Annotated in this window: 49 protein-coding genes, 4 tRNA genes and 1 riboswitch (1 of these 54 running past the window's edge); of the genes, 19 read left to right on the top strand and 34 right to left on the bottom strand. The window is 43.8% G+C overall.

The window, feature by feature from the left end:
* Window positions 1-554 carry the 3' portion of a LysR family transcriptional regulator gene (locus G3R49_RS18830; protein ID WP_167870691.1) on the top strand. It extends 334 nt beyond the left edge of the window, so the window shows 554 of its 888 coding nt (coding positions 335-888); the start codon falls outside the window, past its left edge; its stop codon occupies window positions 552-554.
* A gap of 72 nt (window positions 555-626) precedes the next feature.
* Here G3R49_RS18830 and G3R49_RS18825 read toward each other — a convergent pair whose 3' ends face one another.
* From G3R49_RS18825 to dnaQ, 11 genes are all read right to left on the bottom strand, one after another.
* Complete coding sequence (locus tag G3R49_RS18825; RefSeq protein ID WP_167870690.1) at window positions 627-2,117, bottom strand: putative metalloprotease CJM1_0395 family protein; 1,491 nt, start codon at window positions 2,115-2,117, stop codon at window positions 627-629.
* A gap of 1 nt (window position 2,118) precedes the next feature.
* Window positions 2,119-2,406: a chemotaxis protein gene (locus tag G3R49_RS18820; RefSeq protein WP_130603101.1), complete on the bottom strand. Its 288-nt coding sequence runs from the start codon at window positions 2,404-2,406 to the stop codon at window positions 2,119-2,121.
* Between the two features lie 73 nt (window positions 2,407-2,479).
* Window positions 2,480-3,586 carry a 2-iminoacetate synthase ThiH gene (thiH, locus tag G3R49_RS18815; RefSeq protein WP_167870689.1) on the bottom strand — a complete coding sequence of 369 codons (1,107 nt, stop codon included), beginning with the start codon at window positions 3,584-3,586 and terminating at the stop codon, window positions 2,480-2,482.
* Window positions 3,587-3,837: 251 nt separating this feature from the next.
* Window positions 3,838-4,605, bottom strand: a complete 768-nt coding sequence (locus G3R49_RS18810) for a thiazole synthase (RefSeq protein ID WP_167870688.1) — start codon at window positions 4,603-4,605, stop codon at window positions 3,838-3,840.
* Between the two features lies 1 nt (window position 4,606).
* Entirely contained in the window at window positions 4,607-4,810 is a 204-nt protein-coding gene (gene thiS / locus G3R49_RS18805) for a sulfur carrier protein ThiS (protein ID WP_130603095.1), read from the bottom strand.
* Window positions 4,811-4,813: 3 nt separating this feature from the next.
* On the bottom strand, window positions 4,814-5,761 hold the full coding sequence (locus tag G3R49_RS18800) for a HesA/MoeB/ThiF family protein (protein WP_167870687.1): 948 nt from the start codon (window positions 5,759-5,761) through the stop codon (window positions 4,814-4,816).
* A complete protein-coding gene (locus G3R49_RS18795) occupies window positions 5,751-7,436 on the bottom strand; it encodes a bifunctional hydroxymethylpyrimidine kinase/phosphomethylpyrimidine kinase (RefSeq protein WP_167870686.1) in 1,686 nt (561 codons plus the stop codon). The genes G3R49_RS18800 and G3R49_RS18795 overlap by 11 nt, the downstream gene beginning before the upstream one ends.
* Window positions 7,436-9,397 carry a phosphomethylpyrimidine synthase ThiC gene (gene thiC / locus G3R49_RS18790; RefSeq protein ID WP_167870685.1) on the bottom strand — a complete coding sequence of 654 codons (1,962 nt, stop codon included), beginning with the start codon at window positions 9,395-9,397 and terminating at the stop codon, window positions 7,436-7,438. The genes G3R49_RS18795 and thiC overlap by 1 nt, the downstream gene beginning before the upstream one ends.
* 136 nt (window positions 9,398-9,533) lie before the next feature.
* Window positions 9,534-9,634, bottom strand: a riboswitch (TPP riboswitch).
* 293 nt (window positions 9,635-9,927) lie between these two features.
* A tRNA-Asp gene (locus G3R49_RS18785) sits at window positions 9,928-10,004 on the bottom strand.
* Between the two features lie 245 nt (window positions 10,005-10,249).
* On the bottom strand, window positions 10,250-11,581 hold the full coding sequence (locus G3R49_RS18780) for a TIGR03503 family protein (RefSeq protein ID WP_167870684.1): 1,332 nt from the start codon (window positions 11,579-11,581) through the stop codon (window positions 10,250-10,252).
* A gap of 10 nt (window positions 11,582-11,591) precedes the next feature.
* Window positions 11,592-12,320 (bottom strand): DNA polymerase III subunit epsilon, encoded by a 729-nt coding sequence (gene dnaQ, locus G3R49_RS18775; RefSeq protein WP_167870683.1) that lies wholly within the window; start codon window positions 12,318-12,320, stop codon window positions 11,592-11,594.
* An 82-nt stretch (window positions 12,321-12,402) separates the two neighbouring features.
* On the opposite strand from dnaQ, the gene rnhA reads away from it, so the two are divergent.
* Complete coding sequence (rnhA, locus tag G3R49_RS18770) at window positions 12,403-12,882, top strand: ribonuclease HI (protein WP_167870682.1); 480 nt, start codon at window positions 12,403-12,405, stop codon at window positions 12,880-12,882.
* Window positions 12,883-12,968: 86 nt separating this feature from the next.
* On the opposite strand, the gene G3R49_RS18765 is transcribed toward rnhA, so the two are convergent.
* Window positions 12,969-13,802: a class I SAM-dependent methyltransferase gene (locus G3R49_RS18765; protein ID WP_245335412.1), complete on the bottom strand. Its 834-nt coding sequence runs from the start codon at window positions 13,800-13,802 to the stop codon at window positions 12,969-12,971.
* A gap of 77 nt (window positions 13,803-13,879) precedes the next feature.
* On the opposite strand from G3R49_RS18765, the gene gloB reads away from it, so the two are divergent.
* Both gloB and G3R49_RS18755 read left to right on the top strand, forming a co-directional pair.
* Window positions 13,880-14,668 (top strand): hydroxyacylglutathione hydrolase, encoded by a 789-nt coding sequence (gene gloB, locus G3R49_RS18760; protein ID WP_167870681.1) that lies wholly within the window; start codon window positions 13,880-13,882, stop codon window positions 14,666-14,668.
* Between the two features lie 130 nt (window positions 14,669-14,798).
* Complete coding sequence (locus G3R49_RS18755; protein WP_167870680.1) at window positions 14,799-16,331, top strand: LysM peptidoglycan-binding domain-containing protein; 1,533 nt, start codon at window positions 14,799-14,801, stop codon at window positions 16,329-16,331.
* 142 nt (window positions 16,332-16,473) lie between these two features.
* Here G3R49_RS18755 and G3R49_RS18750 read toward each other — a convergent pair whose 3' ends face one another.
* From G3R49_RS18750 to smrA, 3 genes are all read right to left on the bottom strand, one after another.
* On the bottom strand, window positions 16,474-18,750 hold the full coding sequence (locus G3R49_RS18750; protein WP_167870679.1) for an acyl-CoA dehydrogenase: 2,277 nt from the start codon (window positions 18,748-18,750) through the stop codon (window positions 16,474-16,476).
* Window positions 18,751-18,762: 12 nt separating this feature from the next.
* Window positions 18,763-19,404 (bottom strand): TetR/AcrR family transcriptional regulator, encoded by a 642-nt coding sequence (locus tag G3R49_RS18745; RefSeq protein ID WP_130603079.1) that lies wholly within the window; start codon window positions 19,402-19,404, stop codon window positions 18,763-18,765.
* Between the two features lie 417 nt (window positions 19,405-19,821).
* Window positions 19,822-20,418 carry a DNA endonuclease SmrA gene (gene smrA, locus G3R49_RS18740; protein WP_165399059.1) on the bottom strand — a complete coding sequence of 199 codons (597 nt, stop codon included), beginning with the start codon at window positions 20,416-20,418 and terminating at the stop codon, window positions 19,822-19,824.
* 232 nt (window positions 20,419-20,650) lie between these two features.
* On the opposite strand from smrA, the gene G3R49_RS18735 reads away from it, so the two are divergent.
* Window positions 20,651-21,313: a DUF4440 domain-containing protein gene (locus G3R49_RS18735; RefSeq protein WP_242620275.1), complete on the top strand. Its 663-nt coding sequence runs from the start codon at window positions 20,651-20,653 to the stop codon at window positions 21,311-21,313.
* Between the two features lie 73 nt (window positions 21,314-21,386).
* Window positions 21,387-21,845 carry a YchJ family protein gene (locus tag G3R49_RS18730; protein ID WP_167870678.1) on the top strand — a complete coding sequence of 153 codons (459 nt, stop codon included), beginning with the start codon at window positions 21,387-21,389 and terminating at the stop codon, window positions 21,843-21,845.
* A 107-nt stretch (window positions 21,846-21,952) separates the two neighbouring features.
* Here G3R49_RS18730 and G3R49_RS18725 read toward each other — a convergent pair whose 3' ends face one another.
* The 3 genes from G3R49_RS18725 to G3R49_RS18715 form a co-directional block, all read right to left on the bottom strand.
* A complete protein-coding gene (locus G3R49_RS18725) occupies window positions 21,953-24,217 on the bottom strand; it encodes a bifunctional diguanylate cyclase/phosphodiesterase (protein ID WP_167870677.1) in 2,265 nt (754 codons plus the stop codon).
* Between the two features lie 205 nt (window positions 24,218-24,422).
* Window positions 24,423-24,707, bottom strand: coding sequence for a DUF406 family protein (locus tag G3R49_RS18720; protein ID WP_130603071.1), 285 nt, complete (start codon window positions 24,705-24,707; stop codon window positions 24,423-24,425).
* Between the two features lie 93 nt (window positions 24,708-24,800).
* A complete protein-coding gene (locus G3R49_RS18715) occupies window positions 24,801-25,313 on the bottom strand; it encodes a VC2046/SO_2500 family protein (RefSeq protein WP_167870676.1) in 513 nt (170 codons plus the stop codon).
* A 126-nt stretch (window positions 25,314-25,439) separates the two neighbouring features.
* On the opposite strand from G3R49_RS18715, the gene G3R49_RS18710 reads away from it, so the two are divergent.
* The 4 genes from G3R49_RS18710 (at window position 25,440) to G3R49_RS18695 (ending at window position 27,191) form a co-directional block, all read left to right on the top strand.
* A tRNA-Tyr gene (locus G3R49_RS18710) sits at window positions 25,440-25,524 on the top strand.
* A gap of 30 nt (window positions 25,525-25,554) precedes the next feature.
* Window positions 25,555-25,639, top strand: a tRNA-Tyr gene (locus G3R49_RS18705).
* Window positions 25,640-25,726: 87 nt separating this feature from the next.
* Window positions 25,727-25,811, top strand: a tRNA-Tyr gene (locus G3R49_RS18700).
* Window positions 25,812-26,117: 306 nt separating this feature from the next.
* Window positions 26,118-27,191 carry a PLP-dependent cysteine synthase family protein gene (locus tag G3R49_RS18695; RefSeq protein ID WP_167870675.1) on the top strand — a complete coding sequence of 358 codons (1,074 nt, stop codon included), beginning with the start codon at window positions 26,118-26,120 and terminating at the stop codon, window positions 27,189-27,191.
* Window positions 27,192-27,366: 175 nt separating this feature from the next.
* On the opposite strand, the gene queE is transcribed toward G3R49_RS18695, so the two are convergent.
* The gene (gene queE, locus G3R49_RS18690) at window positions 27,367-28,038 is read right to left on the bottom strand and encodes a 7-carboxy-7-deazaguanine synthase QueE (RefSeq protein ID WP_167870674.1); all 672 of its coding nucleotides are present in this window, start codon (window positions 28,036-28,038) and stop codon (window positions 27,367-27,369) included.
* A 184-nt stretch (window positions 28,039-28,222) separates the two neighbouring features.
* Here queE and queC point away from each other — a divergent pair, with 184 nt between their 5' ends.
* Together queC and rrtA are read left to right on the top strand one after the other, a co-directional pair.
* Complete coding sequence (gene queC / locus G3R49_RS18685; RefSeq protein WP_242620436.1) at window positions 28,223-28,933, top strand: 7-cyano-7-deazaguanine synthase QueC; 711 nt, start codon at window positions 28,223-28,225, stop codon at window positions 28,931-28,933.
* Window positions 28,934-28,998: 65 nt separating this feature from the next.
* On the top strand, window positions 28,999-29,616 hold the full coding sequence (gene rrtA, locus G3R49_RS18680; RefSeq protein WP_130603061.1) for a rhombosortase: 618 nt from the start codon (window positions 28,999-29,001) through the stop codon (window positions 29,614-29,616).
* Window positions 29,617-29,710: 94 nt separating this feature from the next.
* Here rrtA and G3R49_RS18675 read toward each other — a convergent pair whose 3' ends face one another.
* The gene (locus G3R49_RS18675; protein ID WP_167870673.1) at window positions 29,711-30,991 is read right to left on the bottom strand and encodes a hypothetical protein; all 1,281 of its coding nucleotides are present in this window, start codon (window positions 30,989-30,991) and stop codon (window positions 29,711-29,713) included.
* Between the two features lie 288 nt (window positions 30,992-31,279).
* Between G3R49_RS18675 and G3R49_RS18670 the strand changes: the two genes are divergently transcribed.
* The 3 genes from G3R49_RS18670 to G3R49_RS18660 all read left to right on the top strand — a co-directional run bounded on the left by G3R49_RS18670 (window position 31,280) and on the right by G3R49_RS18660 (window position 33,442).
* A complete protein-coding gene (locus G3R49_RS18670) occupies window positions 31,280-31,948 on the top strand; it encodes a hemolysin III family protein (protein ID WP_167870672.1) in 669 nt (222 codons plus the stop codon).
* A gap of 89 nt (window positions 31,949-32,037) precedes the next feature.
* Window positions 32,038-32,403 (top strand): MGMT family protein, encoded by a 366-nt coding sequence (locus tag G3R49_RS18665; protein WP_167870671.1) that lies wholly within the window; start codon window positions 32,038-32,040, stop codon window positions 32,401-32,403.
* Window positions 32,404-32,476: 73 nt separating this feature from the next.
* Window positions 32,477-33,442 carry a DUF3108 domain-containing protein gene (locus G3R49_RS18660; RefSeq protein WP_245335411.1) on the top strand — a complete coding sequence of 322 codons (966 nt, stop codon included), beginning with the start codon at window positions 32,477-32,479 and terminating at the stop codon, window positions 33,440-33,442.
* Here the strand turns inward: G3R49_RS18660 and G3R49_RS18655 are convergent.
* Window positions 33,416-34,204 carry a class II glutamine amidotransferase gene (locus G3R49_RS18655; protein WP_130603055.1) on the bottom strand — a complete coding sequence of 263 codons (789 nt, stop codon included), beginning with the start codon at window positions 34,202-34,204 and terminating at the stop codon, window positions 33,416-33,418. The genes G3R49_RS18660 and G3R49_RS18655 overlap by 27 nt on opposite strands.
* A gap of 238 nt (window positions 34,205-34,442) precedes the next feature.
* Between G3R49_RS18655 and fadE the strand changes: the two genes are divergently transcribed.
* Window positions 34,443-36,890 (top strand): acyl-CoA dehydrogenase FadE, encoded by a 2,448-nt coding sequence (gene fadE / locus G3R49_RS18650; protein ID WP_167870670.1) that lies wholly within the window; start codon window positions 34,443-34,445, stop codon window positions 36,888-36,890.
* A 136-nt stretch (window positions 36,891-37,026) separates the two neighbouring features.
* Window positions 37,027-37,452 carry a PaaI family thioesterase gene (locus tag G3R49_RS18645; RefSeq protein ID WP_167870669.1) on the top strand — a complete coding sequence of 142 codons (426 nt, stop codon included), beginning with the start codon at window positions 37,027-37,029 and terminating at the stop codon, window positions 37,450-37,452.
* Between the two features lie 336 nt (window positions 37,453-37,788).
* Here the strand turns inward: G3R49_RS18645 and G3R49_RS18640 are convergent, their stop codons facing one another.
* The 4 genes from G3R49_RS18640 to dapA form a co-directional block, all read right to left on the bottom strand.
* Window positions 37,789-40,881: an efflux RND transporter permease subunit gene (locus G3R49_RS18640; protein WP_167870668.1), complete on the bottom strand. Its 3,093-nt coding sequence runs from the start codon at window positions 40,879-40,881 to the stop codon at window positions 37,789-37,791.
* Entirely contained in the window at window positions 40,878-41,960 is a 1,083-nt protein-coding gene (locus G3R49_RS18635; RefSeq protein ID WP_130603049.1) for an efflux RND transporter periplasmic adaptor subunit, read from the bottom strand. The genes G3R49_RS18640 and G3R49_RS18635 overlap by 4 nt, the downstream gene beginning before the upstream one ends.
* A 376-nt stretch (window positions 41,961-42,336) precedes the next feature.
* A complete protein-coding gene (gene bamC, locus G3R49_RS18630; protein WP_167870667.1) occupies window positions 42,337-43,437 on the bottom strand; it encodes an outer membrane protein assembly factor BamC in 1,101 nt (366 codons plus the stop codon).
* Window positions 43,438-43,441: 4 nt separating this feature from the next.
* The gene (dapA, locus tag G3R49_RS18625) at window positions 43,442-44,326 is read right to left on the bottom strand and encodes a 4-hydroxy-tetrahydrodipicolinate synthase (protein WP_167870666.1); all 885 of its coding nucleotides are present in this window, start codon (window positions 44,324-44,326) and stop codon (window positions 43,442-43,444) included.
* Window positions 44,327-44,622: 296 nt separating this feature from the next.
* Here dapA and G3R49_RS18620 point away from each other — a divergent pair, with 296 nt between their 5' ends.
* Both G3R49_RS18620 and bcp read left to right on the top strand, forming a co-directional pair.
* Window positions 44,623-45,159 carry a glycine cleavage system protein R gene (locus G3R49_RS18620; RefSeq protein WP_130603043.1) on the top strand — a complete coding sequence of 179 codons (537 nt, stop codon included), beginning with the start codon at window positions 44,623-44,625 and terminating at the stop codon, window positions 45,157-45,159.
* A 110-nt stretch (window positions 45,160-45,269) separates the two neighbouring features.
* On the top strand, window positions 45,270-45,737 hold the full coding sequence (gene bcp, locus G3R49_RS18615) for a thioredoxin-dependent thiol peroxidase (protein WP_167870665.1): 468 nt from the start codon (window positions 45,270-45,272) through the stop codon (window positions 45,735-45,737).
* 128 nt (window positions 45,738-45,865) lie between these two features.
* On the opposite strand, the gene G3R49_RS18610 is transcribed toward bcp, so the two are convergent.
* From G3R49_RS18610 to G3R49_RS18570, 9 genes are all read right to left on the bottom strand, one after another.
* A complete protein-coding gene (locus G3R49_RS18610; RefSeq protein WP_167870664.1) occupies window positions 45,866-47,932 on the bottom strand; it encodes a cation:proton antiporter in 2,067 nt (688 codons plus the stop codon).
* Window positions 47,933-48,117: 185 nt separating this feature from the next.
* Window positions 48,118-48,750 carry a LysE family translocator gene (locus G3R49_RS18605; protein ID WP_167870663.1) on the bottom strand — a complete coding sequence of 211 codons (633 nt, stop codon included), beginning with the start codon at window positions 48,748-48,750 and terminating at the stop codon, window positions 48,118-48,120.
* Window positions 48,751-48,903: 153 nt separating this feature from the next.
* Window positions 48,904-50,097, bottom strand: a complete 1,194-nt coding sequence (prpF, locus tag G3R49_RS18600; RefSeq protein WP_167870662.1) for a 2-methylaconitate cis-trans isomerase PrpF — start codon at window positions 50,095-50,097, stop codon at window positions 48,904-48,906.
* 162 nt (window positions 50,098-50,259) lie between these two features.
* Window positions 50,260-52,854 (bottom strand): Fe/S-dependent 2-methylisocitrate dehydratase AcnD, encoded by a 2,595-nt coding sequence (acnD, locus tag G3R49_RS18595; protein ID WP_167870661.1) that lies wholly within the window; start codon window positions 52,852-52,854, stop codon window positions 50,260-50,262.
* A 159-nt stretch (window positions 52,855-53,013) separates the two neighbouring features.
* A complete protein-coding gene (gene prpC / locus G3R49_RS18590) occupies window positions 53,014-54,138 on the bottom strand; it encodes a 2-methylcitrate synthase (RefSeq protein ID WP_167870660.1) in 1,125 nt (374 codons plus the stop codon).
* 97 nt (window positions 54,139-54,235) lie between these two features.
* The gene (gene prpB, locus G3R49_RS18585; RefSeq protein ID WP_167870659.1) at window positions 54,236-55,114 is read right to left on the bottom strand and encodes a methylisocitrate lyase; all 879 of its coding nucleotides are present in this window, start codon (window positions 55,112-55,114) and stop codon (window positions 54,236-54,238) included.
* A 33-nt stretch (window positions 55,115-55,147) separates the two neighbouring features.
* The gene (locus G3R49_RS18580) at window positions 55,148-55,804 is read right to left on the bottom strand and encodes a GntR family transcriptional regulator (RefSeq protein ID WP_130603027.1); all 657 of its coding nucleotides are present in this window, start codon (window positions 55,802-55,804) and stop codon (window positions 55,148-55,150) included.
* Window positions 55,805-56,086: 282 nt separating this feature from the next.
* Window positions 56,087-56,638, bottom strand: a complete 552-nt coding sequence (locus G3R49_RS18575; RefSeq protein ID WP_130603025.1) for a sugar O-acetyltransferase — start codon at window positions 56,636-56,638, stop codon at window positions 56,087-56,089.
* 233 nt (window positions 56,639-56,871) lie between these two features.
* Window positions 56,872-57,333, bottom strand: a complete 462-nt coding sequence (locus G3R49_RS18570) for a GNAT family N-acetyltransferase (protein ID WP_167870658.1) — start codon at window positions 57,331-57,333, stop codon at window positions 56,872-56,874.
* Window positions 57,334-57,671: the final 338 nt, after the last annotated feature.

The raw sequence follows: 57,671 nt of genomic DNA, 5'->3' as shown, positions 1-57,671 counted from the left end.
TGAGCATACTCAATAAGTTTCATCCGCAATCTCGTGGTTGTCGCATTAATGTTATTGATTCAGTATTAACCGGTACCCATGAACTCATTAACGAGCAAAAAGCTGACATTGCGATTTGCTCTACCCCACCAAAAGGTCATCTAGGAGAAGCACTGCAAAGTAGTGAATTGATCCTGGTTTGCCACCCAAGTCATTCATTAGCTGCAACGCCCAACATTAGTGATGAAAAACTCCTCGCTAATCAGTTACAAATCGTCATTCGAGACACTGGATTAAATGCCAAAGATGAAGCGGGTTGGCTAAAATCAGAGCAAAGATGGACCGTATCAAACTTTTATGAAGCAAAGCGTATTCTAGCTTCTGGATTGGGCTTTTGTTGGATGCCAGCATTCATTGTTAAAGATGAAGTTGATAATGGCAATTTAACCAAACTCACTTTAACCTCAAGCAGAAGTCGCAAAGTGATTTTAAACCTAGTGGTCCCAAACCGCGACAGGCAAGGACCAGCAGCTAAGCTGTTAGAACAGTTAGTGCTTGCGCATCATCAAACCTGATATTTAACGTAACATAAAGAGACTGAGTTAGTACTGTAAAGTGAATTAGATTATCAATATCTTACGTTTAGGCTATTGAAAATCAGCAACACGTTGATAAGCAAGCGTCGCAGTTGGGGCATTGTTTGCAGGATTAATAGGTTCGACTGAATTGCTAATCCTAGAGGCGAGATTAGGGAGCACTGGATCTTGAGTTTGCTTAGCTTCATCATCAATTTTATATGGATCAAGCTGAGATTGCTGAGCGTTTTCCGCATTTTGGTAGATTTGCCCTAGCTCGTTAATCCGCTCAGAGTTGTCATTCTCAGCAAGCTGTTGTTGTCTTTGCTCGGCAAGCAACTGCTTGGCCTCATTCATCTTATCTAATGCCTCGGCCGCAACTCGAATATCTGTACTTGATGGCTGAACTGGTGCCATTGCCGCTGCGTAAACTTTTTGCATTTTGATGATGGTCGCTTGAGGATCATTGGGGATCTCAGACACATCTATCTGCACTTCTCCTTCCACAGCATAGCGTTTGCCGTCTGGCCCTTGTTCATACTGGTAACTTGGTTGTCCAGCATAACTGCCGCCAACCGATGCATGAGCCTGCTCATGTTGCCGCACTTCTGTATCTCTAGCACTCAGCTCTTTAATAATTTGTGCTTCTTTCGCTTCTTGCTTTGCTAACTCACGCTCAAGCTTTTGTTTTTCGGTATCTTGCGCCGCTTGTTGCCTTTGCAACTCTTGTTGCTCAAGTTCCTCTTGCGTTTGCTTAGCATGCTCATTATCTAATTGTTCAGCACCTTGTGAATTACCGTCTTGAGCTTGTCGGTTTGCTTGTGTTCCTGCTTGTTTACTAAACCCGTTAAGATTGTCATCACTAGATGCATCTTTAAAGTTAGCAGCGTTTGCATCGCTAAAAATAGTACGTGTTTGCGCAAGCGAGTTGTCTTTAACGCCTGAATTATTAGCTTGTATCGCTTGTTGTGATGAGCTCTGAAACAGTTCATCTGCAGAGCTGACAAAACGAGTTTGCGTTGATTCAAACGGTTGCGGCCCAGCTAAAGATTGTACCGCCTCGCGACTGCTACCCGAGGGCAGTGATTGACTTACCCTACTCGTTAACTGCACTAAAGCACCAATATTTGCGGCCCCCGTATTAAGGTTAACTACGTCAGCACGTGTGCTGCTAAAGCTGGTATTTTCGCTGGGATTAACGCTGGTTTTTGGATCGAAGTTGGCATATGAGCTAGCACTAGTGTTAACAGCACTTGCAACTTGATCAGATTTTAGCGCCTCGGATGCAGTTGCTAGTTGCGATACCGCCTTGCTTGCTTCTTGTGGAACAACCTGCGCTTTGGTTTGCAGAGCGGCCTGTGAATTAACCAGAGAAGAAGTTTGAGAATTGAATTGCTGAGCGCTATGACTATTTATTGAAGTTGAGCCAACTGTAGACGAACCTGTTATTGATGAATTGGCTTTAGACAAGCTTGTTGCTAATGAGTTTACTGCAGGCAAGCGAGTTGGAATGGTTAAGCGAAAAGCTTCAGCTCCCAGGCTCGCTGCAGATACCGGAGTCATGCTACACCGAAATGTTAATCAGGCTACCGACAGTTTCATTTTCAGCTTCAATCACTCGAGTGGCAACCTCGCCTTGATGGCCAGCTTGTGTCGCATCGATTAAAGCGGAAGTTTTATCTTGAGCCTGGCTGCTTAACGTAACCGTGTCAGACTTTAATGATTGGCTTTCTGTAGCCTCAGGCTGTGGTTTGGGATCAGGCTGCGCCACCGTTGTTGTAGCCTGAGCTAAACCTTGTTGAGCACTTTGCAGTGCTTGTAAACCTGATGCCGAAGCAGACGGAATTTGCATAACTCACTCCTGTCTTAAATTTATTGTGACTTAACAGACTAATTATTGCTCAAACAGGGCGTTTTGTACAGTTTTACCAAGCCGCTTCCCAATCTTTCCAAACTGGCTGAAATCCTTTTGCTTTCATCACCTGCACGATCTCTTGCGTTGAGCGATCGTCACTAATTTCAAACTGATCAAGCTGAGATTGCGGGTTAGCGTAGCCGCCTGGCTCAGTAGAGCTTTCAGCGCTCAGGTTAGTCACACCAAGCCCAAGTAAATTATCTCTTAGCTCAGGCGTTTCTCGGGTGGATAAACTAATTTCAAGTTGTTGATTGAACAACCTAAACGCGCAAATAAGCTGGACTAAACCAAGATCGCTAATTTCAGATTTTGGCGTAATACCACCGGTACAAGGACGAAGCCTTGGCAGTGAGATGCTGTACTTAGTGCGCCAATATTTTTGCTCTAAATAAGCCAAGTGATGGCCCATTAACAGCGCGTCTAAGCGCCAGTCATCAAGACCGAGTAGCACACCTAAACCTATCTTATCAACGCCTGCCCTTGCGATGCGATCTGGCGTATCAAGACGATAACTGAAATCTTGCTTTTTACCGCGAGTATGATGCTGTGCATAGGTTCGCTGCTGATAAGTCTCCTGATAGATCATTACTGCATCTAAACCGTGATCGTTTAATCTCGCGTATTCATCTTGCTTTAACGGCTGAACCTCGATTGCCACATGGCTAAACGCCGACTTAACTTGTGCAAAAATAGCTTCAAAGTAATCAATGCCTACCTTGGTCTCATGCTCGCCAGACACAAGCAACACGTGGTCAAAGCCTTTTGCTTTGATAATGTCGATTTCTTGTTGCAGTTCAGTTTGATTGAGTGTTTTGCGTTTAATCTTGTTACTCATGGTAAAACCACAGTAATCACACTCATTAGCGCAAAGATTCGACACATAGAGTGGCAAGTACAAAGCAAGGTTTGCCCCAAAACGCTGACGGGTTAGCGAAGCAGATAGTTGCGCCATTTGTTCGATAAATGGCGTAGCTGCAGGGGATAGCAATGCCATAAGTGCATCAATATTGCCTTGAGGATTGACTAATGCTTTACGCACATCCCGCTCAGTTTTGCTGTAAAGCTCGAGCTTGAGTTTATCTGGCTCAATACTGCGAAACACATCTGAAAAGTTCATTTAGCTACACATGCCTTTAATTACTTAATAAACGCAGGTAATTAACCTGAGCTCAGGATAATAAATCGGTTTCTAACGGCTATTTTTGCCCGTCTCTTAGTAAAAAGTGGTCGTTGAAGCTACTTGCAATAGGCTAGCTATTGACGCGCAGCTTCGCCTTGAACTACACAAAAACTATCTCGCTAGAAACATAATGGAAGGTATAACTCAGGCCTAGAGAGTGATTGGCACTTCCTAATCCAGAGTTCTGGTTATTTATCAAACAGAAACTGCGTAAGCGGACTAGTATGATTTGCCGCTACAGATGTTTGCGCAACGCCGGCTTCAAACGCCTGCCTTCCTGTTACCACAGCATCAGCAAAGCACTTAGCCATAGCTACTGGATCGCTTGCTGTCGCAATAGCCGTGTTAACTAATACCGCATCAGCGCCAAGCTCCATGGCTTTACATGCATCTGATGGAGCGCCAATTCCAGCATCAACAACAACCGGTACTTGAGCTTGTTCAATGATAATCTTTAAGAAGGTTTCGGTATCTAAGCCTTGGTTAGTCCCAATCGGACTCGCTAACGGCATAACCGCTGAGCAGCCAACTTCTTCAAGACGATGACACAAGACAGGATCTGCATGAACATAAGGCAGAACAATAAAGCCTTCTTCGCACAGTTGCTTAGCTGCAAGGAAAGTTTCTACAGGATCTGGCATCAAATATTTTGGGTCTGGATGTATCTCTAACTTGACCCAGTTGGTACCGAGCATTTCTTTTGACAATCGCGCTGCAAACACTGCCTCCTTGGCATTTCGCGCGCCAGAGGTATTTGGCAGCAAGTTGACTCCTGAGTCCACAAGTGGTGTGAGTAATTCATCTCCACCTGTTTTTAAATCAACTCTTTTCATCGCAAGCGTCGCCAGTTGTGAACCAGATGCAGTAATAGCATCTAGCATGAGTTGTTGATTAGCAAACTTGCCTGTTCCGGTAAATAATCGTGATTCGAATGTCTTATCGCCAATCGTTAACATGCTAACCCCCTGCTACTACTGAAAATACTTCAATTTGATCACCATCTTGGCATTGGCGGTTTGTCCACTCAGACCTTGGCACCAGATGTTGATTAACCACGATGGCGATGCTGTTGGGTTTAAGCGAGTTTTCGCTGACAAACTCAGCTATCGATAAACTTGTTGAATATTGGCGAGACTCGCCATTGAGGGTAACTGAAATCATAAGTTATCCTTTTGAGCAGCAAACGCTACATTCACTGTCTCGGGTTAATGTCATTTGTAGCCAGCGAACTGGGTTCGCTTGAAAGCGAAATAGCTGACCATAATGGTTAAAGGTGCCAGTAAGGTGACTTATGGCAAACATGGCTTGAGTTGAAGCGATATGACTAACCGTAGGGCCCAGTACTCCAATCACGCTGCAGCTTTGACTTGTTGTGCTGCCTTTCGGTACTAAACATTGGTAGCAGCCAAAGTCATGCTCTCTCGCCTTTTGAATGCCATTAGTCGTTTGACTTGCTTTGCAGCCAAAGTCTAAACAAAACACCTGACCGTCATTGCCAGCTACTGCGCCGCTTAACAGTGTAAGCTTATGGGTTACGCAAAGCTCATTTATCAAGTGTCTGGCTTTGAGGTTGTCAGTACAATCAATCACCAAGTCATAACCATCTAGCTCGCAGTCATCGCTAAAAATTTGCTCAAGATTATCTGCTGCTAGATCACAGCTCACTGCGCTTACATTGGCATTTTGATACTGGCTGTTGAGTCTATTAGCTGCTGTTTGCGCCTTGTTTTGGCCAACATCAGTCATTGAAAACAGCAATTGGCGGGGAATATTCGATGCTTCAACAAGATCGCCATCAACAAGCTTTATGTGACCCGCGTTTATTCTCGTCTTCGCATCAAGATTGCCATATACGCCGGCACCAACACCCGCTGCAACGAGTTGGTGTGCTACTTGTGCCCCTAGTCCACCAGCGCCAATAATCAACACTTTGGCGTTAAGCAGGTTCTCCTGACCTAGCTCGCCAAAATCTTCGACAAATATCTGCCGTGAAAACTCAATAAACTGTTTATCGGTTAACTTGGTCCTATCTGTCGATGCGATAGTCGCTGAAGAGTCCGTGGTTGGTGTAATAGCACCTGAAGAATTAGCGTCGTTTGTACTAGCTGGCATCCGACAAATCCTTAGCCAATCGCTTTGCACCTATAACGGTTTTACCCGCTAACCAATCATCACGTAGGCGCTTAAAAGCCTCGATAGGATCAGCAGCTTTAGTAATAGCACTCACCACCGCAATACTCGCTACCTGAGTGGCGCTAACCTCGTCTAGATTGGCTTGGTTTATCCCGCCAATCGCTAGTGTTTGGTAATGCGGGTTAAGTAATTCACTGTAGCGCGCAAGCTGAATCAAACCTTGAGGAGCTGAAGGCATCTTTTTGGTTTGAGTCGCAAAAATATGCCCAGTTGCGATATAGCTTGGATGCAATTGGTGAGCAAGTTGAATTTCAAAGTAACTATGACTTGATAATCCCAGTGCTACGCCAGCATTAGCTAAAGCTTCTAGGTCAGCTGTCGCAACATCTTCTTGGCCTAAATGCACGCCAAATGCACCATGTTTTAGCGCTAGCTGCCAGTGATCATTTATAAATACCTGACTATTAGTCTCCCGCCCTATGCGAACGGCACGTATTATCTGTTTCTCGAAGGATTGCTGCTCGACGTCATATGCATCAGTATTAGGCAAAGCTTGTGATTTAAGGCGTAGCTGCACTGTATTGCAACCCGCTCGGCAGAGACTCTCAAGTAGCTTGATATCATCAACCACCGGATACACATCCATGACTTGAGGTAATTCAGCAAATTCAACCGTTGGCATCGATTGATTTAACAAATCAACACTAGGCATCAAGGTTAAATCATTTGGCCAACCAGTGCGCGCTAGGCAACCTTTACCAGCCCCTTTTGCGTAACCATTCGCAAGCCCCTTGTTAACGTAGGCTTTTGCCAACACTACGGCGTCATGAAGAACCAAGCCGTGGGCAAGAAAACAGGCGACTGCACTTGATAAGGTGCAACCTGTGCCATGATTATTGCTGCCATCGAGCATTGGCGAGCTAAGTACAAACGTTTTGTCGTTATGATCAACGCTCGCACCAGCCACAAAACGCGTCACATACACATCTTGTGCTTTGGATGTGCTGTTTGTAGTTTCAGAGCCAATTTGCTCACCAGTTAGCGCGTCACCACCGGTCACCAACACATGACAATCAAGCAAACGACTAAGCGTTAATGCGTCTTGCTCTGTTTGCGACAGCTTTGAGTGATTAAGCTGTAGCAAAGGTCGATAATTATCATCAACCAAACGCGCAAGCTCGTGCTGGTTAGGTGTAATCAAGGTGATCAGCCCTTTTAAAGGACTGAAATCAAGACTTGAAGCTAAAGCATCGCCGCAACTGGCAACCATTACCGGGTCAAGAATAACAGGGACAGTTTTAGTCTTTGACTCTTTGCTATTCACCTTCGCTAGCATATTCGCGATGGCGCTAACCTGAGACTGCTCGGTTAATAAACCGATTTTAATTACGCTGGGCGCTAGATCGGCAAGTAGCGCATCAAGTTGCGCAGTAAAATCCTGCTCGCTGACACTTGCAACCCGAGTAACAGCTACAGTGTTTTGAGCAGTAATTGCGGTAATTAGGGTACATGGGTGACAATCTAAGTCGACAATCGTCGCCAGATCTGCTTGAATGCCAGCGCCTCCGCCACTGTCTGAACCGGCAATAGTCCAGACAATCGGCTTGCTAGTGCTACTGTTTATCAGTGACTTATTTTGTGATGCGTTAGCCATTAAGCCTCTTGCTCCTCAGCTAGGGCCTTCTCATGGTATAAAGCGGCTCCCGACTGGTTGAACTCTTGAGACTTTTTCGCCATAGCTGATGCAATTTCAGTATCTGACAGCGCTTGTGGCTCAAGTTGCGGCGTTGCATCTTTAACCTCAATCACCTGCTCTAAGCTTGCAGCATATTCGCGTACATCTTGGGTGATTTTCATTGAGCAAAACTTTGGGCCACACATAGAGCAGAAATGCGCAACTTTTGCAGACTCTTGAGGCAAGGACTCATCGTGATACGCACGGGCAGTATCTGGGTCTAAACCTAAGTTGTATTGATCTTCCCATCTAAATTCAAAACGGGCTTTCGATAATGCATTATCACGCATTTGCGCTGCTGGATGACCTTTTGCCACATCAGCTGCGTGAGCTGCGATTTTATATGCAATCAGTCCTTGCTTTACATCTTCTTTGTTAGGTAAACCAAGGTGCTCTTTAGGGGTAACATAACAAAGCATAGCAACACCATACCAAGCCATCATGGCTGCGCCGATCCCAGATGTAAAGTGGTCGTAACCTGGCGCAATATCCGTTGTTTGCGCGCCTAGCGTGTAGAATGGGGCTTCGTCACAATGCTCAAGTTGCTTTTCAACGTTTTCTTTTAAAAGCTGCATTGGTATATGACCTGGACCTTCAATGATGGTTTGTACATCATGTTTCCAGGCTTTCTTAACAAGCTCACCCAATGTTTCTAGTTCGGCAAATTGCGCTTCATCGTTTGCGTCGGCAATTGAGCCAGGGCGCATACCGTCACCAAGTGATAGAGACACGTCGTAAGCTGCGCAGATTTCACAGATCTCATCAAAGTGTTCATAAAGGAAGTTTTCTTTGTGATGGCTCAAACACCACTTAGCCATGATAGAGCCGCCACGAGAAACAATACCTGTGACACGTTTGGCGGTCATCGGCACATAACGCAGGAGAACTCCTGCGTGAATAGTGAAGTAATCCACACCCTGCTCGGCTTGTTCAATCAAGGTATCTTTAAACACTTCCCAACTTAGATCTTCAGCAACCCCGTTTACTTTCTCAAGCGCTTGGTAAATTGGCACAGTGCCAATCGGTACAGGTGAGTTACGAATGATCCACTCGCGGGTTTCATGGATATAGCGACCAGTTGAAAGGTCCATCACAGTGTCAGCGCCCCAACGGGTCGACCACACCAACTTCTCAACTTCTTCTTCAATTGAGCTAGTCACCGCTGAATTACCAATATTAGCGTTAACCTTTACCAGGAAGTTGCGACCAATAATCATCGGCTCAGCTTCAGGGTGATTAATATTAACTGGAATGATCGCGCGGCCGCGGGCAACCTCAGAGCGGACAAATTCTGCAGTAATAGGCTCGCCAACTAACGCACCAAAACTCTCACCTGGCGCTTTACGGTTTAACTGCTCATCTTGTTTAAGCTCAGCGCGTGCCATGTTCTCACGGATGGCAATGTATTCCATTTCAGGGGTGATGATCCCCTGCTTTGCATAGTGCATTTGGGTGACATTTTTACCCTGCTTAGCGCGAATAGGTTTAGGTAGCTCTTCAAAGCGCAAGTGATCTAAACCATCATCAGCCAAGCGTTGCTGAGTGAAGTTTGATGAAACATCAGCCAGCGCTTCGGTATCCTGACGCGCTTCAATCCAATGCGAGCGGATTTTTGGCACACCTTTACGCACATCAATCTCAGCATTCGGATCGGAGTAAACGCCGGCACAGTCATAAACGTGAATAGCAGGATTCTTTTCGGTAATTGGCGCGTCTTTGGTGCCACCAATGATGGTATCGGTTTGGTTGATTTTACGCATACCGACTTTAATGCAATTGGGCCCATCTAGATAAACTTTATCTGAATTTGGATGCAAAAGCGGCTTTAAGTTGTTGATAAATTCTTGGGCTTGGTTTCGTGTTTGACGACGATCTGACATTAGCAACCTCGAGTAATTATTAATTAAGTTGCTTGTCTGGAGAAGTTGCCAGCGCATTGCTAGTGCAATGTAAGGAACAATAGATAGACCAAAGCTAAGCGGGTGAATTTCACTTATGGTTTATTGATGCCTATGTATCGTAATGACGCTTGTTTCCTTCGCAGGTGTTAGCCTGATCAGGTTCAACGGATCCCGAATTAACGGTCTCAGCCAATAATGGCACTCCGACAAGATGCTTGCAGTATAATCACAAGCTTATGTAGCATGCAATAGAATTTATCTTGGTCTAATACCAATTAGCATAAGTATTTGTTCATTCTTACTGGTTAAAACCTCTTATAACTTCGTTAGAAATTTTGTAGGTAGAATTACTGGCTAGCGGCAATTTCCGCCTTGTTCTAAGCGGTTTTACCTGCGCAATATCTGACCACTTAATTATCCCAATTGGTATAGTTTGTTTCAAGAAATTGATATTTGCAGAGCGCAGAAACGACAAAAGCCTCATCTTTCGATGAGGCTTTTGTCTTATTTGGCGGAGCGGACGGGACTCGAACCCGCGACCCCCGGCGTGACAGGCCGGTATTCTAACCAACTGAACTACCGCTCCACTCAAGTGCGATGAATAATAAAGACCTCTCGGATTAGCGTCAACACTTTTTTTATTGCTTTATGACTGTTTAGCTAAATTTTACTCACTTTGGTCAATTTGCAGCTATTTTGTGCCTGTACACATAAGCTTTTGCCCATAAATTGAGCGAACCGACAATAGATAATTATTCCGTAAAAACAACAAGTCACGTTAAATAATTAGAGGTTTAAGTTAAATCGCCTTAGCAAAACGACCCACCACGTCTATTTGTCATCAGGTATAGATAGATCAATATCATCCATACCTTGAGTATTCCCGGCTTGCAGCTCCTCTTCCGCTAACTCCTGCTCTGCCGCTGCAAGCGCCTTATTCAAGCTTTGCTTCTTACGCCAGATAATCAAAGCAAGCACTCCCAACAATAGAACGCTTACATTTATTGAAATAATCCAAAATACTGCTTTATCTTTGGCCTCTTGCTCGGCCTTTGCTTCCTCAGCCGCTGCGATTGCAGCTAATTCCTCAGCCGATGGTGGCGGTGCTGGTGGCTCAAGATAGTTAAAAAACATTTCTGGAAGATCGACAAAGATCTCTCGTCCACCCATGGTAGTTGATACAGCATTACCTTTAATACGATAACTGCCGTACTCAGTCACTTTTGGCAATGCTAGTAACGTACGCTTGTCGTTCATATCCAGCAAAGTAATTGGAATGTTAAGTCCGGCTGGGCCTATCATATCGAAGTGGAAATGGGTTTCTTCTAGCTTAACCGCATCAGTTATAGCAAGTTCTAAAGTCCACGAGCCCGATTGCGGATCTTCATCTGGAATAACTTTGGCAGTAATAGGCCTTTCTGATAATGTGAAAGGGCTGCTAAACTGGCGCTCGAAAATATTATTTCTAGCGGTGACTTGCAGCGTGTAGTCACCCGTAGGTTGGTCAAGATTGACATCACCTGTGAACTCACCATCGTCAGCGGCTTCATCGAGCTTTTCGCCATTGTCTTGGTATTTCCCAGCAATAACGATACCTGTAGCAAAGTTCTTGTCGCTACTGTCACTGTCACTAATAAATCTTGCTGTCCACTCCAACATATAATCCATGCCTGGAATGGTAATAAGCTCTTCATCGCCATTGAGATAAGCATGAACTTTGATACGCTCACCGCGAAATAGAGGCTGTGGAAACGGGTCGACCTCAATTTGCAGGTCGCTCACCTTCTTTATTTCTGAGCCTTGAACGATTGCGCCAAGTAATTGCCAGGGACCTGGCATGGGATTTTCGATGTAAATCATATCCCCAGCAACACCATCCACCCACTTAACGTTTTCTGGGTGACGAGATGAATACCATTTACTGCCGTCTGGCAACACAATAACAACGGGCGCACTACCATATTGACGTTGGATCAATAGCGTCATCTTGCTTACCATGCTATCGATTCTAAAGCGGTTTTTTAATTCCTGAGCTGTTGAAGCATTAACGATTTTACTTTGCATTTGTGCAACTGCGCCTAAGCTAACTAAAGTTAAACTCAGCAGCGCTGTCGCAACCGTCTTTATTAGAAGTTGAAATGAATGCTTCGCAATCGATGCCATAGAGAAATGCTTATCCTCGCCAGAGACATTTGCCAGACTTTGCAACTAAATCAAGTCTTTGTTCGTGTGATACTAATTCATCGGCAGATGCGGAGATCACTTTAAGATTTAATCTGCTAGTATCAATTTTTGCCACGCCACCATCTTCTTGGTTGGCTTCATCGGCAGACAAATTGAACTTGATTTGCCCACCTGTCATGATCAGGTAAACATCAGCTAAGATCTCGGCATCGAGTAACGCGCCATGGTAAGTACGACGACTATTGTCTATGCCGTAACGCTTACATAAGGCGTCAAGGTTATTCTTTTGTCCTGGATGCAGATGCTTGGCAACTTCAAGGCTATCAAGAATTTGACACATATTAGCGGTGACAGGCCCAGTTGGCTGCAGCATACTAAATTCATGATCCATAAAGCTAATATCGAACGGTGCGTTATGTGCCACGATTTCGGCGCCATCAATAAAATCGATAAAGTCTTTCGCTATTTCATGAAACCTTGGCTCTGAGGCGACGCGCTCATTAGTGATACCGTGTACTTCAATCGCCTCTTCATCAATCAACATACCCGGATTAATATACTGGTGATAAGTTCGTCCAGTTAATTTACGGTTGATAACTTCAACACAACCGATTTCAATAATTCTGTGACCGATATAAACCGGGCCACCAGCTTGGTTCATACCCGTTGTTTCAGTATCGAGAATAATTTGCCGTGGGGCACTAGAAACAATATTCATTAATGATAGTTCTCAGTTAACAAGGCTTTATGGGCACAGTATAATCGCGCCAATTAAAAATTAAGACTATGGTAGCAATTTGATGCGACAACTAAAACAGATCTCAATATTTACTGATGGTTCATGTTTAGGTAATCCAGGCCCTGGTGGCTATGGCGTCGTGATGAAATACAAACAACATACCAAAGAGCTATCAGCTGGATTTGAGTTGACTACCAACAATCGTATGGAGCTACTTGCCCCAATTATCGCCCTTGAAGCACTATTTGAGCCTTGTAAGATCACCCTCACCTCTGACAGTCAATACATGCGCCAAGGGATCACAGGCTGGATTAACGGATGGAAACGTAACGGCTGGCAAACCAAAGCTAAGACACCAGTCAAAAATGTAGATTTGTGGAAACGGCTCGATAACGCAATCGCGCAGCATGAGATCGACTGGCGTTGGGTAAAAGGTCACTCTGGCCATATTGAGAATGAGCGCTGTGATGTGTTAGCTAGAACAGCCGCAGAAAGTCACCCTACCACTGTTGATGAAGGTTACATCGCCCAAAACAACTAAGTGTAAAAAGTTAAGCGCTAGCAGTTAACAGATAAATGCGTTTATTACGAGCCAGCACACAAGCAACCTTTACTGCTCGGAGCTTGTTATTGCTTGGTATTAGTTATCACTTGTGAGGACAATTTGGCTGAACGCCCGGCACTGGGTGCGGGAGACCAATTACCTGCGCGCTGCTCACGTTTACTCTTAACCCGAGTCAATGGCATTTCAATTTTACGCGCTACGATTAAGTAAACCGAGCCAGTATTTGGTAGCCAGGATTGCAGCTTATCTTGCAAAGACTTTAATGTAGAATTCGTCGTCAGCAGCGAGTCAAACATAAAGCGCTCATCACTTTGTACTTGAAAACCCAGCAGCCCTAGCCAATCTTTAATCCTCGATGGCATAAACAGGTGACCACACCAAGGCAATTGCGTTTGGTACTTAGGCAGTAGCTTTCCGGCAAATAATGGGCTGATTGGGTTGAACCCGACAATAAACAAATAACCGCCACTTACTAGTACCCTATCCATTTCCCTAAGTAGCTGGTATGGATCTGATTCAAACTCTAAGTTAAACGCACTTAAGATCGCGTCAGTCGATTTGTTCTGAATGGGTAAATGATGGATATCAGCAACTATGTTGGCTTGAATATCACTTTGCTGATCGTCTAACTCACACTTTTGCTCAGCTTTTTTTGTTACTTGTTGCTTGGCATTTTTCTCTGCTCCAAGCTCTGCGAGATCAGCCTCAAAGACATTATAATGGCGCGATACACTGCAATGGAGAGAAGAAACTTGGCTGCTTAAATGTCCTAACTTGAGCAAGTGGTAACCAAACACTCTAGGCCACCAAGGCTGCAAATGCTGCTCCACTTGTTGCTGAATTTGTTCGCCATGTGGCAAAGCGTGCCAGCTGTCAGGTTTTAACAAAGTCTGCAAAAACTAACCCCGCAAATTAATGATATAGGTAGCACTTTAGGTTAACCTAAGCATATCAGCAATTAACCATCAGCCCTATGCTAAATATACACGCAATTAATGCCTTCAATGACAATTATATCTGGCTAATTGAACACAAGAATATCGCTTGTGTTGTTGATCCTGGCTGCGCCAGTTCGGTATTAAACTTCTTAGAAGTACACCCGCACATCACCCTTGGTGCAATTTTAATTACCCATCACCATGCCGATCACACAGGTGGCATCAATGAGTTACAACAAGCATTTGCAGAAAAGCTACAGGTATACGGCCCGCAAAATCAAATTGCGGGCATCAATCATCAATTAACGCCAACTACAAAGCTAGAGCGAGCCCAAACCTTATCGATTGAACCACTAGGTATTACCGCCAAAGTGCTTGCTACACCAGGGCATACATTAGATCACCTGTGTTATGTCATTGAAGACAACTTGTTTTGCGGAGACACCTTGTTTAGTGGCGGCTGTGGGCGACTATTTGAAGGCACGGCAACGCAAATGCATCATTCACTCAGCGAACTTGCAAAGCTTGATGACAGCACCAAGGTATATTGTGCCCACGAATACACCTTGGCCAACCTAGCGTTTGCTAAAGCGATAGAGCCAAACAATGATGACTTAATGGCGTATGCGAAGCAGGCTGTCACGCGAAGGGACAATCAACTCGCCACCATTCCAACCAATATTGGACTAGAAAAAAGCATTAACCCTTTTTTACGTGCACATTGCGAGACAATTTGGCAACATCTACAAAAAGAATACTCACTTACAGTTAATGATCCATTGCAGGCATTTACCTCAATTCGCAAACTAAAAGATGAGTTTTAACCTTAGAAGCGATCACAAAGACATTGGCGCTAATTTAATCTACAATGCCGCGCCAATAGATAATTAAAAAATCGTAGTGCTCAGCAGTTACCAATATTGCATTACCCTGAAACCACGGATTTACCAGTTAATGAATTTTAAATCGACATTGGTTGTTAGCAGCCTGTTTATTATGGGCGGCTGTCAAACCTTGACCGCACCAACACCAGTTGAAAACCCGCCAGCTGATACAACCAAGATAACCCAGAGCGAAAAACACCCCACTGCTGCAGAAGAAGTCGAACAAGAAATCGCGCAAATAACAGATGTTTGGCAGCGCATTGGCCAGTCTTTATCTATGCCTGTGCCAGACGAAAAATTAGTGAATCAATATCGCGACTGGTATCTTAAAAATCCAAAGCACTTAGCGATTGTGTCGAAACGCGCAGCACCTTACATGTATTACATTGTTGAGGAAGTTGAACGCCGTGGATTGCCACTTGAGATCGCCCTACTGCCAATTATCGAAAGTGCATTTGATCCACATGCGTACTCAGGTATGCACGCCTCTGGCCTTTGGCAACTGACCGCACCTACGGCAAAAACCTTTGGGGTTCAAACTAACTGGTGGTATGACGGCCGCCGCGACGTGATTGCATCAACCGATGCTGCGCTTGATTTACTCGAATACCTTTACGCCAAAATGGGCAACAACTGGTTGTATGCAATCGCTGCATATAACACAGGTGAAGGTCGTGTATTCAATGCCATTAAGCGTAACAAGTCTAAAGGCAAACCAGTTGATTTTTGGTCGTTAAGATTACCGCGTGAAACCTCTCGTTATGTGCCACAATTACTGGCACTTGCCGATGTGATTAAACATGCTGACAAGCATAACCTTGCGTTACATCCAATTATCAATGAGCCAAGTATTAAAGTCGTTGACATTGGTAGTCAGTTAGATTTGAACCTTGCGGCTAGCATGGCTGGCGTTAGCGTTAATGAAATTAAGCAACTTAATTCAGGACTTCGCAGCTGGGCAACGCCGCCACAAGGTCCGCATCAGCTAATGCTACCTAGCCACAAGGTAGAGCAGTTCAGTAAACAACTTAACGAGCTTGATCCAGCAAGTCGCATCAACTGGCTGAGATATCAAATTCAACCAGGTGATAGCTTAAGTGTTATTGCAAGGCAGTTTAATATTACACCTAGCATCATTCGTAGTAACAATGGGTTAACCAACAACAATATTATCGCTGGCAAACATCTATTAATCCCTGTAGCAGCCAATGGCGATGCGCTTGATGTGAATCATATTGCGCTTACTGACAAACGCACGCTTGAGCAAACTGAAACCAAACGCAAAGTAACATATAAAGTTCGCTCTGGTGATTCACTGTGGAAAATCGCCAGACGTTTTGATGTGAAAGTGGCGCAGTTAACCCAGTGGAATAACTTATCTGCAGATCACACACTATCAATCGGTCAGCGACTACAAGTCTATCCTGGTTCACCAAGTGGTATGCGCACAGTTGAGTACAAAGTTAAGTCAGGTGATTCGTTAGACAGGATCGCTAGCAAGTATAAGGTATCGGTAAAAAACCTTATCAAGTGGAATAGCTTAGAAAACAAGAAATACATCCACCCAGGCCAAACGCTTACCTTGCGGTTATCAAGTACCTAGTACTGTTAATTAAACGAATGCGGTAGATAAGTTCATACCGAACCAAATAAAAAAACGCGGCAATTGCCGCGTTTTTTGTTGCTCTTAGCCAATATTCAATTGCTAGTAGTTAATGACTAGTGGCTAAACAATACCAGTTAACTTATAGCTTATCGAAATCATCAACATTAATTGCCGCTAAGCGTAGCTTGTCTGCATCTAATAGTTGCTGATGCTCTTGCTCAGTGATCACACCTTCAGCTAAGGCTTTATTAAGTAAATCTGGCATTGGCAACTTAGCAGGCAGTTTCTTCGCCTTCTGCGCAGCTTTCAGCTTTTTGTACAGTTCTTTAGCTTGATACTTGGCAATAAAGGCAGCTTCAACTTCAGCGATACCACTAGTATCACCTTCAAATTCACCACATAAGAACGTAATGCGATCGCGAGCAGGACTTGGCTTCATCATATTGACACATAAGTTAACCGCATCTTTGTCAGCAGGTAATGTAAAGTGGTTACCTAGTGGGAATACGATTAATTTAAGTAAGATTGATACGAACTTGTTCGGGAAGTTACGTACCGCCTCTTCTAAAGCTTTTGCAGCAAAGTGCAAACGCTGCGCCATGACAAAGTGGACGATTGGCAAATCGTCATGTTGACGACCATTATCTTCATAATGTTTTAATGTCGCCGACGCTAAATATAGCTGGCTTAACACATCGCCCATACGAGCAGAGATCATCTCTTTACGCTTGAGATCACCGCCCATAATCAACATTGAAATATCGGTCATCGTTGCCAAAGCCGCAGAGATACGGTTCATGTGACGATAGTAGACCTTAGTTTCGCCGCTAACTGGCGTGCTCGAGAACACACTACCTGTTAGCGCATTACCAAATGACGACAATGCGTTACGAGTAGCATAACCAATGTGACCCATTAACAGGTTATCAAATCTATCTAAACCTGCTGCGCTATCTTCCATACCGGCCGCTTCCATTTCTGCAAGCACGTACGGATGACAACGGGTTGCCCCTTGACCGAAAATCATTAACGAGCGGGTTAAGATATTCGCGCCTTCCACCGTAATGGAAATTGGGTTAGCCATAAACGCGTGACCGAGATAGTTTTTAGGTCCAAGCTGGATACCCTTACCTGATTGGATATCCATTGCATCTTCCATCACATCACGACCAAGTTCAGTCATGTGGTACTTAGCAATGGCGGTTACAACCGATGGCTTCACTTTCAAGTCAATACCAAGTGTTGTTAAACGACGAGCTGCTTCAAGCTGGTAGGTATTTGCAATAATACGCGCCATAGCTTCTTGCACACCTTCGAAGTAACCAATTGGCATTCCAAATTGTTGACGTACATAGCTGTAAGCCGTTGTTGTCTTAGTGCTCACATGACCAGATGCAGTTGCTAGTGCCGGCAGTGAAATACCGCGACCTGCAGAAAGACATTCAACCAGCATTCTCCAACCACGACCAGCGTATTGAGGACCACCAATGATCCAATCAAGTGGAATAAACACATCTTTACCTGAAGTAGTGCCGTTCATAAACGCCATATTTAATGGGTTATGACGACGACCGATTTCAACGCCATCATGATCGGTTGGGATTAACGCACAGGTAATACCTATATTCTTGTTGTCACCAAGTAACCCGTCTGGGTCACGCATTTGAAATGCTAAACCCAGCACTGTAGCGACTGGAGCTAGAGTGATATAACGCTTATTCCAGGTCAGGCTAATACCGAGTGTTTCTTCACCATTAAACTCTTGACGGCAAACCACGCCAACGTCAGGAATTGCACCTGCATCGCTGCCCGCTTCTGGACCTGTGAGCGCGAAACATGGAATGTCTTTACCCACAGCGAGACTTGGTAACCAATGATCTTTTTGCTCTTGCGTACCATAGTGCGTTAATAGCTCACCTGGACCCAATGAATTAGGCACCATGACTGTAACTGCAGCGCTGATACTACGAGTTGCTATCTTAGATACAATGGTCGAGTTTGCATAAGCTGAGAATTCGCGGCCACCGTACTTTTTAGGGATGATAAGTGCAAAGAAGCCTTCTTTCTTAAAGTAATCCCATAGCTCTGGCGGTAGATCTTTGCGATTATGCACAATGTCAAAATCATCAATCATCGCCAGCGCGGTTTGTACTTGATTATCAAGAAAGGCTTGCTCCTCAGGAGTCAGCCCTGGTTTACCGTAATCATGCAATTTGTTCCAGTCAGGCTTACCGCGAAATAGCTCGCCTTCCCACCATACATCACCCGCTTCCATCGCTTCTTTTTCAGTACTAGAAAGTGGTGGTAGGACTTTCTTAAAAAAGCTAAACACCGGACGAGTGATAAATTTAATCCGCAGATCACGCACACCAAAGAGTATGGCAACTGCAATAATAATTAATATAACAATACTCATATTGGGCCTTCTTTACTTAGTCGGTACAGGCACTGCAACGCCAGCTGCCATGTACGGGATTACTTTACGCAAAATAGCTTCAGTATCATTGTGTTCATCATAATCGGCAGCAGCTATGTCGTTTAACGCATCGGCCGATGCCATAGTGAATACAATCGTGCCAAGGGTAAAGTGTAGTCGCCAAAACATCTCTACAGGTGGAATGTGTGGCGCACTTTGTTTAACAGCTTCAACAAATGACGCTAAATGCGCACCATAATGGGTGGTGATAAACCAACGTAGATGGCCTTGGCTTTCAATATAGCCGCGTCCTAGTAGCTGCAAGAAGATAATCGTGCCGCCATGCCTAACTTTGTTAAGCTCAAGCAGTGGGTCAATAAGCGTCGAGAAAATCTCATCCAATGATGCTTGCTCAGGTTGCTTTTGCAACTTAGCAATTTCATTTGCTGCATTAGGCATAAATACATCTAAGTATCTGGCTAACACTGCGCGTATCAGCTCTTTTTTAGAGCCAAAATGATAATTAACTGAAGCTAAGTTAACTTCAGCTTTACTTGTAATGAGGCGCAAAGATGTTTCTGAAAACCCCCGCTCAGCGAAAAGTCTTTCAGCAGCATCTAGAATCCTTGTCTTTGTATCTGTCCGGCTTGCCATCCTAAAATCCAAGTTATATTTAAAACACCCGTTTAAATTAATGTTTGAGCGAACAGATGTCAATTGAAAAATGACACAACAATACAGCGATATCAGGGTAATTTACTAAGGAATCGAGATAGGTAAGGATATGTCACTAGGCAAGTTAGTAAGTCCCGCTGTCGAGTGCTAAGGTTTTGTAGTCATTTGTACCTGTGCATAGAACACGGAGTCTCTTTTAAACATACGTATGTATCGTATCAAGCAAAGTTACATTTTAATTTGAGTTTATAGCGAATTAACTTATCAACAGCTAAAATAACGACCAGTTAATACGTTAAAACTAAACATAGAAACTCAACACAAACTAATGGGACCGAAGTGCCCCCTGCTTAGATTAACTTTTCCAGGGGCCTGAGTTATAGAAGCGGTAGGAAATTACCTAAAGCCGTGCCCTTTGCGGTTCAGTTCACTGTTATCAATTCGTTTTTGCTTAGATTTCGTTAGCATTACAAACAAAGCTCCACTGCCACCAAGTTGGGACGTAGCACTATGATAAGCCTGAACTTGAGGTAAACAGCTAAGCCATTGAGCTACCGCTGATTTCAATAGTGCAGGAAACGGTTTGTTGTTACGACCCTTACCATGGATTACCAATAAATTGCGCTCTCCAAGGTATTCTGCCTGATAAATTTGATTGAGCAGAGCTTGCCTTGCATGGCTAAGGCTGAGCCCTTGCAGCTCAACTATGGTTTTACAATCATAAGCGCCCTGCTTTAACTGTTTGAATACTTCAGCTTGCACGCCATCAATCTTATATTCAATTACATCATCACTTTTAACAGGTGTGATCATCGCGGGATCAATTGTCATTAACGTCAGCAACTCGTCTTCATCGGCTGCAAGCTTTTTGGCTATTTGTGCTTCAGTTTGTTTGAACTGTTGCTGCTCAATCACGTTATCAGCAGTAGCAGTGTTCTTTAATGGTTTAACATCGGCCATTGCTTCAAAAAAAAGTTGATTATCATCTGACATAATGGCTCCTACACACTTTGTAAACATTCTGAGCTATGGTGGGCAGCACTTTTACTTTATAGTTTTACCCATCAAGCGATAGCCTGTTAACAACTAAATGTTAACCCTCTAGGTTGCTAACTTAATACAACGGTCTTGCCAACGCATGGCCAGTCGTACTTAAGTTATCAACATAATATGTACCCTAATAATTATCGGCTTCGCAAACAAAATATAAGAGAGTTTAATCTGAATGGCTATCATTCAACCGTTCCAACTTATTGTCATCGTCACTTTGATGTTTTCGAGTTTCAGTCACTTAGCTATTGCAAAAGAAATTGCAGACGTGCAGCAAGACATCAATTCACAGCTGAACACAAAGCTCAGTGAGTTTCAAAGTGCGTTCGAGCAACTTGATACCAAATCACTCACTTCCATCTACGCCAATGATGCGGTATTTATTTCTGAAAGCCGAAACGATGAGATAGTGCAAGGCAAGTCGAAGATCTTGAAGCTATACCAGAGCTTTTTCGACAAAATCACTCGCAAGAAAGCCACGCTCGAAGTGGATTTTAGAGTCATCGAGCGACGCCTACGTCCTCAAAGTGCCATTGATGTCGGCTATTACATCGTGCGTTTCCATCCAGCAAAAGAGTCTGGTGAGCCAGTTAGCGAATTTGCGGGCAAATTTATCAATAATTACGAACTTGATGAAAGTGGCAATTGGTATTTAGCGGTTGATGCTAATACGCGATCGCAAGCCGATTTGTATTACAATGCCAAACCCGCGGCAAACTTGTATTTTGGTCGTCAGTTTATTGAGCAACAATCTTATAAACAAGACGAAACACCGACACCGCGCCAAGATCAATACAAAGATGAAGATCAGGCGGCAAATGCCAATGAGCAACACTAATCAATACCAACTATAAATAGACGTTCAAAGTCGGTTTGCCCTAGCCTATTATCAAATGTATTGAGTCTTTATCATGTCTTTATGTCCTTGTGGCAGTAATCACAATTACCAAGATTGCTGCCAACCATTACACTTAAAACAACGCGTCGCTGAAACCGCAGAAAAACTTATGCGCTCGCGCTATTGCGCCTTTGTCAAAGCTGAATATCAATATTTAATAGATACCCATGCCAGCGAATTTGCTAGCGGGCTAACAAAAGAGCAACTTTCTGAAAACCCAGCAAACTGGGTTGGTTTGCAAGTTGAATCAGCAATTGAGCGCGCAGATACTGCCAAGGTCACTTTTAAAGCCTGGTATCAAATTGACTGCGGCTTTGATGCGATTTATGAGTGCTCAGACTTTATAAAGCGTGATGGTATCTGGCTGTATACTAGGGGCGAGCAATTTGAAGCAAAGTTACCTAAACGCAACGACATGTGTATTTGCAATAGCGGCAAGAAATTCAAGAAGTGTTGTGCCTTAACGCTTTAACTTAGAGTCAGAGGCAAAATCTCGGCTAAATCAACACCACTAAAAAAGCGCCGCTATAAGCACCAAACTATCAGCGGCGTAACTTCACAGCATTCAGTCTAGATAAACTATATTGACGCCATCACAGCCATATTACTTAACGGCTCACTAGGGGCTATGACATTGTCATTGACCTGGCTTAAGAACTGCCTAAATTCATTTTCACGTACAGGTTTACTGTATAAATAGCCCTGGGCATGATCACAGCCATTATCAACGAGGAACTGTTGTTGTTCTGGCGTTTCAATCCCTTCTGCAGTGAGTGATAAATTTAACGCCTTAGCCATAGCGATAATCGCACTCACAATCTCTCTGCTCTCGTAGTTATGGTTGATGTCCATAATGAATGAGCGATCGATTTTAAGCTTAGTGATCGGGAACTGTTTGAGGTACTTCATCGAGCTGTAACCAGTACCAAAGTCATCAATCGCGAGTCCAACACCAAGCTCTGTTAACTGATGGCATAGCATGGTTGCATAGCGCACATCTCCCATTAGCTCAGTTTCGGTAATTTCTAAAATTAGCGTGTGAGGTTTAATCCGATAACGAGTCAGCAAGGTCCATACTTGCTCGTATAGGTTGTCACTAAAAAACTGGCGCGCAGCAACATTCACGTGCATACGAATATCGACATTTGTATGTTGCCATAAATTTAGCTGTTTACAGGCGGCTTCGAGTACCCACTCACCAATGGCATTGATCTGGCCTGATTGCTCAGCGATATCGATAAATGAGCCTGGATAAACCACACCTTTGCGCGGATGATTCCAACGGATCAACGCTTCAGCACCGATGTAACCACCCTGCTGTAGGTCTTTGAGTGGCTGATAATAAAGCTCAAACTGACGTCCACGAATTGCTGCTTTTAAGTCACGTTCGATTTCAATGTTATTGTCGTATTGACTCAACAATTCCTGATTGAAGTACTGAATATGTTTTGTAGATTTACGTTTTGCGTATTGCAGCGCAATATCAGCACAACTTAGTGGAGCATGACTGCCAACGACAATGGTTAAATCCACCACAGCCACAGCTGCTTTAGGCTCAATTTTTTGTCTCGCAATAACCGAAGGCAGCAATAAAGAATCATAGAGTTTAGTAAACAGAAACTCGGCATATTGCGGACTTTCTTGTACAGGCAAGATAATCGCAAATTCATCACTACCGATACGAGCGGCATCAATAGCGTTATTGGCACTGGCAAAGTGTTTTAAGCGGCGGGCGATTTCAACGAGCAGCTTGTCACCCACTTCATGTCCATTGGTATCGTTAAAGCGCTTAAAGCCAATTAGGTCAATGACTAGCAAATAGCCATTGTTGGCATTAGCTAACTGGTTTTTAAAGTAGGCGCGATTGTGTAGCCCGGTTAAACCACATTGCCAGGCAAGTCGCTCAAGATCAGCTTTATGCTCAAGCTCTGTAGAATTATCATAACAATTCACCAGTGCATACAAGTTGCCTAATTCAGTATTAAATGGTGATACGTGATAATGCACAGATTGTGGCTTACCATCACGCCTAATCAATTGGGTATCACCTTTTACAGTCTGACCATGTTTGAGCTTGTTGAGCATAAGATCTAGCAGCTGCAAGTTGTTGCGAAACACATCTAATTGCATCACGGTACTTTTGAGTACCTGCTCGCGCTTCAAACCGCTCATTTCTTCATGAGCTCGATTGACATACTCAATCACACCGTTTTCTAAGCTCACCACCATCACCACATGCTCAGAGTGCTCTACTGCACTACGAAGCAGGTTTATTCGCTCGGATTTATCATAGGAATATCGAGTGGCAAGGGTAAGTGCTAATTGATCCGCACACTGAATAATAAATTGCAGATCATCGATTGGCCATTGCTTAGCTGCAATGTGCTCGATCGACAATATGCCTTCAATATGGCCATTAATACGAATTGCAACATCGAGCACAGAGACAATATTGGCTGCCTGATAATAGCTTGATAACTGGGTGAGTAACGGATGATTTTGCGCATCGTCTGTTTGGATGTAACGATGCAAGCGTAATTCGTCGACATACTCTTGGTTAGTACGCGCGAGTTTACGATGACTTGCGTAGTCATTGAACAAATCGCTATCACCATGGGCATGTGCCACAAGTTGATAGTAGTTTTGTTCACTACGTTTTGGCTGCTCTAAAATGGAGCTATTAACTACGGGTTGATCAAACAGCCACACAAAGACTTGTGTTACCTGGCAATACTCCCGTAGTTGCTGACAGACTAATTCAGCGGTAAGAGCAAAGTTACCTTGCTGTTTAGCACTGGAATTTACAATTAATTCCAACAAGTGCTGATGTTCTTGTCGATTCATTGGTATCCCGAAAACAACATGCTTTACATCCTGTCTCTGACAAACTTCTTAGAGACGACGACTAATGTTTGCACGTAGGGAGAAATTATTAACGGTAAAATAGCGCGTTTTGTAATACTTTTTTATGACACCAAGATAACATAACACTAACGCTAGGCGCAATTTGTAACCACTAAGTACATGTTAATAAATGTAACTTCGCTAGTTACAGTTGATTCTCCAATTGAAAAATCATCTTCTCTGCGGCTACATCAAACACGATATCTACCGACTCGCCATCACCCGTATGAGTATAATTTACCTCTACATTGCTAAATCTCTGTTTAGCTTTCTCTACTATTTGCTCTAGCTCCTGAATTTTATCGCTACTACTTTTAATAGTAAGTACACAATCGTGCTCGTCGATGACTGCACCGATATCGACAAAGCTACCGCACTCCGGGCAGCTATCATTTACATTACCTTGCTGCTCAATAATTTTCTTAACCATATGAACCTCTTTAATCAACTAAAGGTTAATCATAACTAAGAATCGAACTTGATATCGCTAAGTGCTTCACAAATCAAGCTTAATACTAAGCTGCTATGCGGCTACCTGTATGCATTTAGCCATCGTACGTTGCTGCTCAATCTCACTGACATAGTTAATTGCAGCTAAATTAACCTCTGCTCCATTCCCCAGTGCACTATTCTGCTGCCCTTTATGCTTAAGTTGCGTTAAGTGGCTACAATTGGACAAGCACAGCTGCATGTCTAAATCGTTTTCACCTCTTATCACTTGGGGTTCAGGTAATAGTGCTTGCGATAGATTAAATTGGCTTTGCCCTTGTTGCTGGAACACATGGGCATGATCGACAACATCAGATTGCTGTGAAAGGTCATGCAGTAAAGGTTGCTTTGGCGGTAATTGCAGTTCCTTGGCTAACTTTTGATCGAGCGACAGATGTTTTTCTAGTTCAAATTGAGCCATGTCGCGTGCGTCAACAGACAGCATCGCTAATATCAAGCCAAAGTCACCACGTTGGTTTTGGTGAATATCTTGATTTAAGCGCGTGCCTAATTGTAATTCGTTGACTAAAGCTGACTCAATTTGCATATAAAAACATCATCTATTGCATCTATTGATAGATAATCGACCAAACGAGCCAATACTTGAGGTTTTTTTTGATTTTTTGACTTTACATGCTGACCCATTGTGACTACTATGGCGTCCGCAAATTGAGGAGGGGTTCCCGAGTGGCCAAAGGGATCAGACTGTAAATCTGACGGCTCAGCCTTCGAAGGTTCGAATCCTTCTCCCTCCACCATTTTGCGCAAGTGATAAATAGACCGTTCGTGGAGGGGTTCCCGAGTGGCCAAAGGGATCAGACTGTAAATCTGACGGCTCAGCCTTCGAAGGTTCGAATCCTTCTCCCTCCACCATTTATCGGTGCTATGATCACTTACAATAACTATTGTGGCTAATAGTTTATAAACAACACTAGTAAGTGTCTTGCTTATTAGTTCAGTGGAGGGGTTCCCGAGTGGCCAAAGGGATCAGACTGTAAATCTGACGGCTCAGCCTTCGAAGGTTCGAATCCTTCTCCCTCCACCACTTTTCTTTTTTACCCTCAATAAACATTCTGACTTCATTAGTAACTTGCAAATCCCAGTAGTTCAACTGCTCTGTGCTGCGCTTGACACGGTTGTCTTAATTCCAAGCGAAACCGCTAAACCACATTTACCCGCCACATAAATGTTACCTTGTATCATAAATTATGATTAAGTCATTAAGCCTAGGTGATGTGAATTAACATTTACGCCCTTTATTCCGTCAATTGAATACTCATTGCAAACCAAAGCTTGGTTCGCTGCGCAGTGTTGTTTATGCTCTAGGCATCAATAACTAACCGAGCTTATTATGTCTACCTCTTGGATCAACAGTGCTATTGCAAAAATTGAAGCTGATTATCAACGCTCAGCCGACACTCATTTAATTAAGCTAGATTTGCCGCAACTAAAGGGTATTGATATCTACCTTAAAGATGAAAGCACCCACCCAACTGGTAGCTTAAAACATCGTTTAGCACGCTCACTTTTTTTGTACGCCCTGTGTAACGGTAAAATTAAACAAGGCACCACTATTATTGAATCTTCGTCAGGCAGCACTGCTGTATCAGAAGCTTACTTTTCTCGCCTATTAGGTTTACCGTTTATTGCTGTGATGCCAAAGTCGACCGCGAAGAAAAAGATTGAGCAAATTGAGTTTTATGGTGGCAAGTGCCATTTTGTTGATACAGGTGACCAAATTTATGCCGAATCAGAGCGCCTAGCAGCAGAGCTAAATGGACACTATATGGATCAGTTTACTTATGCCGAACGAGCAACTGACTGGCGTGGTAACAACAATATTGCCGACTCGATTTTTAACCAAATGAAACGTGAGCCAAACCCTATTCCTAAATGGGTGGTAATGAGCCCTGGCACAGGCGGCACATCGGCAACAATTGGACGCTATATTCGCTACCAACAGCTAAACAGCCAACTATGTGTAGTAGACCCGGAAAATTCTGTCTTTTACGACTATTACCAAACGGGTGATGTAACGATTACCGGTGACAAAGGCAGCAGAATTGAAGGTATTGGTCGCCCACGGGTTGAGCCATCATTTATTCCTGGCGTCGTAGATACCATGATGAAAATCCCGGATGCGGCGTCAATTGCCACCATCCAATGGCTAGAAAAGCTAATAGGCCGTAAAACAGGCGCATCGACAGGAACAAACCTTTATGGCGCGTTGACACTAGCAAGCCAAATGCAAGAAAAAGGCGAAACAGGTTCTATCGTTACCCTGCTGTGTGATTCTGGCGAGCGTTACCTAGATACCTATTACAATGACAGCTGGATAGCAGACAATATCGGCTGCTTTAAGCACTTCCAGCAAGTATTGAATAAGTTTGATGAATCAGGCTTGATTGAAGATAGCTGCCAGTAGTACCTAGGCAATAATATCTAAGCTGCAAAGCCATTATTTTATAATACTTGATATAAAACCATTGTTTCAACACTAAAAAAGCCATTCATACGAATGGCTTTTTTATTGCTGCTTGGTTCAATTAGGCACAAGTTGAAAACCTGAGTTAATACAGCGAGAATTAACTCCGAGCTAACTAATCAATATTTAGATACTTGTGGGTCTGTACTGACAAGCGCCAATTTCGTGCAATACACGTTGCCATTGCAAGCTCAGTTGCACGCGGCTTTTGGCTAATCGGCTGTAAGCAAATGGTTTTGCCTTCAATATTGATTGGCGCTAATAATTGGTCTAGCTCGTCAATGTGTTTATCTGTGGCAACCGGGTGTTTAATTTCGTTCGCTCTAATTAGTGCTTGCTCAAGCACTTCCATGCCACCTTTCATGTTCACTTTCGGTGATACCGTCACCCAGGTATCAATGTGACACTTAACTTCAAACGTACCACTCGTTTCTATCTGAGTTTGGTACCCTGCTGCATTAAGTGCAGTTGTAAGATCAGTTAAGTCGTACATACATGGCTCGCCACCAGTGATGACTACATGCTTTGCGGTAAAGCCCTTTGCAATAAACGCATCAATTAAGTCTTGAGCTGATAGCTCACTCCAACGCCCGATTACGCCATCAACTTGAATTACCTGAGCAGGTTCGACTTTGTTGTTTTCTTCAAGCTCCCAAGTATGTTTGGTGTCGCACCATGCGCATCCCACTGGACACCCTTGTAGACGAACAAACAGTGCTGGCACACCGGTAAACATGCCCTCACCTTGGATCGTTTCAAAGACTTCATTCACTGGATATTGCGTCATGCTACTACTCAAATTGTTTAATCGCGTTGTTGGGTGGGCAGTTATAGTGTAAAGCGTAACTAGGTGCAAGTTTTCGGGCTATTTAAATCAGTGTATCGGTAAAATTTAGCCCAATCGCATAGTCTGCTTAGGATTCAGCATCAAACTAATATAAACTTGGTAACAAGTTTAATTAGGTAAGTAAATCATGAGCAAATCAGTTAACTCAGCGTTGGTCGTATTCAGTGGTGGCCAGGACTCTACGACATGTCTAATTCAAGCATTAGCTAAGTATGACCAAGTACATGGCATTACATTTGATTATGGTCAACGTCACCGCCAAGAAATCGAGATCGCTAAAGAACTCGCAAACAAGCTAAATTTGGCCTCGCACAAGGTAATGGATGTTGGCTTACTAAACGAACTTGCCGCATCTGCGCTAACACGAGATGCCATTCCTGTATCAAATGAAGTGATGAACAACGGGCTGCCTAATACGTTCGTACCTGGGCGTAATATTTTATTTTTAACCTTGGCCGGTATTTACGCTTACCAATTAGGTTGTGATGTCATTATCACTGGCGTGTGTGAAACCGACTTTTCAGGCTACCCTGATTGCCGCAATGAGTTTATTCAATCAATGCAGTCAAGCCTTGCACTGGGTATGGACAAGCCAATAACCATTGACACGCCGTTAATGTGGCTTGATAAAGCAGAAACCTGGGCGTTAGCAGATAAGTATGGCCAACTCGAATTGGTCGAGCACGAAACTCTCACCTGCTATAACGGTATTAAAGGCTATGGATGCGGTGATTGCCCTGCTTGCCACTTGCGTACGCGCGGTATTGAAGAGTACAAAGATAACCGTGAACAAGTAATGGAGCGTTTAAATAGTAAGCAAAAGAGTCAACTTTAGACCGACTAGCTAACGTTATTTCTAAGCTATACTTAACAATATCAAGGATGTAAGGAATAAAAACTATGTTAGGCGATAAAGGCGCTAGCCCATATCATGTTCTTATATTGACCAGTTTGATATGTATTGTGCTATTCGCTATGGATATCGCAAATTTTGGCTTTGATGTCAGTAACACCCTGGCCTATCGCCGCGACAAAATTGAATTTTGGCAGGTTTGGCGTTTAGTCACGGGTAATTTTCTGCATACCAATTTGTGGCACTTACTGATGAATCTCGCAGGCTTGTGGATCATCGTGTTTTTACACGAGATCCATTACAAGCATCACGTTGAAAAGTTAGTGTTATTGATTTTTAGCTTGTGTTTGTTTGAAGGCGTTGGGCTGTTTTTCCTTTATCCCGATTTAAATGGTTTTGTCGGTTTGAGTGGCATTCTTCACGGCTTGTTTGCCTTTGGTGCCATTATGGATGTGCGTAAAGGTTTTCGCTCTGGCTATTTATTATTGATTGGTGTAATCATGAAAGTCATGTACGAGCAGTATTTTGGCTCGCTTCAAGGCATGTCGAGCTTGATTGAGGCTAGAGTAGCGACAGAGTCACACTTTGTCGGATTATTTGTAGGCATCGCAATTGGGCTATTTTGGCTACCTTTGGCCAATAGGTTTAAGCGAAGAAACAGATAGCTCATAAGCAGCTGATTAAGTTTTTACCTGGTTAATTTTGGCGTCAATTTAGAATTTGCACTCACTCTAAAAAGTCTAACAAGTACCGCTAACCTTAGTTCGCGGTGCTTTTGTTTTTAATCAGCGAAATCCGCTTTTCTAACGACAGTTCTAACTGTTTCTTTTGCTCATCTTCTCCACAAAATTTAGCGAAACCTAATCCCTTTTGGTGAGGGTTAATTTGAGTCGCTAAATCTACCTCTCGATAACAGTAATCTCCCTTGCGCACCACTCGCATGGGATCAAATTGATGATCATAGGTGTGATAATCTACATCGTGAGCCTCAGGTAGCACTGCCTCGACCACCTGGTTTGGCTGAGGGGTAATTGCGTTTAACTTTTGCGAGTTGTTAGCCCATTTATCCATTAGGCTTTGCGTGTTTAACGATCGGGCAGCATTATCGATTACCTCACCATACGCCGCCTTAGCGTGTGTAGATGCAATCGAATCAAACAACTTAGGTGAAAGCGTCTTAGCCTTCGGCATATTGGAAGCAGGGTTCTTATTCATCATCAAAACTTGGCTAGCTTTAGGTAACTTTGAAGGCTTTTGTTCATGGTTGATGCTTTTCTGTACTGCGTTCTGAGCATGTAGCTCTTTCAGTTGCTGTTCTTGTTGCTGTGTTTGTAGATCTGAGCGCGCGTACTTATCTCTCACTTTATCGCCTTGTTTCTGCTGGTGATTAGCTTTAGGCAAGCCTGATCTTGTAGAGGGTTGTACTTCAAAAGATGGTGCTTCAGATTCAGCAGATGCGGGCAAAGGTGCAGGATCTAATGGTTGCCGAATTTTATTATTGTTATTCAACAGCGCAAGATCGGCTGCAGACATTAAGCTAACACGTGTTAGCTTAATAAAATCATCATTACGTTGCTGGTTGGCAACGAAGTAGTCAACTTTTTGATCGACTTGATGTTGATTTAGCATTTGTAAGCTAACAAAAAGCAAGACATGTGCAAGTAGCGATATCGTTAACACTTGATAACAAGGCTTTATCGAGCGATGCCAATCCCCTAGCCTTGCATCAGTTGAAGGCCGCTTTAATTCATGTTCCTTACTCGCTATAAATTCGCATCCTGAGTACTCATTAGCAAATAGAACCTGTGATGTTTCGGCGTTATCAGTAGCATTATCAGAGCTCTGCACCCTTGCTGTTATATCCATACCAAAAACATCGACTTGTTCATCGCACTCACAAGGCCAGTTAATTTCCAACTCATAGCTTAGCTCGTCCATGTTCAGGCTAACATTCACATCGAGCCTTGAGTCTAGAACGACATCAAAACGGCCTAAGTTGTGCTCATGAATATTCGATGGGACTGAACGTTTTGGGTACATAGATGAGCTATCTTTTAAATAAATGGCTTAACACTATTGGCAATCTATAGAGTTAATTATTTGTTAATAGTTCAATTTAAAGCAACCAAGGTAATGATTCACGTAAGGAAGCATTTAAAGGAGGGGGTTGTTTGGGAACGTTTAAACAACCGTGGATACAAGTTAAACAACCAGATCTGATAGACCTAATTCTAACAAAGCAAAATTCAGCTAACACATGTTAGCTGTAGATTTGTTTTTTTGATGCTGTTACACTGGTCCAACCAAAAAGATTTCAAGCGAATATCAATGTCAGTCAAGCAGTCAACAATCGTCGGTTATTATCCGCCGGCGCATTCGCAATACAGTGATAAAGAAGAACGCTTAAATGCACTCACCCACGGCTTAGGCGTGGTGCTGGGCGTATTTGCGCTTGTTGCTATGCTACTTAAACCTGCAGATTTAAACTCGATACAAATTGCTGGCATTATCACTTACGGTTTATCGCTCATCTGCTTGTTTCTCGCCTCAACCCTTTATCACTCAAGCAAAAGTGAGTTGTGGCAAAAACGCTTCAAAATGGCAGATCACTGCGCCATTTATACCTTAATTGCAGGTACGTATACCCCACTTATGCTGATTGCCCTATCAAGTGAGTCAGGTTATTGGGTGTTGCTAGCCATCTGGCTACTTACTGCAGGTGGCATAGTATTTAAAACCCTGTTTATTGGGCGTTTTAAAGCATTTAGCGTGACCTTGTACTTAATTATGGGTTGGTTGTGCTTATTGGTAATGGGTCAACTCTATAACGCGCTCAGTGTGGCAGAGTTTAGCTTGTTATTACTTGGCGGCATGTTTTATAGCTTAGGCGTCATCTTCTACGTTAATAAACGCATTCCTTATAACCATGCAATTTGGCACTTGTTCGTTCTTGCTGGCGCTTATAGCCAATTTGCCTGCATCTATCTAATTATTTAGCAATCTCGGAGTTCACGCGTTTGGGTTAAAACTAACCGGCTCGTCAACGCAAGTGGTGTTTGTTATGCTCGATTAACGAAATTTAATTGATGCCACTAACCTTGCAACCAACAGCAGAGCTCACATCTATCGAGCGTATTCAATACATAGTGTCACTGATCCCCGCGGGAAAAGTGTTAACCTACGGGCTCGTCGCGGACTACGCGGGATTGCCCGGTCGTGCACGTCTTGTATCTAAAGCACTTAAACAAGCACCTTCACACCTCAATTTGCCCTGGCATAGAGTGATAAATAGCCAGGGCAAGATTTCAATAAATAAGCAATCAAGCACCTTCGCAGTTCAAGTCGAACTATTAAGGCTTGACGGAGTCACAGTAAACACTGGTAAGATTTCATTATCTGAATACTTGTGGAAACCCGATATGGCGACGCTAGTACTCAGTCTGCCGTTTTAGATGACTACTTTAGGGAACTAACTTAGGTGACTAAATCGGTTGATATGTTGACTTCATAAATAGGTACTTAACTTTGATTCATAGATTTTCGCTTAGCGCTTTAACACTTAGCCTTGTGAGCTCGCTCGCACTAGCTAATTCACAAGCCATTGAATCCGCAGTTCATACAGAGCAAGGCGCTAGCCCAATAGAGCAATCGGGTCAGGTTGAGACAGCACCAGCGCAGCACATCGCGTTCACCAAAGTTGCTCGTGCGGCAATCATGTCGCCATTAACGCCACATACAGCCAGCTACAAGGTGTTCTATGGTAGTTTCGAACTTGGCGATGCACACTATAGGCTACCAAAATCGGATTCTAATTATTATAAGTATCACTTCGATAGTGAAGTTGGACTGCTGATGCTGTCTGACGAGCGTAAAATTGAGAGCGAGTTTCTAGTTGAAGACGGCCGACTCACACCTTATCGCTACTCACACGAACGTACAGGCACAGGTAGTGACTATGAAGAACAAACCTTGTTCTTAAAGAACGAGCAATATGTTCATACCATATATAAGTCTGACGCAACCAAGCTTGATTACAAAGAAGAGCTTTTTGATCCTTTAATGGTGCAGCTGCAATTTAGAATGGACTTAGCAGCGAATAAAAGGCCACTTGCTTTTAAAATGGTTAAGGACATGGAAGTAGACGACTACTCTTTTCGTGTTGTAGCCAATGAGATGGTTACGCTAGATAGCGGCACATACGACACGGTCAAAATCGAAGTTGTACGCGACAGCAGCAAGAGACAAACCTTTTTCTGGATGGCCAAAGATTTAGCCTACTTACCTGTGCGCTTGAGCCATTTCTCAAAAGGAAGTAAACAATTAGACATCCAGCTTGCGAGCTATCAATTTGATGCGCCGCTACCACCAATGACCACTGCGATAATTGATGGTAGTGATCCTGAACAAACCAAAAAGGCATTGGAATGGATGCAACAGGAAAACGACACAAGTGAATTAGAAGAGCTAAAGCGACTCGCTACCGAACATTAGGATGCCTTTGCGGAACACTTTCCACTCACCAGGCTTGAGTATGTACCAGTCTTCGTTGTCGGTAAGCGGTCTTGTAGCAATTACAGTTACCACGTCATTTGGCGTAGTTTCTTTTTTGAAATCAATAACCACATCAGTATCAATCAATTTGGCTTTACCAAATGGTGCTTTACGGGTGATGTAACTTAAGTTGTTACTGCAATAAAACATTAAGTCATTGCCATCACTGAGTATCATATTAAATACACCAAGCTCGCGAATCTCATCAGCAAGTGTCGCGATATAGGCAAACACATCGCTCATACTCTGCGGCGCAACATCGCCAAAGCGATGCACCACTTTATCCATTATCCAACAAAACGCTTGTTCACTGTCGGTATCACCGACGGCTTTAAATCGCCTTGTGACGAACTTTTCTTCATAGTTACTTAACTGGCCATTATGCGCATAAGTCCAGTAACGCCCCCACAATTCGCGGGTAAAAGGATGGGTATTTTCTAGCGAAACGCCACCACGATTCGCCTGACGGATATGGCTAACGACGGTTTCACTTTTGATCGGGTATGATTTGATCAACTGCGCTATATGCGACTCACTGCTAGGTTTAGCATCTTTAAACGTGCGGCTGCCTTTACCTTCATAAAAGGTAATCCCCCAACCATCAATATGAGGTCCTGTCACGCCACCGCGCTCGGCTAATCCAGTAAAACTAAACACAATATCAGTCGGAACGTTAGCGCTCATGGCTAATAATTCGCACATTTTTTCACCTTAAAAACTTGTCGCAAAAGCCTATTCTGCTGACATTTTACCTCTTTGGTTTAATAGGATAAATAATCAAACCAAACAAAAATTTAAACAATTGTTTGAAAATTACTTGTATTCGATCACACTTAGGTTTAATTTTATGTGATACAGGTCTGACCTCATTAGCGACTTGTGACAATAATCATTCAAAAAGTCTTCCCAATCTTAAATTGGGTATTTAAGGAGAAGTAAAGTGACCACCCTACTATGGATCATCGGAATGATCGCAGTACTTGGTGCCATGGCATACCTGAGGGTATCGCTACTTACTACAACAATTGCTGCGGCAATTGTTATGGCTGCAGGTAGTGCGTTAGATATCGTTCATAACTTAGCTTGGATTGTGTTTCTTGTTATTGCACTGCCGCTTAACATCAAATCATTCCGTCAAAATGTTATTAGTCGCCCTTTACTTAAAGTGTACCGCGGCATCATGCCTGAAATGTCTTCGACTGAAAAAGAAGCCATTGAAGCTGGTACTACTTGGTGGGAAGCCGATCTTTTTGCTGGTAACCCTAACTGGCAAAAACTCCACAACTATCCTAAAGCACGCCTAACTGCTGAAGAACAAGCTTTCTTAGATGGCCCTGTTGAAGAAGTCTGCGCCATGCTTAACCAGCACCAGGTGTCACACGAGCTAGCAGACTTACCTGCTGACATTTGGCAGTACCTAAAAGATAATGGCTTCTTCGCCATGATCATCAAGAAGAAATACGGTGGCTTAGAATATTCAGCTTACGCACAATCTCGCGTGCTACAAAAGCTTGCTGGTGTAAGCAGTGAGCTTGCTTCAACCGTAGGTGTACCTAACTCATTAGGTCCTGGTGAGCTATTACAACACTATGGTACCCCAGAGCAACAAGACCACTACTTACCTCGTCTAGCCAAAGGTTTAGAAGTACCTTGTTTTGCCCTTACTAGCCCAGAAGCTGGTAGTGATGCTGGCGCTATCCCAGATTTCGGTGTGGTATGTAAAGGTGAGTTCCAAGGCGAAGAAGTGCTTGGTATGAAACTAACCTGGAACAAGCGATACATTACCCTTGCGCCAGTTGCGACCGTACTAGGTCTTGCATTTAAACTTCGCGATCCAGAAGGATTACTTGGAGGCGAAGAAGATTTAGGCATTACCTGTGCTCTTATCCCAACTGACATTCCTGGCGTTGAAACTGGCCGTCGTCACTTTCCACTTAACTGTATGTTCCAAAACGGCCCTACTCGCGGTAACGAAGTATTCGTTCCATTAAGCTTCATCATTGGTGGGCCAGAAATGGCAGGCCAAGGTTGGAGAATGCTAGTTGAATGTCTATCAGTCGGTCGTGGTATTACCCTTCCATCTAACTCTGCTGGTGGCGTAAAAACTGCTGCATTGGCTACAGGTGCATACTCACGCATTCGCCGTCAGTTCAAATTACCAATTGGTAAACTTGAAGGTATTGAAGAGCCAATGGCGCGCATCGGTGGTAATGCTTACCTTATGGATGCAGTGACCAGCCTAACAACTACAGGTATCGACCTTGGCGAAAAACCATCAGTAATTTCAGCAATCGTTAAGTATCACTTAACCGATCGCATGCAAAAATGTGTGATTGATGCAATGGATATTCACGGTGGTAAAGGTGTTTGTCTTGGCCCTAGCAACTATCTTGGCCGTGGCTACCAAGCTGCTCCGATTGCAATTACAGTTGAAGGTGCGAACATTTTGACTCGCTCAATGATCATCTATGGTCAAGGTGCGATTCGTTGTCACCCATATGTACTTGCTGAAATGGAATCTGCATTTGATAAAGACGCAGCTCGCGGTTTAGCTAACTTCGATTCAGCAATCTTTGGTCATATCGGATTCGCAACATCTAACTTTATCCGCAGCTTCTGGTTAGGCTTAACCAGTGCTCGCCTATCTAACTCGCCATATTCAGATAAGACTAAGCGTTACTATCAGCACATGAACCGTTTTAGTGCCAACCTAGCACTGCTGTCTGACTTAGCGATGGCGACACTTGGTGGTAACCTTAAGCGTAAAGAGCGTATCTCCGCACGTTTAGGCGATTTACTAAGTCAGTTATACCTAGTATCTGCAACGCTTAAGCGTTATGAAGACGAAGGTCGTATTAAAGAAGACTTACCACTAGTTCAATGGGCATGTGAAGATGGTCTGTATAAACTACAAGACTCGTTAGATGACCTACTGGACAACTTCCCAATGGGATTAGGTAAAGTACTGCGCTTTGTTATGTTGCCATTTGGTCGCCCTGTTAAGCGTCCTAGCGATATCCTAGATCATAAAGTTGCTAAGATTTTACAAACACCTTCTGCTACTCGCGATCGTATTGGTGAAGGTCAATACTGGGCTGCAGTTGAAAACAATGCTGTTGGTGTTCAAGAGCAAACCTTTAAGGACATCCTGGCTGCAGAGCCACTATACGACAAAGTTTGTAAAGCAGCCGGTAAACGTCTGCCATTTATGTGGTTAGATAAAGTTGCTGAAGAAGGCAAAGCGCTAGGTGTACTAAGCGAAGCTGAAATTGAATTACTGCAACGTGCCGAGATTGGCCGCATGAAGACGATCAACGTTGATGACTTTGACTCAGATGCGCTAAAAGCGAATGAAGTAAAGCTAACATCGACTGAGCAAGCTGCTTAATCAAAGCTCGCTTTAATGCACACATTCAAGGGTAAAGTTAACGCTTTACCCTTTTTATTTGCTTGAAGCTAAACCCAATGAACAACTAAAAATAAATCAATTTAAGTTAATAGAGCAAGATTCGAAGGAAACTAGTATGACCGGATTACAAGCAATGCAAGCCATGATGGCAGGAAAGATACCGCCACCGACAATGAGCCAAACCTTGCCCATGGCTTTAGTAAAAGTAAAGACCGGCATGGTGGTGTTTGAGGCCACTGCTGATGAGCGCCATTTAAACCCAATGGGCGGTGTACATGGCGGTTTTGCTGCCACAGTGCTTGATTCAGCAACAGCATGCGCTGTGCACAGTGCATTAGCTGACAATCAAAGCTATGCCACCATAGATTTGCAAGTAAAAATGGTGCGCCCTGTTCCAAAAGGTAAGCTCATTTTCGCCCAAGGTGAACTGCAGAATTTATCTAAATCTTTAGCAATATCCCATGCCACGTTAAAAGATGAACAAGGCAAATTATTGGCAACAGCGACCTGTAGCTGCTTAGTAAAAACTCATGAAAGTTAGCCGTACTATTATGTAAGGCAAACCAACGCCCAGAGCGAGATCATGAACTTTTACCACGCATTTTCTTATGGGATTAATAAGCTTTGAGTAAGCAAGCCTCTTTAGCAGGGATGCTAAAGCGGAGCCACTAACGTAACTATAGGGGATGATTTTACGGCGTCTTGCGCAATCAAAGTTCGTTAACCCTTAGTGCATGACTGATAATCAATCAACATGCGGCAGCCATGAACCGCTGCCTTGTTTCGTGATACGTATTAATATATCTACTAATAAAAATGGCTAGTCGTCTGACTAGCCATTTTTTGTTCGCTGCAAGTAACTTTTAATTAGTCAGTTTTATTGTTGTAGCTCTTTCTCCAGCTGATTTGCAACTGCTTGTGGCGAGCTGCTGTTTCTTGCGAATAAGCTATATGTCACTGGAATAACCAGCAAGGTAAAGAAGGTTGCCAATAAAATTCCTGACAACACAACAACACCAATCACAAAGCGTGTTTCACTGCCCGCGCCTTCAGAAAGCACTAGAGGGATAGAACCTGCTGCAGTGGTGATACCTGTCATTAGAATTGGGCGTAAACGTTGGCTTGATGCTTCAAGAATCGCTTGTTGAAACTCAACCCCTTTGTCGCGAAGCTGATTGGCAAACTCTACAATCAAGATACCGTTTTTAGCTGCCAGACCAACGAGCATGATAATACCAATTTGACTATAGATATTGATACTTTGATCGGTGATCCACAAACCAATGAGCGCGCCAAGTGTCGCTAACGGGACTGTCAGCATGATAATCGCAGGATGAATATAAGACTCAAACTGCGCTGCTAGAACCAGAAATACCACACCTAACGCTAATGCAAATACAAAGGTCATTGACGATCCAGAATCCTGGTAATCAAGTGATTGCCCTTTATAACTGATATCCGCTTCGGCTGGTAAATACGTATGCGCTAGGTCGTTCAAGTAATTCAACGCTTCACCTAGTGTGTAACCATCAGCCAAATTGGCCTCTAGCGTAATAGAACGCATGCGGTTGTAGCGGTTTAATGTTTCAGCATCGGCAAACTCTTCAATACTCACCAGGTTTGACAATGGAATAAGCTCGCTGGTTCTATCTGAGCGCACATAGATGTTTTCCATGTCTGTGGCAGTATTTTGATTATCACGATTACCTTCCACTATCACGTCATATTCTTCACCATCGCGCATAAAGGTGGTAACCAGCTTGGAACCTAACATGGTTTCTAAGGTTCGACCGATATGTGAAATAGATACTCCCAGATCAGCCGCACGATCTTTATCAATGACGACTCTTAGCTGAGGCTTAGTCTCTTTGTAGTCATGATCTAAACCCACGAGCTTAGGGTTGTCTTTTGCCTTTTCAATCATGATATCGCGCCAGCTGGCTAGCTCTTCATAACTTGGCCCCCCAAGCACGAATTGCACAGGTTTGCCGATACCGCGACCAAATGCTTGGCGCATGATTGGAAACGCCCTCACCCCAGCTAAATCACTAATACGACCACGGATATCGGCAATGATCTCTTGTGCTGGTCGGCGCACGCTCCAGTCTTCTAACACTATAATGGCCATACCATTAGAGAAGTTAGCAGCTGTGCCAAATCCACGCGGCGCGCGAATAAGTAGGCGTTTGATATCACCGGCTTCAACCAAAGGCATTAACCGTCCTTCAATTTCGTCCATGTACTGTTCAATGTACTCGTAGCTTGCACCTTGAGGCCCATTGACGAACAGGAACATTGAACCACGGTCTTCCTGAGGTGCAAACTCTTCAGGAACTTGCTTAAGGAGATACCCGCTTAAACTAAAGGCGCCTAAAACCATGATGACAACTAACAGCGGTTTATTAATCGCAGCTTTCAGCGACTTTAGGTATACCTGACTAAGCTTGGCCATGATGCTGTCAACTTGGCGCACCAGCCAAGGAGGTGTTTGCTCTTTCTTGAGTAGCTTTGAACACATCATAGGGCTCAGCGTCAACGCCACAATACTTGAAAACATCACCGCTGCGCTCATTGCTACCGCGAACTCTTTAAACAGTTTGCCTAAATCACCCTCAAGGAAAGTGATCGGCATAAACACCGATATCAACACTAAGGTTGTTGCGATAACGGCGAACGCGACTTCTCGGGCGCCTAAAAACGCAGCCTTAAGTGGTGTATCACCGAGTTCAATTCTGCGGTGAATGTTTTCAAGCATTACAATTGCATCATCCACTACCATGCCGATAGCGAGGATCATCGCCAACAATGTCAGCAGGTTAATGGTGTAACCAAGGGCATATAGCACGATAAAGGTTGCAAGCAACGAAACCGGCACCGTTAACGCCGGGATTAGCATGGCGCGAACGCTGCCTAAGAACAAATAGATCACCACAATAACCAGCACCATCGCAATGATTAGCGTGTTATAAACCTCATTAATAGATGCCTCAATAAATACTGAACTATCGTACGAGCGCTTAATCTCCATGCCCTCGGGTAAGGTCGGATTGATCTGGCTAACAAGCACGTTAGCCGCGCGAGCAACATCAAGGGTATTAGCGGTAGATTGCTTAGACACACCGAGACCAATCATGGCCTCAGTGTTACCTCTAAACATAATACGATCTTCTTCTGAGCCGATTTCAACTTTGGCAACATCACCTAGTCTTACCAGGTAACCGTCTTCACCTTGGGTAATTACCAAGTTCTCAAAGTCGTTCTCGGTTAAGAAGCTACGATCAACCCTAACGGTAAAGTGGCGTTCTTTAGACTCAACTGAACCTGCGGGTAACTCGACGTTTTCTGAGCGTAGTGCGCTTTCGACATCCATCACAGTAAGGTTACGAGAAGCCAACGCTTGGCGGTCAATCCAAATGCGCATCGCATAAACTTTACCACCGCCTAAGCGAATATTTGCTACGCCATCTACGACTGAAAAACGGTCAACCAAGTACCGTCTAGCATAGTCAGTGAGCTCAAGTGTGGTCATTTGATTAGACACTAAATTAAGCCACATGATCACTTCATCACCACTGTTAGCCTTGCGAACTTCAGGCGGCTCAGCTTCATCTGGGAGGTTATCAAGCAAGCTTGATACTCGGTCGCGCACGTCATTGGTTGCCGCTTCAATATCACGGCTAATATCAAACTGCAGCGTTACAGATGACCGACCATCGCGGCTCTGTGAGCTAATATGCTTAATACCTTCAATGCCGCTAATCCTGTCTTCCACCAGCTGGGTAATACGACTTTCTACAACAGACGCACTGGCTCCACGATAGCTGGTATCAATTGATACTATCGGCGGGTCGATGTTTGGGTATTCACGCAGCGGCAGCTTCTGAAATGAAACCAAACCGATGATAATTAATAAGATACTTAAAACTGAAGCGAATACCGGGCGTTTAACTGAGGTATCAGTGAGGATCATACTGCGCTCTCCACATTACCTTTTAATGCAAAGTGAAAACGCTCAGCTTCTTCAGGGGTCACTTCAGCGCCAGGACGCACTTTTAAAATACCGCGAATAATCACAGGATCGCCCACTTGGATACCGTCGATAATTTCTACCCACCCACGAGTGCGCAAACCAAGTGACACAGCTACTCGCTCTACTTTGTTCTCGTTATTTACCAGATAAACATAGTGCTTATTCTGTATAGGAATAATCGCAGACTCTGGCAGCAGCAAAGCTTCACGACTTTGCTTGATTAAGTTGACCTTCATCAGCATACCTGGAATTAACTTGTAGTCGTCATTTGGTACGATGGCGCGCACCGTTACGGCGCGTGTGGTTGGGTTAATTCGACTATCAATACTGGTCACTGTGCCTTTAAAGATTTTATCGGGAAATGCGACTGTTTCAGCAATGATTTGCTTACCTTCCTGTAAGTCTTGAATAAAACGCTCAGGCACCGAAAAATCGAGCTTAATCTTAGTCACGTCATCTAGCGTTGTAATTTGCTCTGAAGGAGTCACAAAGCTACCTAGGCTCACATTACGTAAACCTAGACGACCAGAAAAAGGCGCAACAATTTTCCTGTCTGCCACATTCGACGTCGCTTGATCTAAGCTCGCTCTTGCTGCATCGATTTTACTCTGCAGGCTATCTCGCTCTGTTTCAGCCACTGTCTTGCTTAAAACCAGTGAACTAATACGATCAAACTCACGCATATATTCTTGCAACGCTACTTTAGCCTCACGTACTTTCGCCTGTTGCTCAGTATCTTGCAGTTGCACTAATAGCTGACCTTGCTTGACCAGATCGCCATCATCAAAATTTAAAGCAGTGATTACTTCACTCACCTTAGCGGTAACTGAAATAGACTCGGACGCTTTTGCAGTGCCAAGTGCCTCAACTTCATCGCGAACCTGCATCATTTTAGCGTTGGCTACAACAACATTAGGAATGGGTTTAGGCCGCTTAATTTCTGCCTGCTTGGTATCAAATTGTTGATACGCAAACACAGCGGCAGCTGCGGCTAAAATAGTTATTATAATTTTGTTCATTTGTCCTAACCTAACAACGCACATAGAGATGGAATTTTGAGGGATACATTATTTGATAATGCCTAAGCTTAGATCAAGGCAGTTTAACTTTTGTTTACAAATAAAAATCACACAACACATTTATGTAAAGATAGTTAAAGACATAACGATTAAGGCTAGCTTAAGCTGCTGTTTTAATGGGATTAAAATACTTTCATGTTTGTTTCATATAACAAATAAAAAGTATTACAAAATGATATATAGAACGGAGTGTTGATACTTTATGTTGCAATAAAAAAGGCTCCTTTTGGAGCCTTTATTGTTTTATGAGCGATTGACCTTATTCTAAAACTAGTTCGGTTTCATTTTAGTAACTGCCCAACTAAATTGTGCTTGGCTAACGAACCTTACGGTCTTCTTCCATTAACTCAGCCAATTTGTCGTAAACCTCAACAACTGCACCATCGTCAACAGGTTCATTATCAACAGTTCTAAACATCAGCTTAGTTTTATCTGTTTCATTTGCCTCTTCTAACACTAGGCGGTAATTACCTTTGTCTAGCTCCAATGCGTCATCGCCCCACAACGAACTCCAGAAACCACCGGAATCGTCAAGGCTGATGTAATAAAGGCCCTTAGATTTGTCCATGTCGATAATTTCAAAGCCCATCTCAGGAAGCACAATACGCAGACGATCCCATGCATTTTCAAATGGCGCATGCGCCATCCAGTAAGCACCTTCGTCTTCAGTTGGGTTAACTAACTCAAGCTGAATACCTAAACTGCGCTTAATGCGAGCTTCACGTAGTGCTTTCTCACGATTCACACTGACGTAAGCAATGGCATTGTTTAACATGTCAATCGTGTAACGGCGCTTGTCATCGCTAGTAAGCAAGATTTGTTGAATTTCTTCATCGAACACTTCTTCATGTTCGATAAGATCAATTTTCAAATCGCCTGTACGGCCATGAGGTTTAACATCAACCGTAAACATGTAGCGCTGACGTAATACATACTCTTTATCGCTACCCCATAGGCTCGTTTCAACCACTTCACTGGTTTCAATCCAATCGGTTTCGACCACACCTGAATCAAAATCCTGTGAGCGAATAGCAATAGATTTCTTATTCAAGTAAGCAACGACGTCATCGTAAATTTCTTGTTTAAGATTGGTTTGATTATCGATTGACTCAACCACAATCTTAATATTGTCAGAGCCTTCTTCCACACGAGTACCTTCAGCCATCGGCAATACCTGCAATGGCGGACGAATATCAAGCTGCTTACCCACCGGGCTATTTTGCGCTTGCTTACCAATTTCAGGAACCTGGTATTCTTCGCTGTACCTTGGGGTATCAAGCCCTTCAGGTATGGTCAATAACGACTGCGTAGATGCATTAATATAATCTTCCGTGCCGTTTACCTGACGACGCTCGATTGGCGTACTACATGCTGTAACGGCCAGAAGTAATACAACTGGGGTGGCTTTTTTTATCATCAATTTATTGCACCTTAATTTGCGCTTGTTGCATTGTTTCTAACAACAGACCATGAAACTCATCAGAAAGTTCAGTCAAAGGTAAACGAATATGGCCAGATTGTATTAATCCCATACGATGAACCGCCCATTTTACTGGGATTGGGTTGGCTTCAGAAAAGAGTGACTGATATATACCGCGCATATGACTATCGGCTTGTTTAGCCTGTTCCACGTTGCCAGCAATCGCCGCATCGCACATCTTTTTAAACAAGTTAGGTACAATGTTATTGGCTACCGAAATCACACCATTGCCACCTAATGTTAAAAACTCACATGCGGTAGCATCGTCGCCACTGTATAGTTTGAAGTCATCGCCGCAAAGGTTGCGAAGTTGTGCAACACGGCTTAAATCTCCCGTTGCCTCTTTGACACCAATAATATTTGGATGCTTAGCCAATTCAGCAATGGTTTCAGGCAACATATCGACTGAAGTACGGCCTGGCACGTTGTATAGGATTTGCGGAATGTCAGTGCTGTCAGCAACAGCAGTGTAATGCGCAATCAACCCCTTTGGAGATGGTTTGTTGTAATAAGGGGTCACGCCAAGCATGGCGACAACGCCGTAATCTTGCATTGATTGGGTTAACTCAATTGCTTCTGCTGTGGCATTCGCGCCATTTCCGCCAATAACTGGAATGCGACCAGCGGCGAACTTAACTGTCTGGCGAACGACTTCTACATGTTCTTTTGTAGGTAAGGTGGCAGACTCACCTGTGGTACCAACTGCTACAATGGCATCAGTGCCTTGTTCAATATGAAACTCAACCAGTCTTTGCAGGCTTTCATAATCTACTGTGCCATCACTATTCATAGGAGTGATTAAGGCTACGATGCTTCCGTTTATCATCTAAGCTCCCCAAGGTTTAAGGACAGGCTATGTTACTGTTGCAGCCAAGCAATGACAAGCGTTTGGGTCACTGAAACATAAAATAGGTTAATCTGTTTGCAATATCTAAATAACCTTTAATTTAACTGGTTAACCGAAATGGGTTTAACTCAGGCAAATCGTCTAATCGTTAGCCAAATTGCGATAAATTTTACCTTAGCTTAATCGCTGGCTAGTTACTTGTGTTAATATCGCCATCATTGAATTATTTGCAGCTAACAGCGGTGGCATGAGTGCTACCGAAATGGGGATAGATTATGACCAACTATCTGGTCGTGACAGCTATGGGCGCCGATCGCCCTGGCCTTGTCGGAAAACTTTCACGCCTAGTAAGCGAATGTGATTGTGATATTGTCGATAGCCGCATGGCGCTATTTGGTAATGAATTTACCCTTATTATGATGGTGTCAGGCTCTTGGTCATCCATTACCAAGATTGAAACCACCCTGCCCAGTCTCAGTGTTGAGTTAGACTTAATGACGGTGATGAAACGCACCTCTAAGCACACACCACAGAACTACATTTCTCGAATTGAAGTTGCCTTTAACGGTGAAGATCAACGCGGAACCATGAATACCATTACCCAATTCTTGGCCGACCGCTCTCTTGACCTAGCAGCCGTGCGCTCTCATGCCGATGATGATAGCGACCTTAATACCCAGACGATTTTGTTATCGATTAACATTCCAGAAAAAGTTGATCTAGCCAAACTCGAAGTCAGTATTAAACAGCTTGCTGAGCAGCTTAGCCTTGAGTGCACAATCAAACGTATGCAAGGTATTGCCGCTCCTTAGTGTAATAATTAAAAGGCATGCTTAATCGCACATATCCTTTATTAAAGACCTATTTTTTCAAAGCTAGTTTTAAAGCTATTTTTAGAACTCAATAACACAGTGGACGTAATATGAATACTTTAAATGTTGGTGATAATGCACCTATGTTTACCTTGCAAAATCAATATGACCAAGCAGTTTCATTACAAGAGTGCTTAAATTCGGGACCAGTTTTAGTTTATTTCTACCCAAAGGCTTCTACACCTGGCTGTACGGTTCAAGCTCAGGGTCTACGTGATATTAAAGCTGATCTTGACGGTTTAAACATGACGGTATTAGGTATTAGCCCAGATCCAGTTACCAAGCTATTAAAGTTCTCAGATAAGCAAGAACTTAACTTCCACCTGCTAAGTGATGAAGACCACGCTATAGCAGACGCATTTGGCGTGTGGGGCGAGAAGAAGTTCATGGGTAAGGTATACGATGGTATCCACCGCCTAAGCTTTGTTATCGGCACTGACGGTAAAGTCAGTCACTTTATCAACAAATTTAAAACCAAAGAGCATCACCAGGTGCTGCTTGATACTGTGAATGGCTGATACGGGTAACGTTTAGTATCGATTGATATTGATGTCGTATATAAAACACCAAAACGCCCAGCTGATGCTGGGCGTTTTTTATTCTGCCTGCTCTAGTTACTTAATTATTTTAATTTGATGCTTACTCGCTAATTTCCTTCGTCACCCTTAACGGAAAGTTTGGTGTTAGCAAGCTCAGTCTGTTTATCTTGCCCTTCATTATGGATCAGTTCATTGCGCTCTTCTTCTAGCATTTCTTGTTGTTGCTGCGCTTCAAAATCATTTAACTCTTTCTGCTTACGCTGCAGCTTTTCTTCAGCTAGTTGTAGCTCTCTCTGTTTTGCAGCTATCTTGGCTTGTTGCTCAGCCTCAATTTTTGCAAGACGCAGCTTTTCTTCGTCAATGGCTCGTTGTATTTCAGCTTGTTGTTGAGCTTCTACAGGAAGCAGGCAAATCAACTCAATCCCAACTGGATATTCTTGCAACTTGCTCCCGGAGATCACTTTAACCTTACCCTCTTTAGTCAAATACAACAGCGGGATCGCGGTATCACCATAACGCTTTAAAAAGTCATCAAAGCTAAAGTTGTCGGTAATATTGGTGACTTTAAGTTGCCCACCTTTTGCCATAATGCTGGCAATTTTTGCATAGGACACATTCTCACCAAACAAGCATAAACGTTGCAGATAAGACTCAGACAACTGATGGCGTGCACTGGCAGCATCTGAATTATTTAGCCCGTAGACCTTGTCATCACCAAGTACATCTTGAAAATGAAACGTAACCAACGGATTTAGCTGTCTGTATGGCGACATCACCAATACCCTGCCTATGCCGCTCAAATCCATATAGGTCTCTGCATGTTCAGATGCTGGATTGCCGAAGTAGACCGGAATATTATCCATGCGTGCCTGGCGTATGCTGTCCCAGTTGTTATCAGCCAGGATAACGGGGACATTCTTTGAAGTAAGTAGCTTGGCTAGCTCTCTTGAAAATTTAGAGGCGCCAAAAATCAACAACCCTTGAGCAGAACCTTGTTTAACACCTAGTATTTTTGCCCAAGTGCCCGCAGTTAAGCTCTGTATTACCACTGTACCTATGATGATCATGAATACTAACGGCACAATTGAGCTTGCACTGCTAAAACCAAGTGCCTCAAGCTTAATCGCAAATAACGACGAAATGGCTGCAGCAACGATACCTCTAGGGGCGACCCAACTCAAAAACCATTTATCTTGGCTGGTCAAGTTTGTGCCGATACCGGAAACCCAAATGCTCAAAGGTCTGGCAATAAACATCACTACCAGTAAAACCAGTATGCCACCCCAGCCCAGATCTAGCATGGCATTAGAATCCAACCTAGCTGCAAGCAAGATAAATAAAGCCGAGATAAGCAATACGGTGAGAGTTTCTTTAAACTCGAGAATATCGGCAATATCAACGCCGCGCATATTGGCAAGCCAAATTCCCATCACCGTGACCGTTAACAGTCCAGCTTCTTCCTGCAATAGATTTGAGCCAACAAATATCCCCAACATAATGGTTAACACAGCGGTGTTTTTTAAATAGTGCGGAAATAGATTACGGCGCAGCGCAACACCTACAAGATAACCAGAGAGCGCTCCGCCACCTAGACCAATCAATAAGGTCAGGCCAAGCGCATACAATACATGGGTAGTAGGATCTGCTGTTACCGCAATATACTCGTAGACTAAAACCGCAAGCAGTGCACCTATTGGGTCAATAACTATGCCTTCCCAGCGCAAAATGCTAGACAGTTTTGCGCTTGGCTGCACAGTTCTCAGCATAGGAACAATTACAGTCGGACCTGTAACCACCACTAAAGCGCCGAACAGGCAAGCGATCGACCAATCAAATCCAAGGATATAGTGAGCTGCTGGCGCAATACACGCCCAGGTAATGAGAGCGCCAACCGATACAAGATGGCTGACCATACGGCCATGCTCATTAATTTCTTTAAAGTTAAGGGTTAACGCCCCTTCAAACAAGATAACGGCAACACCTAATGAGATGATCGGGAATAATAAATCGCCGAACAATTCATCAGGCTGGAGAATATCGAGAGCTGGGCCAAGCAGTAAACCGCACAACAACAAAGGTAAGATTGCAGGGAGCCTTAACTTCCAACCAACCCACTGACAAACAAGCGACAACACACCAATTAGCGCTAGCATCCCAGTAATATGCTCTACCATAAAATCTTCCCTACAATGTATGGCCTTGATGCTAAGTGTAAATTCACGCAATCCAGCCTTACTGATATCAATGACAGTTTGATGACAAATGAAACACTAACTTAATTGGGATAATAGGCTAAACGACTGTTATTGCAACACTAAGTTAACATTAAAATAAAAGTGTTCGCTGCAAGTTGAAATAGCTAGATCACCACGCTATAAACCACAACTAGCACTAAACTGAATGCGAATAACTGTTTAATGCGCATTGCGCGCTCAGGCGAATCAACGACCACACGACTAAACCAAGGCTTGGCTAAACCGCCAAGCACCAACCATGCACTGTCAACAACAATAGCAACCAATAGACAGGTGGTCGCTGTGTAAGTCATGCTCGTTACCTGAGATTCCAACGATAAACTCACACTTGAGAAAATGGCTAACATAGCTGCATAGGCTTTAGGATTAATCAGATTCAAAGTAAACCCGTCAAGAAAACCAGGATGCGGATCCCCTGTTTGCTCCTTGCTAGTAAGCTGTTCTTTTGGCATTGGTAATGGCGCCTTAGCTATTTTGTACGCCACATACATGAGGTAGGCAAATGCCAAATACTGCAGGGCGCGACTCACATGCGGCATAGTTTCAATTACCAAGGCCAAGCCAACGCTGGTAGATAGCATCACCCAAACTAATCCAGTCAAAATACCAAACAGATAACCTAAACTTTCTCGCACGCCAAAACACATGCCGTTAATAGCAAGACTTATCGGTACTGGGCCCGGTGAGCCCAAAAGCAATGCTGTAGTAGAGATCAATAAAATTACTTGCTCCTGCAACTTACTACTCCTTAAAACGGATTATTTGATAACTAAAAGGCTATGGAGTTCCAATTAATCCCAAATAAAATCTTTCACCACCCATTAACTATCAAATTTTTTGATATCAAATTTGAGTAATAAAAAAGCAGCGGGGTACGCTGCTTTTTAAAACTAAATGTGCTCTTGTGGCACACGTACGTTTCCTTCCATCAGTACCCTTGCACTTCGGCTCATACTGACTTTGTTAACCTGCCAACTACCAGTTTCATTTGTTGCAACAGCGCCAACTTTAAGTGTGCCGGACGGATGACCAAACACCACTTCGCCTTGAACATCTCCACCTGCAGCGAGGTTAACTAAGGTACCAGGGATAACCGCTGCAGTGCCGATGGCAACCGCCGCAGTACCCATCATAGCGTGATGCAGTTTACCCATAGATAACGCGCGGACACATAAATCAATACTCTGTGCATCAACCTCAGAGCCACTTGAACTTACATAGCTCTTAGATGGAGATACAAAAGCAATTTTAGGCGTATGTTGACGCGTCTTGGCTTGCTCGAGATCGGTAATTAGCCCCATTTGCAACGCACCGTAGCTGCGAATGGTTTCAAACCGCGTAAGAGCTGCTTCATCATTGTTTATTGCTTCTTGCAGCTCAGTACCGCTGTAGCCTATCTCATCAGCATTGACAAAGATGGTCGGAATACCTGCATTAATCATGGTCGCTTTAAACGTGCCCACGCCGGGGACATTTAAGTCATCAACCAAGTTACCTGTTGGGAACAGCGCTCCGTCACCATCTGCAGGGTCAACAAACTCAACCTTTACTTCAGCGGCAGGAAATGTCACACCATCAAGCATGAAGTCGCCTGTCTCTTGCACCTCGCCATTAACGATAGGCACATGGGCGATAATGGTTTTACTGATATTTGCCTGCCAAATACGCACGACAGCAATACCATCATTTGGAATACGTGAAGCATCCACTAAACCTTGGCTAATGGCAAAGGCGCCAACAGCTGCGGTTAAGTTGCCACAGTTACCGCTCCAATCAATCGCGGGTTTATCAATAGCAACTTGACCAAATAGATAGTCAACATCGTGATCTGCCACTGTACTTTTTGACAAAATTACTGTCTTACTTGTGCTCGACGTTGCGCCGCCCATACCGTCAGTATGTTTTGCATAAGGGTCGGGACTACCAATAACGCGCAGCAATAGGTTATCACGTGCGCGGCCAGCAACTTGGGCGTCAAGTGGCAGATCAGCAAGGTTAAAGAACACCCCTTTACTGGTTCCACCGCGCATGTAAGTTGCTGGAATTTTTAACTGAGGTTTAAAAGGCTGTGTTGTTACAGACATTATTGCCCCTTGTTTTGTAGAGAAATTTAGCTAATTTCTAGCAGCCAAGCTTTAGCAAATAAAGCTACTAGAACAACCTGTCGCTTGAAAGCTATAGTAAGCTAGCTCGTATATTGTTCGAGCTAGCTTCTATAGAGTGAAGCTTCTATAGACTTAAATGACTTATGCGTTTTGCGCTAAAAAGTCTTGGGCAAAGCGTTGTAATACGCCGCCAGCTTCATACACGCTTACTTCTTCAGCGGTATCTAGACGACATTTGACCGGAATATTAATTTGATCGCCGTTAGATTTACTTACGATAAGAGTTAACAGTGCACCCGGTTTACGCTCACCAATGACATCAAATGTCTCAGTGCCATCAATCTGATAAGTATGACGGGTATCGCCACCAGTAAACTCAAGCGGCAATACGCCCATACCAACCAAGTTAGTGCGGTGAATACGCTCAAACCCTTCGGCAACAATCACTTCAACACCCGCAAGGCGTACACCTTTTGCTGCCCAGTCACGTGATGAGCCTTGACCATAATCCTTACCGGCAATAATGATAAGCGGCTGTTTACGGTCCATGTAAGTTTCAATCGCTTCCCACATGCGTGTCACTGTGCCTTCTGGCTCAATACGCGCTAATGAGCCTTGCTTAACTTCACCATTTTCCTTAACCATTTCGTTGAACAGTTTAGGGTTGGCAAATGTTGCACGCTGAGCAGTCAGGTGATCGCCGCGGTGAGTCGCATACGAGTTGAAGTCTTCTTCAGGTAAGCCCATTTTGTGCAGATAAGCACCCGCTGCGCTGTCTAACAAAATCGCGTTGGATGGCGATAAGTGATCGGTCGTGATGTTGTCACCAAGCACGGCTAATGGGCGCATACCTTTCATGGTACGCTCACCCGCTAACGCGCCTTCCCAGTATGGCGGGCGGCGAATATAGGTGCTTTGAGGGCGCCAATCATATTGCGGATTAGTTTCATCACCGTATTCAACTTTAAGGTCGAACATTGGCTCATAAACTTTCTTAAATTGCTCTGGCTTAACGCTTTGGGCGATGACTGCATCAATCTCTTCATCTGTCGGCCACAGATCTTTAAGGGTAATATCATTACCTTGCGCGTCTTTACCTAAGCTATCTTTTTCGATATCAAAGCGAACTGTACCCGCAATTGCATAAGCGACGACTAGTGGCGGTGATGCCAGGAACGCTTGTTTAGCATAAGGATGGATACGACCGTCAAAGTTACGGTTACCTGACAATACTGCAGTGGCGTATAAGTCGCGATCAATGACTTCTTGTTGGATCTTAGGATCTAACGCGCCGCTCATGCCATTACAAGTTGTACAGGCAAACGCCACAATGCCAAAGCCCAATGCTTCAAGGTGTGGCAATAACCCAGCTTCCTCAAGATAAAGCTGTACTGCTTTTGAGCCTGGAGCGAGTGACGTTTTCACCCAAGGCTTACGCGTCAGTCCTAGCTTATTAGCATTACGTGCCACTAGACCTGCGGCAATCACGTTGCGTGGATTTGAGGTATTGGTACAGCTAGTAATAGCAGCAATAATACATGCGCCATCTGGCATTTCGCCATCTTTAGCCGCTGGCTCGTTCGATACTGAGATCCCCTGCTCGGCTAAGTCTGTTGTCGCTACGCGGCGATGCGGATTAGAAGGGCCCGCAATATTACGTACTACTGTAGATAAGTCGAACTTAAGAACACGCTCGTATTCAACTTCAGTTAAATCATCAGCCCAAAGCCCAGTTTGTTTAGCGTATTGCTCGACTAACTTGATTTGCTTATCATCGCGGCCGGTAATACGCAGGTAATCAATGGTTTTATCATCGATATAGAACATGGCAGCGGTTGCACCAAACTCAGGTGTCATGTTCGAAATGGTTGCGCGATCGCCAAGGGTTAAATCAGCTGCGCCCTCTCCAAAGAACTCAAGGTAAGTAGATACAACACGCTCTTGACGTAAAAATTCAGTGATTGCTAAAACGATATCCGTTGCGGTAATGCCAGGCTGACGTTTACCAACTAGCTCAACACCAACAATATCCGGCAGGCGCATGTACGATGGGCGGCCAAGCATCACACTTTCAGCCTCTAGGCCACCAACACCAATAGCGATAACACCTAGCGCATCAACATGTGGTGTGTGACTGTCTGTGCCAACTAAGGTGTCAGGAAATGCTACACCATCGCGTGCTTGAATGACCGGCGACATCTTCTCTAAGTTAATCTGATGCATAATGCCGTTACCCGGCTGAATGACATCAATATTCTTAAATGCAGTTTTAGTCCAGTTAATGAAGTGGAAACGATCTTCATTACGTCTATCTTCAATAGCGCGGTTCTTCTCGAACGCGTCTTTTTCAAAACCAGCGTGCTCTACGGCTAATGAGTGGTCAACAATCAGCTGCGTTGGCACAACCGGGTTAACTTTAGCTGGGTCACCGCCCTTTTCTGCAATCGCATCACGTAGACCAGCTAAATCAACTAGAGCAGTTTGCCCAAGAATGTCATGACAAACTACTCGCGCTGGATACCAAGGGAAATCAAGGTCACGCTTGCGTTCAATTAGCTGCTTAAGGCTATCTGTTAGGGTTTCTGGTGAGCAGCGACGGACTAGGTTTTCCGCTAGTACGCGTGATGTGTAGGGTAAGGTTTTGTAGCTGCCTGGATCGATGGCTTCAACAGCTTCACGGGTATCAAAGTAATCTAGCCCACTGTCGGCTAGTGTCTTACGATATTGGGTATTCATAGGCGTTCTCTATACTGCAATGCAGCTCAACTTGGCTTGTTTGTTGTTGTGATACAAAACCAAAGCGCAAGTTAAGCGCATACTGCTATGTGCTTTGAAAGTGCTCAGTGATTATGGTTACTTGAGCACTTTCATTGTTAATTACTGCAAATATGTAAATTAACGCTCAGCAATTGGCACAACTTTACGTGGCTCGCTACCGGTGTAATCTGCACTTGGGCGGATAATACGGTTATTGGCACGTTGCTCCATCACGTGAGCCGCCCAACCTGTTAGACGTGAGCACACGAAAATTGGCGTGAACAACTTAGTTGGAATGCCCATGAAGTGATACGCCGAAGCATGGAAGAAGTCAGCATTACAGAATAGTTTTTTGGTGTCCCACATGTATTCTTCACAAGCAACAGAGATGTCGTATAGCGAGGTGTCACCAAATTCTTGCGCGAGCTTTTCAGACCAGGCCTTAATAATCACGTTACGCGGATCTGACTCACGATAAATCGCATGGCCAAAGCCCATGATTTTCTCTTTGCGCTCAAGCATGCCAGCCATTTGCTCTTTGGCATCTGCTGGAGACTTGAACTTTTGGATCATGTCCATAGCCGCTTCGTTTGCGCCGCCATGTAATGGACCGCGAAGCGAACCAATTGCGCCAGTGATACATGAGAACATATCTGACAGTGTTGATGCACAAACGCGAGCGGTAAAGGTAGATGCATTAAACTCATGCTCAGCATAAAGAATTAATGACACATCCATCACCTTACGGTGCTGCTCAGATGGCGTTTCGCCGCGCAGCAGTTTAAGGAAGTGACCGCCGATAGACTCTTCGTCAGTCACACAATCAATTTCAACGCCCTCATGTGAATACTTGTACCAGTACACCATGATTGCTGGGAATGCGGCTAATAAACGGTTAGCTGCTTTGTTTTGCTCGCTAAAGTCGTTCTCTGGTTCTAAATTACCTAAGAATGAGCAACCTGTGCGCATCACATCCATAGGGTGTGCATCAGCAGGAATGCGTTGCAGCACTTCTTTTAGTGCTTGTGGTAAATCACGCATACCGTGCAGCTCAGTTTTATAAGCATCTAGCTGCGCGCTTGTTGGTAGCTCACCATTGAATAGCAGGTAAGCGACTTCTTCGAATGTTGCGTTATCAGCAAGATCTGACACGTCATAACCACAATAAGTCAAACCAGAACCTGATTTACCTACCGTACATAAAGCAGTTTCACCTGCACTTTGACCACGTAAACCTGCACCACCTAATTTTTTATCTACCATGACTGCGTTCCTATTATTTTAAAGTGTTGTCAGGCCCAAACGATAACTCAGCAATTCCAACTAGCATTAGCTAACATCTGGGCGGTTGAAGTTTGATTTACTTATTTTTGCCTTCAGCAAATAGCTGATCTAACTTTTGCTCGTAAGCGTGGTAACCAAGGTAATCGTAGAGTTCCATACGCGTTTGCATACTATCGACTACCGCTTTTTGGTCGCCATTTTCTAAAATCGAGGTATAAACCATTTCTGCGGCTTTATTCATTGCTCTAAAGGCACTTAATGGATAAAGCACCATAGCGGCGCCCCACTCACCAAGTTGCTCCTTGTTCCAAAGCTCGGTTTGGCCAAACTCTGTAATGTTGGCCAAAATTGGCACATCTAGGGCATCAGCAAATGCGCGGTAATGTTCTTCGGTTTTTACAGCTTCAGCAAAAATACCGTCTGCACCTGCTGCAACATAAGCTTTAGCACGTTCAATCGCCGCTTCTAAGCCTTCTTGAGCAAAGGAGTCTGTACGCGCCATGATGAAAAAGTCTGGGTCGGTGCGCGCATCAACGGCAGCTTTAATACGATCGACCATCTCTTCAGTCGAAACGATTTCTTTATTTGGGCGATGACCACAACGCTTTTGTGCAACCTGATCTTCCATGTGCACAGCTGCTGCGCCGGCTTTTTCCATATCGCGAATAGTTTTCGCGATGTTAAACGCGCCGCCCCAACCAGTGTCGATATCGACCATTAACGGTAAGTCACAAGCTGAAGTGATACGTTGCACGTCTACGGTGACATCGTTAAGTGAGGTCATACCTAGATCAGGTAAGCCATAAGATGCGTTAGCGACGCCGCCTCCAGACAGATAAATAGCCTGGTGACCAATTTGCTTTGCCATCATTGCCGTGTAAGCGTTGATCGTGCCGACAATTTGTAGTGGCTTATTATCAACAAGTGCTTGGCGAAATTTCTTTCCTGCGCTCATAGTGACTCCCTTTGAAAATGAGACAGACTCAATTTACTTGAGCTTGTTTTCGATATTATTTCTTGAATACATGATGTGACGGCGCATTAGCATTTCGGCTAATTCAGCGTCACGGTTACTAATTGCTTGAACGATATGTTTATGCTCATCAAATGCAGTACTTACCCTTGGTCCAGCCATACCAAGCTGAACCCGATACATGCGAACCAGATGATAAATACCATCAATGAGCAAAGAGATAAGGTGTTGATTGTTGCTGCCTAGGATAATGCGGTAATGAAAGTCGACATCGCCCGCTTCTTGATAGTAGCTAGTGCCGTCTTTAACGCGATCAAAATGGTGATTAAGCAAAGCGTTTAGATCGCTTACTTCTTGATCTGTCATGTTCTGGGCCGCTAAGCGTGCCGCCATACCTTCAAGCGACTCGCGAACTTGATAAAGCTCTAACAAGCCATCGAGTGATAGTGATACCACGCGTGCACCAACATTGGCTTTACGCTCAACTAGACGGCAAGTCTCTAATCGATTAATGGCTTCACGAATAACCGCTCGGCTAACCTGATACTTTGTCGACAATTCAGGCTCACTTAATTTACTTCCTGCTGAAATAACGCCTTCAACAATATCATTTCTTAATGAAATGAAGGTTTTATCAGCAGAAGTAATCGGTTTTGCTTGCGATGGCGACATGGGTAACCAAGTTGTTAATAAAATCATTGTCGACAATATAGCAATTTTGAGACATAGATCAACATCAATTTGCGCAAATTGTCGACAAAAATTAGTGACCTGAAGTTTAAACTGATAACTAGGACCTACGATTGTCGACATATTTGCACGTCTAACGAGTTTATCTGATCGATAAGTAGCACAAAAAAGCGCTAGCCCCGACTAGGGCTTAAAGGTGCAGCTAGCGACTAATTGATGGAGATAATACGGGGTTAATATAATGATGATGAATTGAAGAAGAGTTTATTGATTTAATTTTTTTATAACTTTTGCTGGTACGCCGCCAACAACAGTATCTGCTGGTACATCCTGATTAACGACTGAGCTAGCTGCAACCACACTGCGCGCTCCGATCGTCACGCCTTGGTTAATCACCACGTTACCGCCGATCCAGACATCGTCCTCAATAACGATTGGCTTACAGAATGTCTTCCACCCACGGCGCGCTTTATAATCTAAGGAGTGTGATGCGCTATATAACTGAACAGAAGGAGCAATAAGCACATTGTCGCCAATACGGACTTCAGCTCCATCCAAAATAGTGCAACCCATATTGATAAAGCTATTGCTGCCGATAATGATATTTTTGCCAAATTCACATTTAAACGGCGCTGTGATAAATGAATTATTACCGATTTGACCGAGCAAATCCTTTGCCAGTTGCTGGACAACCTCGCTATCGCCACAATGATTGATTTTTGTCGTCAAGGTCAGTGCATTAGCGCGCACTTGGCAGATTTCCTTATCGCCGGCATCGAAATCGTAGCCCTGCTTCATTTTTTCGTATTCAGTCATTTAATTATCTTTTTACTGTTATTTATTTTAACACGGCGCAAGCATGATTTAGCTAGCCAATTGTAAAGGCGCGAACGTTAACATATTTATATGCACACTTATAGTGTTTGCATAGTAAGTTGATATTTATAAGGATAATGTGAGAAAGGTAAATTTATGGGCAACTGAGCTACTTAAAATAGCTTCAGTAGATACCTAGCCGGCCAGGCCGCTCCACCACAAAGATAAAACATTTAAATGTCTAATTTCATAACGATAACGTCATCGCCTTTATCCACTATCTGATGCACTTTTTTAAAACCAAACTTAGCATACAAACCACCTGATAAGTCTTCGGTTTGCAAGTACAAGTGTTTCATCCCAGCGAGCCTTGCACGGTTGATAGCTTCATGAACTAAGCTAGACGCCACACCTTGCCCTCTTGCATGTTCACTAACATACACGCCACCAAGCCAATACTGGTACTCTGGATACCGCTCCATTTCGTAGGTTTTTAGTTCAGCAGCGCCCAGTAATTGATGTTGGTCTTTTGCTAGCATTAACATTGGCAATGTATCACGACTAGCCGCAGCATCGACCTTTTGTCTCACCTGCTCTAACGAGTAACGCCCAGACTCCCTGCACCACTCGTCAAAGTACCATTGAGCAACCGCAGGAGCACTGCCGGGGTCATCTGCTAGCAATATAACTTTCATATCAACCTTATTACCAAGTTTACAATGGCGTGAAGCACAGGATCAGAATCTAAACCAATTACGGGTTTATAGTAAATCCTAGCCTTAAATCGTGCGACATTGCTGTGATTACTTAGTCAAGGCTAATCTTAAAAAACTAAAGTGGCGCTCCTTCTTTTCAACAAGAGCACGTGGGATTTTAAATTCACCAAAATTTTACTGTAGGTATAAACGCAAAAAAGCCCCAACTTTCGTTGAGGCTTTGATACACCACTCTTAACAGAGTTAATAATGGTACCCGAGGCCAGACTTGAACTGGCACGCTTATTCAGCGAGGGATTTTAAATCCCTTGTGTCTA

Origin of the sequence: Shewanella sp. WXL01, from assembly GCF_012263345.1 — a bacterium.
GTDB lineage: Bacteria > Pseudomonadota > Gammaproteobacteria > Enterobacterales > Shewanellaceae > Shewanella > Shewanella maritima.
Note: the sequence above shows the minus strand (reverse complement) of the source record. Positions and strands in the feature narration are given on the sequence as shown.

Coding starts and splice junctions, on each gene's coding strand:
- G3R49_RS18825 (WP_167870690.1), bottom strand. CDS start 2,117: ATGACTCCGGTATCTGCAGCGAGCCTGGGAGCTGAAGCTTTTCGCTTA.
- G3R49_RS18820 (WP_130603101.1), bottom strand. CDS start 2,406: ATGCAAATTCCGTCTGCTTCGGCATCAGGTTTACAAGCACTGCAAAGT.
- thiH (WP_167870689.1), bottom strand. CDS start 3,586: ATGAACTTTTCAGATGTGTTTCGCAGTATTGAGCCAGATAAACTCAAG.
- G3R49_RS18810 (WP_167870688.1), bottom strand. CDS start 4,605: ATGTTAACGATTGGCGATAAGACATTCGAATCACGATTATTTACCGGA.
- thiS (WP_130603095.1), bottom strand. CDS start 4,810: ATGATTTCAGTTACCCTCAATGGCGAGTCTCGCCAATATTCAACAAGT.
- G3R49_RS18800 (WP_167870687.1), bottom strand. CDS start 5,761: ATGCCAGCTAGTACAAACGACGCTAATTCTTCAGGTGCTATTACACCA.
- G3R49_RS18795 (WP_167870686.1), bottom strand. CDS start 7,436: ATGGCTAACGCATCACAAAATAAGTCACTGATAAACAGTAGCACTAGC.
- thiC (WP_167870685.1), bottom strand. CDS start 9,397: ATGTCAGATCGTCGTCAAACACGAAACCAAGCCCAAGAATTTATCAAC.
- G3R49_RS18780 (WP_167870684.1), bottom strand. CDS start 11,581: ATGGCATCGATTGCGAAGCATTCATTTCAACTTCTAATAAAGACGGTT.
- dnaQ (WP_167870683.1), bottom strand. CDS start 12,320: ATGAATATTGTTTCTAGTGCCCCACGGCAAATTATTCTCGATACTGAA.
- rnhA (WP_167870682.1), top strand. CDS start 12,403: ATGCGACAACTAAAACAGATCTCAATATTTACTGATGGTTCATGTTTA.
- gloB (WP_167870681.1), top strand. CDS start 13,880: ATGCTAAATATACACGCAATTAATGCCTTCAATGACAATTATATCTGG.
- G3R49_RS18755 (WP_167870680.1), top strand. CDS start 14,799: ATGAATTTTAAATCGACATTGGTTGTTAGCAGCCTGTTTATTATGGGC.
- G3R49_RS18750 (WP_167870679.1), bottom strand. CDS start 18,750: ATGAGTATTGTTATATTAATTATTATTGCAGTTGCCATACTCTTTGGT.
- G3R49_RS18745 (WP_130603079.1), bottom strand. CDS start 19,404: ATGGCAAGCCGGACAGATACAAAGACAAGGATTCTAGATGCTGCTGAA.
- smrA (WP_165399059.1), bottom strand. CDS start 20,418: ATGTCAGATGATAATCAACTTTTTTTTGAAGCAATGGCCGATGTTAAA.
- G3R49_RS18735 (WP_242620275.1), top strand. CDS start 20,651: ATGGCTATCATTCAACCGTTCCAACTTATTGTCATCGTCACTTTGATG.
- G3R49_RS18730 (WP_167870678.1), top strand. CDS start 21,387: ATGTCTTTATGTCCTTGTGGCAGTAATCACAATTACCAAGATTGCTGC.
- G3R49_RS18725 (WP_167870677.1), bottom strand. CDS start 24,217: ATGAATCGACAAGAACATCAGCACTTGTTGGAATTAATTGTAAATTCC.
- G3R49_RS18720 (WP_130603071.1), bottom strand. CDS start 24,707: ATGGTTAAGAAAATTATTGAGCAGCAAGGTAATGTAAATGATAGCTGC.
- G3R49_RS18715 (WP_167870676.1), bottom strand. CDS start 25,313: ATGCAAATTGAGTCAGCTTTAGTCAACGAATTACAATTAGGCACGCGC.
- G3R49_RS18695 (WP_167870675.1), top strand. CDS start 26,118: ATGTCTACCTCTTGGATCAACAGTGCTATTGCAAAAATTGAAGCTGAT.
- queE (WP_167870674.1), bottom strand. CDS start 28,038: ATGACGCAATATCCAGTGAATGAAGTCTTTGAAACGATCCAAGGTGAG.
- rrtA (WP_130603061.1), top strand. CDS start 28,999: ATGTTAGGCGATAAAGGCGCTAGCCCATATCATGTTCTTATATTGACC.
- G3R49_RS18675 (WP_167870673.1), bottom strand. CDS start 30,991: ATGTACCCAAAACGTTCAGTCCCATCGAATATTCATGAGCACAACTTA.
- G3R49_RS18670 (WP_167870672.1), top strand. CDS start 31,280: ATGTCAGTCAAGCAGTCAACAATCGTCGGTTATTATCCGCCGGCGCAT.
- G3R49_RS18665 (WP_167870671.1), top strand. CDS start 32,038: ATGCCACTAACCTTGCAACCAACAGCAGAGCTCACATCTATCGAGCGT.
- G3R49_RS18655 (WP_130603055.1), bottom strand. CDS start 34,204: ATGTGCGAATTATTAGCCATGAGCGCTAACGTTCCGACTGATATTGTG.
- G3R49_RS18645 (WP_167870669.1), top strand. CDS start 37,027: ATGACCGGATTACAAGCAATGCAAGCCATGATGGCAGGAAAGATACCG.
- G3R49_RS18640 (WP_167870668.1), bottom strand. CDS start 40,881: ATGATCCTCACTGATACCTCAGTTAAACGCCCGGTATTCGCTTCAGTT.
- G3R49_RS18635 (WP_130603049.1), bottom strand. CDS start 41,960: ATGAACAAAATTATAATAACTATTTTAGCCGCAGCTGCCGCTGTGTTT.
- bamC (WP_167870667.1), bottom strand. CDS start 43,437: ATGATAAAAAAAGCCACCCCAGTTGTATTACTTCTGGCCGTTACAGCA.
- dapA (WP_167870666.1), bottom strand. CDS start 44,326: ATGATAAACGGAAGCATCGTAGCCTTAATCACTCCTATGAATAGTGAT.
- G3R49_RS18620 (WP_130603043.1), top strand. CDS start 44,623: ATGACCAACTATCTGGTCGTGACAGCTATGGGCGCCGATCGCCCTGGC.
- bcp (WP_167870665.1), top strand. CDS start 45,270: ATGAATACTTTAAATGTTGGTGATAATGCACCTATGTTTACCTTGCAA.
- G3R49_RS18610 (WP_167870664.1), bottom strand. CDS start 47,932: ATGGTAGAGCATATTACTGGGATGCTAGCGCTAATTGGTGTGTTGTCG.
- prpF (WP_167870662.1), bottom strand. CDS start 50,097: ATGTCTGTAACAACACAGCCTTTTAAACCTCAGTTAAAAATTCCAGCA.
- acnD (WP_167870661.1), bottom strand. CDS start 52,854: ATGAATACCCAATATCGTAAGACACTAGCCGACAGTGGGCTAGATTAC.
- prpC (WP_167870660.1), bottom strand. CDS start 54,138: ATGGTAGATAAAAAATTAGGTGGTGCAGGTTTACGTGGTCAAAGTGCA.
- prpB (WP_167870659.1), bottom strand. CDS start 55,114: ATGAGCGCAGGAAAGAAATTTCGCCAAGCACTTGTTGATAATAAGCCA.
- G3R49_RS18580 (WP_130603027.1), bottom strand. CDS start 55,804: ATGTCGCCATCGCAAGCAAAACCGATTACTTCTGCTGATAAAACCTTC.
- G3R49_RS18575 (WP_130603025.1), bottom strand. CDS start 56,638: ATGACTGAATACGAAAAAATGAAGCAGGGCTACGATTTCGATGCCGGC.
- G3R49_RS18570 (WP_167870658.1), bottom strand. CDS start 57,333: ATGAAAGTTATATTGCTAGCAGATGACCCCGGCAGTGCTCCTGCGGTT.